This is a genomic window from Flavobacterium sp. UBA4854 (genome assembly GCF_002399805.1).
In the GTDB taxonomy this organism is placed as follows: Bacteria; Bacteroidota; Bacteroidia; order Flavobacteriales; family Flavobacteriaceae; genus Flavobacterium; species Flavobacterium ginsengisoli.
Window position 1 is genome coordinate 1 of record NZ_DHEI01000084.1, and the last position, 57,025, is coordinate 57,025.

A 57,025-nucleotide genomic window follows, 5' to 3' on the forward strand; every position below is an offset into this window, starting at 1 on the left:
CAATTGCTTTTTATTTTCAGATGAAAGTAAAATACTAAAAGATTTTCCGTAAGTAGGTGAATCTTTTCTTAAATCTACAGCAACATCAATAATTTCACCTTCTAAAACACGCACTAATTTCGTTTGTGCAAAAGGAGGATTTTGATAATGTAAGCCTCTTAATGTACCATATTTTGAAAATGACTGGTTATCTTGAACAAAATCAATATTAATTCCTAAATCTTCAAATTTCGTTTTACTGTAAGATTCAAAAAAACAACCTCTTTCGTCTCCGAAAACAGTTGGTTCAATAATAACTAAATCTTTAATATAGGTTTCTTCAACTTTCATATAAATTGGGTAAATATTTTTTTAATTATAAAAAAAAGCGTTGATTACTTCTTTTATTCTTTGTTTATTTTTAATCGTTAAATCTGCTCCGGATGGAAGACATAATCCATTTTCAAATAGCTTTTCTGACATTTTATTGCCGTAATAAGGATAGCTTTCAAAAATTGGTTGCAAATGCATTGGTTTCCAAATAGGACGTGTCTCAATGTTTGCTTCTTCAAAGGCTTGCAATAAATCATTCTTAACTTCGCTTGATTTTAGCAAAATCGTGTTCAGCCAATAATTTGAAAAATAATCTTCATTTTTTACCTCAAAAAGTTCTACGTCTTCAATAGTTGAAAAAATCTCTTGATAAAACATATGATTATTTCTTCTTGAATCTATTTTTTCCTGAAAAGTTTTCATTTGCCCTAAACCAATACCAGCGCAAATATTACTCATTCTGTAATTATATCCAATTTCACTATGCTGATAATGAATCGCATTATCTTTTGATTGAGTAGCATAAAAAATGGCTTTCTCCTTTAAAAGTTTTGAATTAGAGATTAAAGCACCTCCACTCGATGTCGTAATTATCTTATTTCCATTAAATGATAATATTCCAAATTCGCCAAAAGTACCACATTTTTTTCCCTTATAACAACTTCCTAATGCTTCGGCGCTATCTTCGATTATAGGAATTTCGTAACGATCAGCAATAGAATGAATTTCATCTATTTTATAAGGCATACCATATAAATGAACCGCTATTATTGCTTTGGGTTTTTGTCCTTTTTTAATTCTATCTTTTATTGCTTTTTCAAGAAAATCAGGAGACATATTCCATGTTTCCGATTCGCTATCAACAAAAACTGGAGTTGCACCTTGATACAAAATGGGATTTGCAGATGCTGAAAATGTTAAACTTTGACAAATAACCTCATCACCTTGCTTTACTCCCAATAAAATTAATGACAAATGAATAGCTGATGTTCCAGAATTTAACGCTGCAACAAATGAATCGTCTCCAAAATAATTCTCAAGCTCAGTTTCGAAGTCATTTACATTTGGTCCTCCCGATGTAATCCAATTAGATTGCAATGCTTTCTCAATGAATTCTATTTCAAAACCAGTTTGCTGCGATGAGGATAAATAAATTCTATTCATTTAAACTCCAATAATCAGAAGGATATCGTGCATCATCTTCTTTTACATTTGATAATGGCAAAGTTGAAAATGATATTAATTTTGAGTTCTTCTCTAATGATTCTACTGCATTTGCATAACCTGCAGGAATGTGAACAATCTTACTGTCAAACTCAGATACTTCAACTGTTTCGATCGTCAAATCTTTAGAAGGATTCTCCCAATTATCAATTTTTACAAAATGAATTTTAAAAGATCCACTTACGCAATAAAAATTTTTTGAATCTAATTTATGTCCCTGCCAAGCACGGATAGGGTTTTCTTCTGAATTAGTTATGATATAAAATCTTTCAATATCATTAAAACTAAAATCATTAACGTATGAAATAGTACCTCGATGATCTGAAAAATTTCCTCCCTGAATTACTTCTGGACTCATACTTGTAATTTTAAGTTACTTTTATTTATTAAATAAAATTTTAAAGAATATACTAAAAGCAATGGAACAATTATAATCGTAAATAATATATAATCGCTTATTTTTTGATAAAGCGATATTACCAAAATAGAAACTCCTATTTGTGCCAATGCATAATACAGCGAAACTAATCTATGCTGTATTTTGTATTCATTACTAAGAATTTGATACAAGTGTAAACGATGTGCTTCAAATATATTTTGTTTTAAATAAAGCCTATGTAAAATGGTACAAACTGCATCAACTCCATAAACAGCTAAAAACAAAAGCCAAATAACCGAGTTTGTACTTAAAATTAATTTTAAAACTAAATAAATGACCCAAAAAGCTATAGCAATACTACCAACATCACCCGCAAAGCATTTAGCCTTTTTTCTATAATTAAAAAACAAAAAGACCATACTTGCAATCATTCCATATTTTATGAAACTGCCATCTGTAAACAGTTGAATTTTGGTATTAACATATAATAAAGATCCAAGTACAGCCAAGGTATAAAGTCCTGTTATTCCATTAATACCATCCATGAAATTGTAAGCGTTTATTAATCCAATAGCAAGCACATAAGATATAACAACTCCCCAAATTGGTATAAGAGTAAACAAGTTGAGATCTAAGAAGATCAATGTTATAGCAAGAAAATGAATTGAAATTCTAATTTTATTGGAAAGACTTTGAATATCATCCCAAAAGCTTACTAAACTTACCAATGTAATTCCTGTAAAGAAAAAATAATTGCTTTCGATATGCTGAAAAAAATAAAGCAAAGCTGAAAACCAAAAAATTATACCACCTCCTCGAAGTGTTATTTCTGTGTGTGAACTTCTTTGATTTGGTTTGTCAATAATGTTAAAACGATCTGCAACTTTGAAATAAAGAAGCATTAATATCATTAAAATTAAACCTATTATTGTGTATTGCATTATTATGTAAAATTAATTATGGATTTATCAAACTAAACTTTAATCTTTATAAACTTTAATCTTTATAAACTTTCGGTCTTTAAATAATTTAAAACTGATTCTGGTTTCCAATTCAATAATTCTCTTGCTTTAGCATCATCAAATGTTAAATCTGAAGTTATTTTTTTAACTTTTAAAGAATTAATAGGCGCTTTATCCCCCAATAAATCGCCAATTTTTCCTACCATAATAGCAATCGACAAAGGTAAATTTACTTTTCCTTTTTTATTCTTAGAAATAGCAAGACTTAATTCTTTAAAATTAGGATGCACTCCATCAGTTAAATTGTAAATACCTCCAACTGATGCTACTGCCGAAATAAAAGGAGCTATATCTTTACCTAAAACCATGCTTTTCTTTGCAGTACCTCCTCCAATATTAAAATAATAACCTTTATTGATGGCTTTAACCATTGCGCCTAAGTTTCCAGGCGGATTTTTTCCAACCAATAAGGGCAACCTCAAAATAGTACAAACTACTTGGTTATCATTGCACCATTTTTGCACCAACTTTTCTGCCTCAATTTTACTTATCCCATAAGCATCTTTTGCCAAAAGAGGATAACTCTCATCAATATTTTTTCCTTCTTCTAAACCATAAACACTTACTGAACTTATGAATACGAATTGATTTGGCAAACCTGTTTTTTTTAGGGCCTCTAACAAATTTGCAGTACCTTTTACATTAATATCATAAAATGCTTGCTTCTCAATTTGTGTTTTAGGGACGCTATGAGCTTTTCCTGCAGAATGAATAATCAAATCAAAATGATGTTCGAATTGTGGAATCTCATTTTCTAATGAATAGTGATAATTTCCTGAATTACGATTTAATTCGAAAACCTCGTAATCAACAAAACTACTCTTAATAAAACCACCTAAAAAACCACTTGAACCTGTCAATAAAACTTTCATTTATGAATTATTTAATATATCATTGAAAATTTTTTTTGTTTTATCATACATAACTTGATCTGTAAATTGCGTTAAAAATATTTTTCTTGAACCTTGTCCATATCTTTTTAGTAATGCTTTATCATCTCTTAATTCAAGTATAGCATTTTTCAAATAATTCTTGTCTTCATTTTTTATCACATAACCATTTACCCCTTCCTCAACACATTCAGCAGCACCACCAACATCAGAAACAATAATTGGCATTCCTACACACATTGCTTCAATTGTTGAAATTGGGAATCCCTCCCAATTTGAGATTAAAGCAAAAACATCATACTTCCTTATAATTTTTTTAACATCCAGTCTTAATCCTAGAAAATTAATTTCACATAAAAGGTCAAGATCGTTAGAATACGCTTTAATTTCCTCTAAAAGAGGTCCATCTCCAATAAAACTTAACTCTATATCAGAAATATCTTTACAAACATCTATTAACATTTTCTGGTTTTTTTGATTATCAAATCTTGCAACCATTACAATCGAAAGTTTTGATGTTTCTTCTTTTTTCTCATCAGCATGAATTAAAAAGTCTTCAACACCATTGTGTATAACAAATAATTTAGATTTTTTAAATTTTAATTTTTTGGCAATAGTCGAATCATACCTAGAAACTAAAATATATTTATCGACCATAAACGCTAAGCTTCTTTCAATAAAGCCAGAAATTATTCTCTTATATAAAGGTATCCCATTAGAAAAAGACCAGCCATGAACCGTCAAGGCAACTGGCAAGCCAACCCTTTTTGCTATAATTCTTCCTAATATACCCGCTTTGGTAGAATGCAACGAGATTAATTCTGGTTGGAAATTTTTAATTATCTCTTTTACATCTTTATAAGCTTGAAAATCATTCTTAACTGAAAACTTATTTGTGAAAGATGTAATATTTGAATAAGGTATATTATTTACTTTTAATAATTCTGCAAAAGGACCAACTTCTCCTCCAAAAACTACTCTAACTTCATGACCATCTTCTATTAGCTTTTTACTTATTGATGCAACATGTGTTTGAGCACCACCAATTGTATCTCCTCTTGTAATAATGATTATTATCCTCATAAACTTTAATTAATTAATTTTCTTCAATTTATAATCGAAGAAAATCTAAAATACTATACTCTAAAAATGTGCTCTCACAGAATTTTAGATTTAATTAATCTAATGCAGAATTTTAAATTGGAAAAAAAAATGCATCCCAAAAATAACAATCCATTTATTTTAGATTGCTTATATAAAAAAACAAAATTTGATAGCTCCCCTTTTTGCATTTTCCAGAGGTTTGCCGATAATCCTGATTCTCCATAATCTTTTTTGTTTTCCTGATTACTCGCTAAAACTTCATTAATGTATAAGCACTTATACTCATATGCAATTTGCAACCACAACTTATAATCTTCTGAATTTCTCTGATTTACATCAAATTCAAACTGATTAAAGATCTTTTTTTTAACTAATACTGTCGGAGTGGAAAAATAATTTTTAAAAAGTAATTTTCGAAAAGAAATATATTTATAATCTGTTTTTTTTTTAATTCTTTTTCTTCCAAATGCGGTTGCACATAAATATAAAGAATCATCATTCTTCATATATTTCATCTGAATCTCTAACTTGTTCTTATCCCAACAATCATCGGAATCTAAAAAAGCAATGTATTCTCCTTTTGACAAAATAACTCCTAAATTTCTTGCTGCAGAAGGTCCCCGATTTTGCTGTTTCAACAATTTAATTTTTGCAGATAGATTTTCAGGCAACGTTTTTAAAAATTCATCTATTAAAACAAAAGTATTATCTTGAGATCCATCATCTATAATAATTATATTCCAATTCTCATAAGTTTGAAAAAGAACCGATTTTATAGCAGCTAATGCTGTTTTTTCAGAATTATAAGTTGGTATTACTACTGAAATCATATACTTAATAATTCTTTTAATTTCATACAATAGATTTCCCAAGTACAATACTTAACAACTCTTTCTCGTGCCTTTTCTCCCATTTTATTAATAATAGATTCATCTCTTAAAAAACTAAGCAATAAATTTTTTAATTGAAATTCATCATCCTGATTTATTAACCAGCCTCCATTATGATCATGAATTGCATCAGAAATTCCTCCTGTATTAGTTCCAATAACAGGTATTCCACAAGATTGTGCTTCTAAAAAAACTAAACCAAATCCTTCAACGCTAGTATTATTAGGGTTTTCTCTTGAACATAAAATAAATAAATTATTATTACTATAAAATGCAGGTAAATCTTCATCCTTAACGAATCCGTGAAATTTAACCTGATTTTTGAGCCCTAAAACATCTACAATTCCAACTAAATCTTTTAAATAATTACCTGTCCCTGCAATATTCCATTCAATTTTTTCTCTAAATTCTGTTGGCATATTTGCAATTACCTTTGCAATAAAATCATGCCCTTTAAAATGTTCAATTCTAGAGACAGTGCATATTTTTAATTTACTATACTGGCTAGAGTCTTTGCTTAAAGGTTTAAAAAAGTTATGATTAACTGCTAAAGGAAGAGTTGTTGCATTTGCTAGATAAGATATTTCACGAATTAATCCTTCAGTATAATTACTATTTGCAATAATTAACTTTATTCTGTTTAAAACAAATTTACTGTAATATGGTAACCATACTTGTTTTCGAAAATAAGAATCTCCGCTTAAAAATTCTGTACCATGCCCTAATACAAATACATTTTTAAATCCTGAAATTATACATAAGAAAGATTCTGGATGCCAATTACCACAAAGAATATCATAATTGTTTTTATCTTTTAACTTTCTTAAATAAGATAATGCCTTAAGTTCACAGGCAACTCTTTTATTTGGCAGTTCTATTATTTGAACTTCCTTTAGATTATAAGGAATATTTGGCCCATTCTTTTTTCTTGTAAGTACTGAAACAGAACTATAATGAGTTCTCATTCCAACAGCTATTTCTTGGCACAACCTTGCAATACCACCATTCGAAGGCGGAAAATCATATGAAAATATAATTAGTTTTTTATCTAAATGCATAAAAAAAACTTCTGTTTAATTGATTAAATTAAAAACATAAACATTTTTAAATTTCGCTACTAACAGGAAATCTACTATCAAGTACTCCATTATAAGGAATAAATAATTCTGGATATTCAGCAATAGACTGAAAAAATATAAAATATGAATAAATAAAAAATACTAACAATAGATAAGCCCTATCTTTTTTAGATTTAAAAAGAAGCAATTGACTTGACATTAAAAAACATTCCATTATATTAAAATAGAAACTTCCTCTTCCTGCCAAAACAATGAGCGATCCAGAAAATAAAAAATAAATAAGCAAGCCAACAAAAAAACCATTAAACAGTAATTTGTAAGTAGGAAACTTCGATGTTATTTTGTCGTAATTTATAAAAAATAAAGAAAAAAATAGTAGTCGCCTAATTAAACCTATCAAACTTAAACTAGTAGCTGATAAATTATTGTCTCCATATTTTTCTGCCTTATCGGCTAATGCTCCACCTAGAAAATTAGCAAAATTAGAAAACAATAAATTGGGCAAACTTGACTTTCCAATTACAATAGCTAAAACTAATAATGACAGAATATATTTTTTTTTAATATCTCTATTAAGAAAATAATAGATTAAAAATAAAAGAGCAGAAGTATGAAAAAGAAAGGCAATGAAAACCAGTAAAAAAAATTTAAAAGATTTTCCGTCCAATAAATATTTCAAAGAATAAAAACAAATAGCCAAAGCAATAAGTTGCTTGTTTGACCCTAAAATACCCATTGTTGAAGCGTAAAACACTAATAAAGAAAGAAATGGAAATGGACTTAAAATCTTATTAGCCTTAAATACTAAAAAATAATATAGTACTGCATGTAAAACTAGGAAAACAGTATAGTTGTCTGTAAAAGATCTTACCAAAAAAACAAAAGAACCATATCCTATTTCGTATCCTAACAAAACATTAATCAATACCGCTTCATATGATGTTGATTGCGCGAAATGTCGTAGGTAATCAAACCAGTCAGTTCCTGTTTGCCATCTGAATCCAACTTGAAAAACTAAGAAAAAAAATAAGAAAGTATATAAATATTTTTTTGTTCTTTCACTTATGTCAGTACGAACCTCTAGAAATGAAAAGCAGATAAATAAAAGAAAAGTTATTAAATATATAAACACCGACGATAAATTTATTTATAACGAACTATAAACATTTTAATATTTCATTTATACGATGCTCATATGTATGATTTTGAAGAAAATGTATATGTTGCTCTAAGGCTAATTGATGTCTTTCCTCTCTATTTGCTAAATAGTAATTAATTAAATCTATAGCTTCGTTTATATTTTTATATGTAAATTTTTCTACAGGAATAGCAGTATAGTCTTTTATTGAAGGCTTAAAATCACAGATTTGAAATCCTCCAATACCAGCAATTTCGAAAAACTTAACATTTACAGAATTAATTTCCGCATAATGGAAATTATTGAAAACTACTTTCGACCCATAAAGGATTTCTGCTTTTCTACTTCCTGTTATATATTCGTTTCTAAAATTATTTGTTATTTCTTTCTTTGGGAATTTTTTATCAGCAGTACCAAAAAGAGTCATTTTAACACCACTTTCTACCAATTTACTTACCATCTGAGCCCTGTATGGATACATTGTTCCAAAAGTAACAACATCAATATTTGTTTCATTCTCTACCTCAACTCTATTTTGTGAAGGCATTTTATGAACGCGAGGATTAAACGCTTCAGGCATATAAAATGTGTTTAGCCCCATTTTATTCTTCATAAAGTCTACAATAAAAACGTCTTTGGTAAAATAGGCATCATATTTTGATGCAAAAATTTGTTGTTGTTCAAAAGTTGTTACAGCATCAGGATTTATATGTATTACAGGTACATTTGGCAAACATTTTTTTATTATTTCAATACAAATGGGATGAATTATTCTGTAAGTACAAATTACCAATTCAGGATTCTGTTCTACAATTTTATAAGCAATTTTCTTAAACACAATTTCATCATAGGCTTTAATAAGTTTCGATCCCCAATAATTTAACCTATAAGAAACCTTTGTAACATCCTTAATATCTATATAAAAAACATCATGTTTTAAAAAAGTTAGAGAATCATTCAAATGAAACTCTAAACTATCAAAATTTTTACTGCCCAGTAATGCAATTTTCATTATTCTCTTTCTAATTCTTGTTTTAAAACTTCTAAATACTGTTTCCCAAATTTTAAATCTGGTTCCATATAATTTCCTTCAGCCCATTCATTCCATGATTTGATGAAAATAATTTTATGCTCATTGCTTTTATTTTCAACCGTTTTTAATGCATCCTTCAAATGAGTTTTAAAGTATTCAGGGGTAGAATCAGTGATAACTAAACCTTCTTTTCCACTTCGTGGAGTATGATCCCAACCTGGAATAATACTTGGGTATACAAGTTCAAGAGAGTCTATTTCTGATTCGATAAAATATTTACTCATTGTTTTATAAGAAAAAGCATTAGGAACCCCTCTAAAAACTTTATTAATTCTTTTAAGCACTTTCTGAAAAAAAGTACGATGATTAATTAAGTAATTATTAATTCTTACTGTATTTACGGCATCTACACCAACATTCATAACAGAATTGACATCTCCATTTGAATTATTGATATGTCCTACAAAGTAAATCCCCTTTAATCCGTTTTCGATTGCAAGACGTCTCCAAGTTTTTATGAATACTTTTATTTCTTCACTATCTAATGGCTTATAAATCATAAAAAGGGGTTTGTCTTCGACAGTAATATACCTCTCGTCTTTTAAAGCATCCAATACTTCGTAAAAATGTGCTGTATAGTCTTCTACGCCTGGATACAATTGCTCGATTAAAACGTTTCTATTATTAAGACCATGAGCAAAACCTTTCCATGTATCATTTGCCCAAGCTAAACAAAATGGGAAATCAGGTTCTCCTGATTTTACAACTTCATTAAAGGGTCTTTCAATTAATCGTTTACCATTTCCAAACCAATAGTGCCAATAACAAAAACCTTCTATACCATATTCTCTCGCCATATCCGCTTGAGCTTTTCTTGTTTCTGCTACTCTTAAATCATAATATCCTAAATCTGCAGGTACTCGTGGCTGATAATGTCCTTTGAATAAGGTTTTAGCCTTTCCAACATTTGTCCATTCTGTAAATCCTTTTCCCCACCATTGATCATTTTCTGGAATTGGGTGATATTGCGGCAAGTACAATGCAATAACACGTGCATTTTTCTTCATAAATAATTATTTTTTTATAAATCCTTTGACAATTTCAAACGGATTTACAGACAAGATTTTAGATAAAATTGAAATCGTTACAGTTAATACAGTTATTTTTAATGCTATAGATAAAAATATGTTTTCCAAATTTATCATATAAACAAACAAAAAGGTAACTAGACAAACTACCAAAAAACTTAAAATTGGAGTATTTCTATGGATATCCAATTTAGCATACCAAATTAGAATCAAACATTCAATTGCTAACACAAGACTTGATACCAATGCCGCAGCTACTAAACCAAAAGAAGGCAATAAGGTAATATTTAAAACAACACTTATTATTGCTCCAAAAATACTAATTCCTGAATTAACCTTTGTTTTTCCCTTTGCAGTTACAACCGTTCCATATAACATTTTAACAGACGAACAGTAAACTCCTATTATAATCATTGGAACATAAAAATAAGCTCCATGAAATTTGACCCCAGAAAAAATTTGAAAAAACTCTTTTGAAAAAAGTGACAAACCTAAACTTCCAAATAATAGTACATAAACAAAATTATTTCTTATCTTTTCAAAAATGTATGAGAAATTCTCTTCTCCCCAACTCTTAAAAATAAAAGGCTCAAAGGCTTTGTAAGCACCGTATGAAAATATATTAAGAATTAAAGCTAATGTCGATGCGGTACCGTAAATACCTAAATCGTTTAGATTTAAATATTTATCGATTAAAATCCTATCTGAAATTGTTGTTATATAATAGGCCAACGATCCTGGCACTAAGGGTAATGAGAAAATTAATACCTCTTTGATTTGCTTCCAATTAAAATTCCAAATAATAAACTTCTGGGTAATAAATAAAAAAATTATTGCATAAACAATACTCAGAATTAATAGTGAATATAAAACTCCTAATGCTGAGTAATTGAAGAAAACTACCAATATTAACGTTAAGACTAATGTAATTACACCTCTGGAAATATTTATCATTGTTAAAAAAAGTGGTTTTTCTAACAATCTATATAAAGCTGAAGGAAGAATTGAAAAAATATTAAAAAAATTAGTCAAAATTCCAATTATGATATATGGATAGAATGAAATTTTACTATCTAATAATTTAAAAAAGTAATTTCCGCACAATAATAGCAACAGCACTATTATTAAATTATAAGCAATAATAAATGTAGAAAGATTTCCTAATAATTTTTTTTGTGCAATTTCATCTTCACATCTATAAAAATATACTAAATAATAAGTATTTGTACATAGAAATGATACAACCATCAAAAAAGTAGAAAGGGCATTTACATAATTTAAAATTCCATAATCTGTTGGTGTCAGATAATGTGTTAAAACAGGAAAAGCTACAAAACTTAAGAGTCTTGGTATAATGTCTCCAAGAGCATAAATAGTTGTATTTTTAATTAATTTCTTACTTTCGGCCATGGCACTATTTTATCAACTCTTTCATGACAGAAATATCAAAATCTTGAATATAGTCCTTAAGTAAACTGTAATCTGTTTTATTATTATTTCTTAACATATTTTCTAATTCATTTTCATCTTTTGCAGTTATAACTTTCTCGTCTGATCCATCAAATGGTGGAACAAGCTTAAATCCTGCCATATTTACGTTCTCGCTATCTTTTGGTTCAAAAACAATATAATTAACGCCATAAATTAAAGACTCTAATAGCACAGTAGAAGTTGCACCAATAACTAAGGATGAACGATTTATAGATTTTGCGAGTTCTTGATTATCCATAATATAGAAATTTTGATCTAAAAATGCATGAACCCACTCTTTATTAATTGAAGGATGTGTTCTATATCTTGCTTGTTTTACTCCTAATTTCTCCAAAACTTTTTGCACTTTATACAGATACAATACTACCATACTTTTATCTACGAGGACTGTAGAATCATATTCATGTTGATGCCAAAGTATTGAAGATACAGGTACAACTAATATATCGCTTAAATCAGATCTTAATTCTTTATTTTTTTGATTTTTTTTATAATGAGGGTTTCCAACAACTTTAATCTTTTCAGAATCAAAACCTGCTTTTAAGTAATTCTCTTTAATTTTATCGCTCCAGACCATTAAAAAATCTGATCTATTATCAATATCTTTTGAATATATTGCAGGCAAACCATGACTAAAGACTATTGATGGCTTTTCTAATTTTTTGAATATATCTATGAAATACTTACTGTAAAAATTTTGATCGGTGTGGAGCAATAATGCTCTAAAATCTTTTTCCTTATATTGTTTAAAAAAATGATTTTGAAATTCTTCTAACTCAAAATGCAAATTTTTATTTAAAAATGAGTAGAAGTCCTCTTTTTGAATAATTTTTTGAATCTTTTTATGCCATTTAATTGATTGCAAATCTCCAAAAATATTCTTTTTGCCTATTGGATGCCAAACAGGAGAATATGAGATAAGATTAAGATCCTGTAAAGTCAATTGATCCAAGAATGGTAATGTTGACAAAACATTCGACTTATCCGATTTTATTTTATCTGAGAATCCAGCAATTGCATAACAATATTGAAGCGTTTTTATAACCTCCTCTTTAAAACTGCTTTTTTTTTCTCTATGATATCTTTCTGCAATATGTCTCTCGTTATTATATATATGCCAATCTAATTCAATTTTAAAAAAATCAATATATTTAGACGACAATTCATCTTCTGAATTATCTCTTAGGTATTTAATTAAATATTTATCCATTTGATTTTATTCCGCCAAAATATCTTCAAGATTAATCTTAGCAATATAAATAGATGAGCCCCCTTTTGTCTCATAAGATGCATAATAACTTAACCAAAGAAAATTATCTTTTATAACGATACCTGGATATCCACAATCACCACCTCCAAAGCTACTAATGATTTTATATTGTTTTGTTTCTAAATCATATATACCAACTAACACATATCCGAAAGATCCAGAAAAAAGTACTTTTTTATCGTTTAAAAAAACAAAATTTGGCCCTCCAAAGTTAGTAAATGGAAGCTCACTAAATGTTACAAATTCATTTTTCTCTTTATCATATTTTTGAAACAAAGCAGATGCATAGTTTCGTCGTATTAAAGCATAAAAATCACCAGTTGGACTAACTTTAATTGTAGCTTCTGTTGGAAGCGCGACATTACTATAAACCTTGGAATCACTTTTAAAAAAAAGACCATCTTCACTATTATAAAGTCTAAAAATATCCAACCCATTATATCCTAAAGTATATGCTTTTCCATTTTGCCATGTTACTCTCCAAGGCCATGCTTCATTTCCTGCAAATTTTGCGGTCGTTTTTATTTTATTATCGAGTGTTACATTTTCAAGTTTACTCCAATTATCAGAAAAGTTTGCTCTAAAATCTGAAAATTTCACAAGAGTTTTATCCTCGTAGGTTGATCCATGTATGTAAAGCATTAATTTATCATTATTTACTGCAAACTTAGGGTCACGCAAATCGACACCACTAACAGCAAAATCTTTGATTAATTTCCAATTTTTCCCATCAACACTATTCAATAGTTTAATAACACCGTCGCGTCCAAACACATGTTTATCTGACTCTCTATACACTAAAAAAAACTGATCCTTAAAGTAAACCAAATCTGTAAAAGCGTTATGTAAACCAGTACTGTAAGTTATTCTCTGCACAATTTTGTTACTATTATCATTTTCATCCTGCGCTGTACAAGAAAAACAAAAAATTAAGATTAATAATAAGTTAAGTATTTTTGTTCTCATATAATAAATTATTTAATAATATAATTTCATTTTAAGCAGTGGAGTTTTTCTAAAACCAACAGATAATTTTGCTTAGTAAGTTTTGGAAATAATGATCTTGCCTTTCTTCTGATAAAGATTTGTTTTGTCTAAAATAATAAATCTGCTCCTTACGCTAAATAATAAATATTTAAACGATCTTCATAACGAATCTTCACAATTTAAAAATCCTCTTGAATATATACTTGTTTATTTAATGCTTTATAACAATCCAAATTTTAATTCCGCTAATTTCCAATCTGTTTCATTATCAATATCCTGAACATCAGTATCTTTCAAAATAAAACCATAGCTTTTATCCATATAAAGCTTTTTATTTTTCTGCAAAGAGTCTGTTTTAAACCAATACCACTGCCCTGCATCATGATACAATATTTTCAAATCTTGAGATCGAGAATTATAGAATTCAGGCCATTGCATAGACACTAAACTTTGATTATTTAGAGAAATACCCCGCCAAACCGGATAACTAAATGCCACTACTGGAAATACTGAATCAAAATCATTCTCTCTAATTAATTGTTCTGCTTCCTGTAAGTGCACAGTCTTAATCAAAGGTGACGTAGGATAAATACAGCATGCTATTTCTATATCAACATCAAACTTTTCTTTGTATTTATCTACAACTTCCAATAAAACATCAGCTGTAGTTGCAAAATCATTAGAGTTTTTTAAAGAGCGTAAAAAAGGTACTTTTGCACCGTAACTACGTGCTATTTCTGCTATCTCCTCATCATCTGTAGAAACCATTACTTCATCAAATAAATTACTTTGTAAAGCTGCTTCAATTGAATAAGCTATTATTGGTTTACCCAGAAAATCTTTAATATTTTTTCTTGGTATTCTTTTACTTCCTCCTCGTGCGGGTATTATAGCAATTTTCATATTCATCAAAACTCTGATTTTAAAAGCGAAATAATAAATGAATCCCAGTATTTACCTTCTGCAAATGCATTATCTCTTAATTTACCATCAACTTTAAAATTAAAGCATTCTTTAAAGAAATTGATCTTTTTTAAATCGTATTCATACAATTCCATCCAAATCTTATTTAGATTTAAATCTTCAAAACCATACTTTATCAATGTATGAGCCGCATCAAATGCATAAACATCATCGATATAAAGATCGTTGTAACCAATATAAAAAGAAAAATCGCTTGATCTATTAATCCAATTCGTATATAAAAGACCGCATGCACCAATAGGCTCGTTTGTCTTTAAATCTACAATGACAAACATAAAATCATTTGGATTACTATACGTCCTATTAAACCAATTTTCTTGATTTTGTAAATTTAATTCTTTATGTTCTCTAAAATTCTTTCTAAAATCAGGATTATTCCTCCAATCTCGCAGAAAAATTAAATCCTCTTTTTCTAAGGCACGTAAACCTGTTATCTTACCTCTTAACATATTTTATTCAAAATGATTTTTAGTTATGTGTTCACCTCTTTTAATTGAGCTAGTCAGTTTTTTTCCTAGAATATCTTTTAGCTGATAGGGAGCAAGACCGTCTTCTGGTATAGGGCGAAGGGGTTCTAAATCGTGTTCTGTTATTATATGATCTGCATCAAAATTTGCCGTAGCCCTTAAACATCTTCTTTGGACAACAAATGATTTTTTTTCATTTTCCTCAATTTTTTTGATACCATCTCCTAATGCATAATAAACTTCATTTGCATTATCAACCATTTCTCTCCATGTCTGTGGATTCATCGCAAATTTATGATCAGGCCCCTCATTTTCATTACTATCTGTAAAATGTTTTTCTATAACCGTAGCTCCTAATGCCACAGCACCTAAAACAGTTGCATGACCAAAAGTATGATCTGATAATCCTAGAATTGCATTTGGAAAACGTTGTGCAAATTTTTTTAAAACATTTAAATTAACATATTTGAATTTATCTTTATCAACAGTATAATTTGTATTACACTGCATCAAAACTACATCGTCGGTAATTGCTTCTATTGCATTCATAGCCCTAACAACATCAGTCATTTCTGAAGCACCAGTTGCTATTAAAATTGGTTTTCCTTTTTTTGCAGTATATTCTAAAATTTCAATCCATGTAATATCTCCTGATCCAATTTTGTATAAATCGACATATGGATCAACTTCTTCAATTGATTCAAAATCATAAGCACTGGTAAAAAAATCAATTCCAACTTCCTTACACTTAGCTTTTAATAAAGGAGTCCAATCCCAAGATAAACTTGCATCTTCATATACTTCATAAACACTTTTTTTCCAAGAAGCTTGATGTGACAATTGAGATCCTAAATTTTCAAAACCAACCTTACTAACTATTTTTGAAGCTTGAAAATTCTGAAATTTTGCTGCGTCTGCACCAGCTTCTTTTGCTAGCTCAATTAATTGATATGCTTTTTCAAGACTTCCATCATGATTAGCACCAATATCAGCGATAAAATAAAGAGGTTCACCTTTACCTATGACTCTATTACCAAATTTAATTTTTTTACTCATTTTTAAAATCTTTTTTTAACATCGAAAAACCTTTACTTAATGAAAAATCGAAATCTTTAAATATTTTTTGAATTTTTGAATTATCTAATGTTGTATTTAATGCCCTTTTTGCAGTTAAATTATTCTTTTCAAAAAGAATTGGTTCAATCAAACTTGATGAAAAATTAAATTCATTTGCAACTTTTACAAGAAAATCATATTTAGATATTTTGTCATTACTTGAAATATTATACACTCCAAACTCTAAATCACTAGCGACTATAGCAAAAATCAGCTTAGCTAACTGTCCAACATACAAAGGGTTAAAAAGCATATTTTTAAAACCTTGTATTTCGCTTTTTTTATCAAGTTCAGTATAGCACCATTCAAAAAGCGAATTCTTCATTGGTTTGTTAAAACCATAAATATTGGTACGTAAAATATAGTGGTTTGAAGTAAACTCTTTAACATTATTTTCTCCTAGTAATTTTGTCTGTGCATAGTAATTTAAAGGATTTACTATTGACGCTTCAATATAATTTCCATTATCTCCATCAAATACAGAATCTGTTGAAATATAAATATACTTTTCAGCTTTTAGCAAAGAAAACACATTTTTGACTGCTGTAACATTCGATTTATATGCTAAATCATTATCTTGTTCGCATAAATTCACATTAACTTCTGCAGAGCAATGAATAATAGCATCATAAGAGATATGCGACATTGATTTTACAAAATCTTCGGAAGACAAGTCTCCGTAAAACATTTTTACCTCTGAAAATGAGTTACTAGATTGCCTTGAAACACCATATATTTGATATTTTCCAGATTCTACAAAATATCTATATACAGATTTACCAAGCATACCACTTATACCTGTAATTAGAATGTTCTCTTTCATTTTTTAAACTTCAAAATTACAATCTACGTGTTCTTTAATGAGAGATCTTAACGTTTCAACTGTTTCCCAATTCTCATTTGAACCCGAATTATAATTAAATCCTTGTTTCACTTTCTTTGCTTTAAAATGATTTAAAAAATCATTAATTTTAAAATTTGGGACTGAAGGCAAAATAGTATAGTATTTTCCTAGATCATAAGTATAAAAGGAATCAGAAGCTGTAATCATTTCTTCATGTATTTTTTCTCCAGGTCTAATTCCTACAATTTCAATCGGACAATCAGGCGCTATTGCTTTTGCCACATCTGTAATTTTATATGAAGGAATTTTAGGTATAAAAATTTCACCACCCCATGCATACTCCATAGCATGCATAACCATATCAACACCTCCCTGAAGAGAAATGTTAAAACGTGTCATTGAGATATCTGTAATAGGCAATTTTCCTTCTTTCTTTCTGCTTATGAAAAATGGTATGACGGATCCATTAGATCCCATTACATTTCCGTAACGAACTACCGAAAATTTGATAGGGTTGAATCCTTTTATATTATTGGCAGCTACAAATAGTTTATCTGATGTTAGTTTTGTAGCACCATAAAGATTGATAGGAGCACAAGCTTTATCTGTTGACAAAGCTACAACATTCTGTACGTTTGTCTGCATTGCTGCATTTATAACATTTTGTGCGCCACCAATATTTGTTTTAATACATTCGTCTGGATTATACTCTGCTAAATGTACGTGTTTCATGGCCGCTGCATGAATTACATAATCTACATTTTGGAAAGCTCTAATCAATCTTTGCTCATCGCGTACGTCTCCAAGGAAAAATCTAATTTGTGGATAATCGTTTAATGGATATTCCTGAGCCATCTGAAACTGTTTTTGTTCATCTCTTGAAAAAATAATTAGTTTCTTTACAGATGGATAAGTTTTAAAAATATGCTTCGTTAGCGCTTTACCCAGAGAACCTGTTCCTCCAGTAATTAATACCGTTTTGTTATTTAACATAATTTAATTGTAAAATATTGATGAAAAATTTAGTCTAATAATTTTAGCACTCGTTTAATTGCAAAATATAACACTGCAAAAAAACCTCCCAAAAAACCCCCTAATAAAATTCCTTTTGCTTTTCCGAAACGTTCTTTTGCCAAAGGTAAAATTGGTCTGTCAATAACTTGGATTAAAGGTGTATCTTTACGTACAGTTACTTTGGCCAATTCTACTTGTTTTGCTAACTCTGCTAATATCGCAGTATTTGCCTGAACATCAACTTGTCTTCTTGCTGATGGCGTACGACGAATATTTAAAGCTGGATTTAAATTAAAAGTATTATCGTTCGCGATTGCAACTCCGGTTATAGCTCCATTAAGTTCTTTTCGAATAGAATCAACTTGACGTTCTAAAATAACCATATTAAGTCTTGCTTTCTTACTTTTTGTCTCAATATAAAATTCACCAACCTTTTTAGCCAAGTTTTCGCAAAAATACTTTGCAAACATCTCATCAGTTGACACAACATCAATGTTTATAATTGCAACTTTTTTATCTCTTTGTCCAACAGCCAAGTCAGAAGTTGAAAGTCTATTATACATTACTCCCAAAATACTATCCTGTGCTCGTGTAAATTTAGTACGATCACTATTCGGCAAAAACTGAATTTCGGCAAACTCAGAATCTTTCCAGCGTTCTCTCCATTCATTATTCTGAATATACATTTCTGCTAAAGAAATTTGTTTTCCTTTTACAAGCACGGGAGAAAGCAATGTTTTCTCAACCATTGATCGTGATTTAAACAATTCTGTTAGGTTAGAGCCAGAAAAAATGCCACCTGCACTTCCTCCTAAATCCAGTCCGATTGAACTAGCCAGCCCTAAGGCTCCCCCTAATCCTCCTACTCCAGATTTCTCGTCTTCTAATGCAAAAGAAAGTGTTGCTGTATAAATTGGTTTTTTAACTATTGAATACCCAACACCTAAAACAGAACCTATAATAGCAATTAGAAGAATTATTTTCCATTTCGAGAGAAAATAAAAAAACCATTCTTTAGCAAGAATTATTAACTCTTTTAACGAAAGCTCGTCATTTTCAAGATTTGTATTATTCATTTTATTTAAAAGCAGTTACAATTAATAATGCTAAGCTAGTTAGCACACTTCCGATACTAACCCATTCTCCAGTACTCATTTTTCTCGTTTCAGGCTTTTCAGGAACAACTATTTGTGAATCAGGCTCTACATTTGGATACGATCTAAAAAACAAAAATGATTTGGTTACATCAGCTTTTCCGTTAGGATAAATAATATATGCTTTCTTTTTCCAACCTTTGCTATCTATCCCTCCAACAGAATTAATATAGTATTTAAATCCTTTTCCTTTTCTATAAGGAATCTCTGATGTTAACAATACATTCCCTGTTACTTTTACACCTTCATTGTAAACTGCAACTTCTATTTCATCACCGGGAAACAATGTTACGTTAGAATAATGATTTTTATTCTTTACTATTTTTTCCCAATTAATTGGAATTGTAGAAAACTTTAAATCATTTTCAAGTTTGTTTATTAATTTATTATTTAGTGTATCCGTTTTCAAATTCAAATCTACACTTTTTAACTTTTCAATTTGATCTTCCTTGATAGGTCTAAGAATTTTCATTCCTTCTAAATTAGCTACAGACGTTAATCCTCCAGCTCTCATTACAACATTATAGACAGTTTCTTTTTTATTTGCTAAAACATATTTTCCTGGATATGTAACAGCTCCTTTTATAACTACCATTTGTGGTTTTTCATAAACAGCTATTCTTCGAATATTAACTACATCAAAAGGTTTTAAAATAAAATTCTTGGCTTGTTCATTATTATCTGCAGTAATTTCAAATTGAACTAATTCAATACGTTTTGGATCTGAATCATCTATAAAGTCAGATTTTATCATTCTAGCAATTTCAACTCTTTTAGATGCTGATCCTGTTAAACCACCAACTTGTACAATTAAGTCGTTTAGAGTTAAATTTTCTAAAAATTCATACTCTCCAGGATTTTTTACTTCTCCATCAATTGTAACTTTATATTCTTCTCTAAAATCTAAAATAGAATAAACAGTAACAATATCTTCTCTTTTTAATTCAATATCTGCGTTTAAATCACCAGACAATGCAGCATCTAAGTCTACATTGATAATCTCTGTAGTTAAATCATTTTTTAGACGGATTATTCGAGCTCTTTTACTGTAAGCATCTTCCTTCAAACCTTCAGCTCTCGTAATAAGATCAGACACACGCATTCCCTCAGTAAATGAATAGTAGTCAGGTCTAAAAACAGCTCCTTCTATTTTAATCCTATTTTCAAAACGATTTAAAATTTTTGTAATCCTAAAAACATCTCCCGATTGAGGAAGGTATGAATTATATTCGCTTTCATTTATATCATGAACTTTAAATTCTTTACCTGTTTTCTGTAATACATTTACAGAAGCCGTGTAAGCAAATTCATTAAAACCTGATGCAAAATTTAATAAATCTGAAAAGGTTTCTCCTTTCTTCATTTCAAAAATACCAGGACGCTTAACTTCTCCTTCCACCGTAACTCTTTGGCTATATGCCGGAATTCGTATTACATCATTTTCTTTTAAAGTAACGTTATCAGATTGATCTCCTTTTACTAAAAATCTATAGATATCAATATTCCTATAAACTTTGTTGTTTCTAATTAATTCAATATTTCTGTAACTTCCATTTTTTCCTGGCCCCCCAGCTAAATGTAAAGCATTATAGACCGTAGCTAGAGAAGAAATTGAGTAATTCCCCGGTTGTTTACCTCCAACTATAGTTATTTTGATTGTTCTTATCTGACTTAAACTAACACTCACCTGAGATTGTCCAGAACGAACTGTACTATATACTTTTGCAATCGCAGCTTTTATTTTTTGAGTTGCAGCCTCAATAGACATCCCAGATACTGGAATTTGCCCCACATACTGAATAGCCACTTTACCCTCAACAGAGACCGGTATTGATGCATTATACTCTTGAACACCATAAACACTTACTTGCAACTCATCACCCGGTCCTAAAACATAATTCACTGGAGTTGCCATCTTTAAATCTGGTTCAAAATTTAAAGTTGGATTATCAAACAATTCAGAACCAAAAATCAAAACATTAGTAGAGTCTTTAACTTTGTCATTTTTAATTTTGTCTTGTTTTCTGCCAAAACCACTTTTGTCTTCTTGTTTTTGGGACTTATCTTCAATGCCTTTATTTAATCTTGATGAATATTCATTAAGTCTTGTCTTTAATTTATCATATTCTATCTGACTCATCCCTTTTGATAATGCCATTGGCTCAACTTGTTCAATTGTAGTATTATTACTTTTTAGTTGTGCACTAATTTTAGCTAAATCATCATCAGATAAATAATCCACTTTAATTGTGCTTAAGTCTTTACTTTTTAGAATATCTTGCGCTTTGGCATTATAAGAAAATAGAAAAGTAAAAAACAGAATAAGAACGTATAGTATTTTTTTCATCTTGATTTTATTTAATCTTAAAAAATGAGTTTGATAAAGGGAATTGATTTAAGAATATTGTTTTTTATAGTAATCTTTATAAGCTCCAGATGTAACATTCTGCAACCATTCTTGATTATTTAGATACCAATTAATAGTTCTTTCTAAACCTTCTTCAAAAGTTACAGATGGCTTCCAACCAAGTTCTTTATTTATTTTAGAAGCATCAATTGCATATCTCAAATCATGACCTGGTCTGTCTTTTACGTAAGTAATTAACTCTTTAGATGTACCCTCTGTTCTATTTAATTTTTCATCCATAATCTGGCATAATAATTTAACCAAATCAATATTTTTCCATTCATTAAACCCACCAATGTTGTAAGTTTCATGATTCTTCCCTTCATGAAAAACTAAATCTATTGCAATGGCATGATCTTCAACAAATAACCAATCACGAGTATAGTTTCCATCTCCATATACCGGTAATGGCTTACTATTAATTATATTATTTATAAATAGAGGAATTAATTTTTCAGGAAAATGATAGGATCCATAATTATTAGAACAATTTGTTAAGACATAAGGCAAGCCATAAGTTTCACCATAAGCTCTAACAAAATGATCTGAGCTAGCTTTTGAAGCAGAATAAGGTGAGTTAGGATCATACGCCGTTTTTTCTGTAAATAATCCTTCTGCCCCTAAACTTCCATACACTTCATCTGTACTAATGTGATAGAATCTTTTTCCATCAAAATTATGCTTCCATTGGTTTTTAGCAGCATTTAACAGATTCATGGTACCAATAACATTTGTTTTAACAAATGCTAAGGGGTCTTCGATAGAACGGTCAACATGAGATTCAGCTGCTAAATGCAAAATACCATCAAAACTATGCATTGAAAAAAGTTCGTTAATGAAACCTTCATCAACTATATCCCCTTTCAAGAAAGTGTAATTCGGTTTATCTTCAATATCTTTAATATTTTCAAGATTTCCCGCATATGTTAATGCGTCTAAATTGAAAATGTGATATTCGGGATATTTATTAACAAATCTCCTCACTACATGTGACCCGATAAAACCAGCACCTCCAGTTATAAGAATTTTTTTCATTTTACCTTTGTGATTATTTTACTTTAATAATTCTGAATTCTGTTTTTCTAACTCAGTATAAATATCTTTTACGTCTTGTGAACTTTCTTTCTGCAAAATCAAGTTAGCTGAATCTGTATAGACAAAAATTGTATTTTCTAAACCAAGAAAAGTCGTATGTTTATCACATCCAATAACCATATTCCCTTTATTATCAACCGGATGACCTTTAGATATTAAATAATCATAAACAGATTCAAAAGAGCCCAAATCTGACCAAGAAAAAGAAGCTGGTACAACCTTAATTTTTTTACTTCTTTCCATTACGGCGTAATCTATACTTATTGACGGAATTTCTATGGATAAATCTAAATCTAAAAAACCGTCTTTACTTGCTTCCCATACCTGTTTTGATTTTAGATAAACATCTGGCTGAAATTGTTTTAGTTCTTCCAAAAGAACACTTGCTTTAAAACAAAACATACCGCTATTCCATAGAAAATTACCTTTTGCAATAAACTCCTTCGCAGTTGTTTCATTCGGTTTTTCACGAAATGAAACTACATTGTCCCCTTTAGCTTCTATATAACCGTAACCAGTTTCTGGCTTAGTTGGAATTACACCAAAAGTAACGATAGATCCCTCATCAGCTTTAGTAATAGCTTCGCTTATTGCCGCATTATAGTTCTCCATTAAATCGATAATATGATCTGAAGGAGTTATAATTAAAATATCATTGGGTTCTGATGCAAATGCTGCAAAGGCTATCGCGGCAGCAGTATTTCTAGGTGTCGCTTCAACAATATTAACATAAGAAGTACTTGTTTTATCCATTACTTTCCCACTCAGCTGAAAATTATCAACATTTCCAACAACCATAACTTTATTTGCTAAATGACTATTTCTTTCAACAGTCATTTCAAACAGAGATTTTCCATCAAATATTTCAAGGTATTGCTTTGGTCTACTCTTGCGCGAAAGCGGCCATAGTCTACTTCCAACTCCTCCCGTAAGAATTACATGTGTAATAGATTTATTTGAACTCATATATTTTTAAATAAAAAAAGAAATTTCAAAACTTAAAGCCGATTATCAGCTAAAGATCCTAAAACTCCTTTTACATCATAAATTAAACTTTTGTCTTTTTGTAAATTTGAAAAATCAATTTCAAGAAATTCTGAGTGAGCCACTCCTAATACCAATGCATCAAATTTTTCTTTAGGCAAAATATTTACCGTTTCTAGTTTATACTCTCTCTCTACTTCCTCAATATTAGCAAGTGGATCAAAAACGGTAACTGCTATTCCGTAATCTTTTAAAGCCTTTATTACATCAACAATTTTAGTATTTCTTACATCAGGACAATTCTCTTTAAAAGTAATACCCAACATTAATAATTTAGCACCATTAACCGAAACACCTTTTTTTATCATCAACTTTACGATTTGCGAAGCAACATATTCACCCATGCTATCGTTTAAACGTCTTCCCGCTAAAATTATTTCAGGATGATAACCAAATTCTTGTGCTCTCTGTGCTAAATAGTAGGGATCAACACCTATACAGTGTCCGCCCACAAGTCCTGGCTTAAAAGGCAAAAAATTCCATTTTGTCGATGCGGCTGCAAGTACCTCTTGGGTATCAATATTCATTAAATTGAATATTTTAGCCAATTCATTAACAAAAGCAATATTAATATCACGCTGAGAATTTTCAATAACTTTTGCTGCTTCTGCAACTTTTATTGTAGGTGCCAAATGTGTCCCTGCCGTAATTACAGACTTATATAATTCATCGACTTTTAAACCTATTTCAGGAGTTGAGCCCGAAGTAACTTTTAATATTTTTTCGACTGTGTGTTCTTTATCGCCAGGATTTATCCTTTCTGGAGAATATCCTGCAAAAAAGTCTTCATTAAATTTTAAGCCTGAAACTTTTTCTAAAACGGGAACACATTGCTCTTCTGTTACACCTGGATAGACAGTTGATTCATAAATAACAACATCTCCTTTTTTTAAAACTTTTCCGACTGTTTCGCTTGATTTATACAAGGGAGTCAAATCAGGTCTATTATTTTTGTCTACAGGAGTAGGAACTGTAACTATATAATAATTACATTCTTTAATATCATTTACCGATGTAGTGCAATATAATCCTTTTTCTCCATCTAAACTCTCTACTAAAACTTCATTTAATACATCATCTTCTACTTCTAAAGTACTATCTGTTCCTGATCTTAAAGACTCTACTCGTGATTCATTTATATCAAATCCTACTACTGGGTATTTTGTAGCAAATAATCGAGCTAATGGTAGTCCTACATAACCTAAACCTATAACTGCAATTTTTACTTTAGCTTCCAAATTCATATTTTTTAATTTATTTCTGGTCAATAAAACTCATGGCTTCGCCGTTCTCAGTCACAAAATTCTGACTCAGATACCTAAATTAATCATTTTCGGCAAATATAACATAATAAGTCTAGTTATTCAATACGGTTTCCCGTAATACTTACAAAACGAATTACTAAAAAAAAACTAATTTTCACAACAATCTATTAATCAGACTGTAAATAAATACATAATAAAAAAACAGAAGAAAAAAATCATAAAATGACTTTTTCTTCTGTTGCATCTTAATTTTTTAAATCATTTATATTTTATTTTCAAAACACATCCTAATGTTTCTAGTACAAGCACATAATAATTACTAGATACCTGCTGAACTATTGCATTCTGATTGCTAAATACGCCTGATTCTAATTTGATTTTATCTCCAACCTGAATACTAGAAATTGAAATATCACTTAGGTTTGGAGCTGTTAAACTCTTTTTAATAATTTCAATCTCTTGATCTTTTACAATTGCGGGTTTTCCCAGCCAAAATAGGTACCTAACTACTCCCTGAACTTGAAAAACTAAATTACGATCTGAATCCGCTAATTGAACAAAAACGTAGGAACTAAAAAGAGGAGTTTCAACTTTTTTCTTACGATCTGACCATTGCTTTACTTGTGTTACCAATGGACAATAACACTCTATTCCCTGTTGAATAAGTTTATCTGCAACTTTTTTTTCCCATTTAGGTTTTGTATAAACTACGTACCAATTCATTTTTTTTATTTATGATGACGCAGTTTTTTACTACTTCATTTTATCAATAATCACAAAACCAATTTATGATCCTATACCATTATAAACGAATCCAATTGATTCTAATTGTTTAGCATTTAAAATATTTCTTCCATCGAATATAAAAGCTGGTTTATGCATCGAATCATAAATCTGCTTCCAATCGTACATCGTAAATTCATCCCATTCAGTTAGAATTGCAATTGCATGTGCATCTTTACATGCTTCATAGGCATTATCAAACACATTTAATGCACTTCTATTTTCTTCACCTGTTCTTGTTTCTAAATAATCCAAATCACTTAACATCTTGTTTTTAGAAACTTTAGGATCATAAACTGAAATTTTTGCCTGCTCGTTTATTAAATCGTCAGCAACATAAATTGCTGCAGATTCTCTTGTATCGTTTGTATCTTTTTTGAAGGCCCAACCCAAAAATGCAATTTTCTTATCAGCTACTGTGTTATATAATGTCTGAACAATTTTATTTGAGAATCTTCTTTTTTGATGATCGTTCATAATAATTACTTGTTCCCAATAATCTGCAACTTCATTTAATCCATATGATTTTGCAATATAAACTAAATTTAGAATGTCTTTTTGAAAACAAGAACCTCCAAATCCTACAGAAGCTTTTAAGAATTTTGGTCCTATTCTGCTATCCATACCAATAGCTCTCGCAACTTCGTTTACATCTGCTCCTGTTTTCTCACAAAGCTCCGACATTGCATTGATTGAAGAAATTCGTTGTGCTAAAAATGCATTTGCTGTCAGTTTAGATAATTCTGAAGACCAAACATTTGTTGTCAAAATTCTATCTTTACTTACCCAATTCGCATAGACATCAACTAATGAATTAATTGCTTCTTCTCCTTCTTGATTTGTGTCACCACCAATTAAAATTCGATCCGGATTTAACAAATCTGCAACCGCAGTTCCTTCCGCCAAAAATTCTGGATTAGATAAAATTTGAAATTGAACACCATTTCCTGTATTGTCCAATATACTTTTAATTGCTTCAGCTGTTCTAACAGGCAAAGTAGATTTTTCAACTACAATTTTATTTTGTTTGGCAACTCTTGCAATTTGCCTTGCACACAATTCAATATACTTTAGATCAGCAGCCATCCCTTTTCCTTTTCCATAAGTCTTAGTTGGAGTATTTACTGAAATAAATATCATTTGAGCCTCGTCTATAGCTTTATCAACATCAGTAGAGAAAAATAGATTCCTACCTCTTGCTTCAGATACAATTTCAGAAAGATCAGGTTCATATATTGGAATATTTTCAGGGTTCGGATCGTTCCAATCTGCGATCCTTTGTTCATTTAAATCAACAACTATAACCTGAATATGTGGACATTTTTGAGCAATAACCGCCATTGTAGGTCCACCAACATATCCTGCACCAATGCAGCAAATTTTTGTAATTTTCATTTGATCTATTTTATCTTGATCTTAAGTTTATTTTAAATTATGCCAATACCATTCAACAGCTTCTTTTAATCCGTCCTGCAAAGAATATTTTGGATTATAACCTAGATTTCTTTTTGCTTTTTCGATGCTTGCCAAAGAATGGGGAATATCTCCCGCTCTATTTTCACCGTAAATAACTGGCACATCCTTTATTTTTGGATCAAAGTCTGATAAAAACTTTTTTAAATAGACAATTAAGTCATTTAATGTATTTCTATCTCCAAATGCTGTATTATAAACAGTATTAACAGCTTCTGGATTTTGACAAGTCATAGCCAACTCATTCATTTGGATAACATTATCGATATAAGTAAAATCGCGTGAATAATTTCCATCACCATTAATTATGGGACTTTCATGATTCATAAATTGTTTTACAAACTTTGGAATTACAGCAGCATATGCTCCGTTAGGATCTTGTTTTCTTCCAAAAACATTAAAATAACGAAGTCCGATTGTTTCTAATCCATATGTTTTACTAAAAATCTCTGCGTACAATTCGTTTACATATTTTGTAATTGCGTAAGGAGACAATGGTTTTCCTATAACATCTTCTACTTTTGGCAATCCTTGAGAATCTCCGTAAGTCGATGAACTTGCTGCATATACAAATCGCTTTACTTTAGCATCGCGTGCAGCAGTAAGCATATTTAAAAACCCAGAAACATTTACATCATTTGTAGTAATCGGATCTTTGATCGATCGAGGCACAGAACCTAAAGCTGCCTGATGTAAAACGTAATCTACTCCTTGAACCGCCAAATTACAATCTGCTAAACTTCTAATATCAGCCTCAATTAATTTAAAATCAGGATTATCTAAAAAATCTTTTAAATTATGACGATGACCTGTAGAAAAATTGTCTAGACAAACAATCTTATAACCTAAGCCTAAAAAATACTCAGTCAAATTTGAGCCAATAAATCCAGCTCCTCCTGTAATCAAGATCGTACTTTTTATCTCATTTTTCATTTGTCAAAATTTAACTTTTTCTAATTCGATTTACAAACGCTTTCCAAAATCCCTCTTTGATATCTTCCTCATGATAACCATTCGAATATGCTCCATAACCGTAACCATATCCATAACCCGTACCATATTTTGCCTTATTTTCATAACCATTCAACACAATACTCACGTTACTTAGCTCTCCGCGTTTAAGTCTTGTATTCAACAACGTTATCATATCTTTCTTAGTATAATTCTGTCTCACAATATACAATGTCACGTCTGCAAATTGAACCAATTCTAATGAATCTGCAACCAAACCAACAGGTGGAGTATCCAAAATTATATAATCATATTTCTGCTTCAATTCGTCAATCAATTCCCTCATACCATCGCTTAAAATTAACTCTGAAGGATTTGGAGGTATTGGCCCCGAGAAGAATTACATCTAAGTTTGGAATAGCTGTAGAATTGGTAATTTCTTCTAAACTATTTTGCTTTATTAGATAGTTGACAACTCCTAAAGGTGTTTTTAATTGAAATTCATCTGCCAACCTTGGCTTTCTTAAATCTAGACCAACAATTACTGTTTTCTTTTCACTTAAAGCAAAAACAGTCGCTATATTTATAGAACAGAAAGTTTTTCCTTCCCCACTAATTGAAGAAGTAATCATTAAAGTTTTTGATCCGGTAAGCTGTTGTTTTTTATATAAAAACTGAAGTGAAGAACGTATTGCTCTAAACGATTCAGAAAGAGCTGATTTTGGTTTCTCAAAAACCGCCAAACTGCTCGAATTCACATTAAGACCAATTACTCCTAATAAAGGAATTTGAGTTAATTTAGTTATATCCTCAGTATTCTGAATCGAATTATTAATAAAAAAGATAACAACTATAAAAAGCAAGGGAATTAAAATCCCAATAAACAATGCCAGTATATAATTCATTGAGGTTTTAGGCCCGATCAAACCTCCTCCAATATCTTTTGCGGGATCAATAAAATGAATATCAGATAAATTAGATGCCCTTACAATTTCTGCTTCATTTCTTTTTTGAAGAAATTCGGTATAGATATTGTCATTCAAATCATATTTTCTTTTAATCTTCAATAATTCTTGCTGTTCGGCCGGAAGATTTTTAACAGTACTTTCGGCTTGACCAATTTTCGCGTTTAATAGCGATAAATCATACGTTAAAGCTGCTTTTGCGGTAACAATATTCTCTTGAAGAACATTTTTTACTGCAGCCATTTGATTGTCAAAATCTTTAAATATTTTTTCACTTTTTACTGCATAAGCCATTTCAGATCTTTGTGTAGAAAGCGCAATAAGTTTTGCCACATTTGCAACAACATTCGGATCTTCAATTCCTGCAACAGAAGGGGCTGGTAATCTAGAATAATCATCACTACTATTTAAATACGATTTTAATGAATTATAATAAGCTATTTTTCTTGCAACTTGATCCTTTTCAACATCAAAATTCATTATTTTCTCTGAAACTCTAGAACCTCCATCTTCTATTTCATAAATCTTTTTATCTTTTTGGAAAGATTTTAATTCGTTACCCGTTTGTTTAAGTTGTGATTCCATTGCTACTAGTGTACTATCAATAAATCTGATAGTATTTGTAGCAAATTGATTTTTTCCATCAAGTTGTATCTTAATAAGCATTCTAACAGTTGCGTTCAAATAATCAACCATTCTTGCCTTATTAGTACCCTGCATAGACAAAGTCAATAATGATCCACTACTTTTTCCTGAATCTACATTTACACCTCTATACCCAGAGACTGTTCCATCAAAATCATTAAATCTAATAAAGTATTCTTTTCCTTTATAAAAACCTGGATTATCTATTATTTGAATTTTCCAATTTAAAAATGGAAGGTTAACACGTTCTCCTACTTTATATTTTTTAATAAACATTATAGGCTGTACTGATGTATTATTGTAAGAATTATCACTGTAAGTAATTAATGAAACAGAATTTACCTCAAATGGAATCGTAATTTCATACTCATTTTCACTTAAAAATTTTACGCTAATTAATGTATTTACAAGCTGTCCTTTTGTTTTGTCAATATCAACATAAAATGGTACAGCTCCATAAGAATCTATTAAATTATATTTTCCTTGTTCTAAATAATCAATATAAAATTGAAGCTTATCAACTACCAACTCATTATGAGACCTTGATTGAAGAATTGTAGAAATACCATTTACTTGATCAGAAACCCCTCCCCAATTGAAGACCAAACTTGTATTTGAGGTAAAAAAAGGATTACTTTCTTCTTTAATAGAAATCATTGTCTGCATTCCGTAAATTTTTTCTTTACGAACGTTTATCTGATAAGCAATTGTAAATGTAATAATCAAACTTATAAGAAACCATTTCCAGTATCCCACAATTTTCAACAGAAACCCTTTAAAATCAAAATGAGAATGATTTTCAAAAATGGCGAAGTCTTTAATGTCTAACATTTTAAAAATCTTTTTTTACTTTATAATTAGGTAAACTGTTGTTGCCAAAGATAATAATGTAATTATTGTTCCTATAGATTGTATCCCTGTTTGGCCTGTTCCCCAAGTTTTTTGTCTTAAGGGTTTTACATAGATGTAATCATTTGGTTGTAAATAATAATATGGTGACTTCATTACATTCACATCTGTAAGGTCAATATCATTCATTTGTACACCTGTTGGAGTTTGACGAATTACCATCACTTCTTTTCTATTACCAACTGTTGTAATATCTCCTGCATTTGCAACAGCATCCAAAATGGTTACATTATCCTTAAATAGTGTTTTTGTTCCTGTGCTTCCAACCTCTCCATTAATAGTATATCTAAAACCAGCTAACTTAACTGTAACAAAAATATTTGCTTCGCTCTTAAAATATTCTTCTAGTAATTTCTTTTCAATTTTTACGCGAACTTCTTCAAGAGTATAACCAATCACATTTATTTCTCCCAAAATTGGCATCCTAATATTACCATGATCATCAATTGTAAATCCATCAAAGTATAAACTGGATTCACTTTTTGCTGACTGACTACTTTCGTCTTCTGTTGTATTAAAAATAGAGACTAATTTGGGGTCAATTGCCTTTATATTAACTCTTAAAATATCGTTTACTTGCAATCTATAGGGTTTTGATTCTACTGCTGCAATTGCTGTTTGCTCTCCTGAATTATTTTTATCTTGAAGGTAAACCAAATCTTTAATTGGAATACATGAGGTAAATAATGCTGAAATTAATAAGAATAGAAAAAAACTTTTTTTTGTCATTCGTTCAATTTTATTGCAAATATGGCTTTTCCTTTAATGTTCGGAAAAACCTAACTTTTATTTGGGGTTAAGTTAATTATTTTTAAATGTTTTTTCAAAAGGCACTCTATGCAAGATGCTTCGTCCTAGTGTTATTTCATCTGCATACTCTAATTCATCTCCTACTGATATCCCTCTCGCAATTGTCGAAATTATAATCTTAGTGTCTGCAATCTGTTTATATATATAAAAATTTGTTGTATCTCCTTCCATTGTCGAACTTAATGCGAAAATAATCTCTGACACATTTCCAGATTTCACTTTTGTTACCAAACTAGAAATATTCAACTGGTTAGGACCAACTCCTTCAATAGGCGAAATTTTCCCGCCAAGCACATGATATATCCCTTTGAACTGGCCCGTATTTTCAATTGCCATAACATCTCGAATATCCTCTACAATACATATTGTCGCATGATTTCTAACTGGATTAGCGCAAATCTCGCAAATCTTAGTATCAGAAATATTATGGCAACTTTCACAAAACTTAATATCCTCACGCATATTCATCAATGCTTGAGATAAAAAAGCAGTCTGTTCTTTCGGTTGTTTTAACAAATGAAGAACTAACCGAAGTGCTGTACGTTTACCTATACCAGGTAATTGCGACATTTCGTTTACTGCTTTTTCAATTAATTTTGATGAAAATTCCATGACGACAAAAGTAATACTTTTAATGGTTTAGCCTACATTACAGCCATTAAATTCAAAGCTTTATGCTATTGCTCTTTTATTACGAAACCCCTTTCTTTTCGAGACTGAAAGAAAAGCAACAAACAATAATTTAGTATTGATTTGTAGTCAGTAAAACTAAAGTACAAGCTACTTCAACTTGAATATCATTAAGCTCCAATAATTGATACAATTCAGGATTTTCTGTTCCTGGATTAAAGATTACTCTTTTAGGATGCGATTCAATAATGTAATTATAATAATCTCTTTGACGAACAGGATTTAAATATAGAGTAATAGTATCAATATTTTTAACTGGTATTGCTTTAGTTTGAATTTTTACTCCAGCAACTTCGCCAGCTTTTTGACCGATTGCTAATACAGAATGTCCTTTTCCTACCAACATATTTACCGCTTTATAAGAATAACGCTCTGGATTTGTCGACGCTCCTATAACTAATGTTTTTTTACTTTTCATAGTTTTAATTTAGATTGCAAAAGTAATCAAAAAGAACGATTTAACTTTATGCCTTATAACCCAGAATTGACACCAATAAAAATATTATTATAACATAATTTCACACAAAAGCATCAAAAAATAACTACATTTACTTCACGAATCAATACAACATGGAATTATTTATTTACTTATTTGCTGCTTTATTCTCGGTACTTAATCCAATCGGAACTGTACCAATTTTTGTTGGACTAACTCAACACGACTCTCAAAAAGAAAGATCCCGAATCTCACTTTGGACAGCCATCAATGTTTTTATCATACTATTGGTTTCTTATTTTATTGGCCAATATGTTCTAACTTTTTTCGGAATTAGCATTGACGCCTTAAGAATTGCTGGCGGAATTGTAATTGTAAACTCTGGCTTTTCTTTGCTTTCTGGTAAGTTCAACAAGAAAAGAGGAATCAACAAAAAAATTGAAAATGAAGCCCAGCATAGAAACGATATTGCCCTCACTCCGCTTGCAATTCCAATGCTTGCTGGACCTGGATCAATGTCTCTTTTAATTGCTTTTTACCCGGAGCACCACGAATTAAACGAAATCATAATTTCTTCGTTAGCAATTCTTGCAATCGCAGTAGCTATTTTTGCAATTCTAAAAAGTGCACATTATTTAGCTAGAATATTAGGTGCCTCAGGAATTGTTGCAATTTCTAGAATTGTTGGTTTTATAGTTATTTCGATTGGTATTCAGTATATTGTAAGTGCAATTATAAATATTATTAAAGGGAATTTTTAATTCTCATATTATTTTCTAAAAAGAAAGGGACAAAATCATTAAATGATTTTATCCCTTTCTTTTTTATTATATTCTTTTTATTCTAACTTCTTGGCAAGAAAACTTCTGCCATCATACATCTGGCACTTCCTCCACCACAAGCTTCAATTGTATCTAAACTCGAACTTAAAATTTCAGCGTGATTTTCTAATTGCGAAATTTGTTTCGGAGTTAAGCTTTGATGCGCAGAAGCACTCATAACAATGTATCTCTTATCATCTTTTCCACGAACTTCAAGCATGTTTCCAGCAAAATTATTTACCTGGTCTTCTGTAATTAAAATGATTTCTTTTTTATCACCTTTTAAATTATCCAAAACCATTTTGCGTTCTTTTTTATCATCAATAGAATCTGCGCAGATTACAGCAAAGGTTTCACCTAAACACATCATCACATTAGTATGATAAATTAACTTACGTTCCCCATCTACTGTTTGAAAAGCTTCAAAAATTACAGGTGCATAGTCAAAATCTTCACAGAACTCTATAAATAATTCTTCATCTGCTCTTGGCGATAATGCACAATATGCTTTTCCGTTAGCTCTGTCTAAAAGCAAACTTCCTGTTCCTTCTAAGAAAATCCCGTCTTCTTCTGCAGAAGTATAATCCATGATGTTAGAAATTTCGAATCCTTTTTCTTCCAAAGTATCCAAAATATCTTCTCTACGTTCTTGGCGACGGTTTTCGGCAAACATTGGATAAAGCGCGACATCTCCATTTTCGTGAAATGAAACCCAATTGTTTGGAAAAATACTATCTGGAGTATCCGTTTCTAAATTATCATCTACAACAGTTACATCTACTCCAACAGCTCTTAGCTTTTCAACAAAAACATCAAATTCTTGTTGTGCTTTAGCATTAACTGTACTGGGCAAAAGTCCGTCCAATACTTTTTGATAATAATTATTTACAGCCGTCTGTTCATTCATTCTGAATGCAACTGGACGAATCATCACGATAGCATTAGTAGTTTGTTTCATGATTTTTATATTTTTTGGTCAAATATCAGGTTTCAAGTTGCCAAAAACCTGAAACCTGATACTTAAAACTAATTTTTAGTCTCTAATTAATGGCAAAGTTGAGCATCTCAACAAACCTTCTTGTTTTGCAATTTCAGCGTACGGAATTTCTTCAACAGTAAAACCATTTTCACGAAGCCAATTGTTTAATCTTGTAAAATTCTTCTCAGAAACCACTACATTTTCATCAATTGAAAACACGTTTGAAAACATATTATACATTTCGTTTCTTTCAATATGAAATAGATTTTCTCTTCCAAAAAGGTTTACCAAGTACAAATAATCCGCTTCTTCTCTGAAACCTCTTTTATAAATGATGCCTTTATCTTTTCCAACAGGCTGAAAACAGCAATCCAAATGCAAAGCATTATCTCTTGCTTCTAATTTAGATTTTACTAAATCAAATTCTTTTACAATTTTATTCGGAAACAATGATTTAATATAGTTTACACCATGCATATTTGTTCTTGCAGTAATATAATCTTTGTAATCGCTTCCTTTATAAGTTCCGATAAAAATATGATCATTCCAAAGCATCACATCTCCTCCTTCGATATGAACTTCTTCTGGAGGACGAACAACTTTTAATGGATCAATCTGATCAATTACATATTGAATAGCATTTAATTCACGTTCTCTATCTGGAAGAATATTCGATTTCACAAAGATGTCATCAATTACAAACCCAATATCCCTAGCAAAAATCTGATTGTAATTTTCAATCATCTCTGGGCGATAAACAGTTACATCATATTTCTGAAAAACAGCATTAAAAGCTTCCATTTCAGCAACCATATCTTTTTCTACAGGGTAAGTTCCTGCTTTAATATGTTCCAATGATTTAGGATCATAAGCCTCTTCTATAGTTGGAGTTGGTCCATTATGAACAGCAGAACCCAGAACTACAGCACGAAGTCGAGACGTTTCGTTCTTTACATTTAATTGCAACATAACTCTATTGTATTTTGAGCAAATATAAAAAAAGCTTCACAGTTAAGTGAAGCTTTCGTTTTTTATTTATTAGACTTAAACTCTCGTAAAGGATGTCCTGTATAAATTTGTCGTGGTCTTCCAATTGGTTCTTTATTTTCACGCATTTCTTTCCACTGTGCAATCCAACCTGGTAGTCTTCCAATTGCAAACATAACAGTAAACATATCTGTCGGAATTCCTAAAGCTCTGTAAATAATTCCAGAATAGAAATCAACGTTTGGATATAAGTTTCTTGATTTGAAGTACTCATCTTCAAGAGCTGCTTTTTCTAATTTTCTTGCAATATCTAAAATCGGATCTTCAACACCTAAAGTCTCTAATACTTCTGTTGCAGCTTTTTTAATGATTTTAGCTCTTGGATCAAAATTTTTGTAAACTCTGTGTCCGAATCCCATTAAACGAAATGGATCATTTTTATCTTTCGCTTTCGCTAAGAATTTATCTGTATCACCACCGTCTTTATTGATTTCTTCAAGCATTTCAAGTACTGCTTGGTTAGCTCCACCATGAAGTGGTCCCCATAAAGCAGAAACTCCTGCAGAAACTGAAGCAAATAAACCAGCATGAGAAGAACCTACCATTCTTACAGTTGAAGTAGAACAGTTTTGCTCGTGATCTGCATGAAGAATGAATAATTTATCTAAGGCATTTACAATTACAGGATTTGCAGCGTAAGGTCCTGTAGGCAATTTAAACATTAATTGCATAAAGCTTTCTACATACCCCTTTGTATTATCGTAGTAATTTAAAGGATACCCCATAGATTTTCTGTAAGTCCATGTAGCAATCACTAAAAATTTCGCCATTGTTTTACAAATAGCTTCGTACATTTCTTTTTCGTTATCAACATTAACCGCTTTAGGATTAAAAGCCGTTAAAGCGCTTGTTAAAGCAGATAACACTCCCATTGGATGAGCCGTTTTAGGGAAACCGTCAATGATATTTTTCATTTCTTCGTTTACCAAAGAATGTTTTTTAATACCATTTTCAAAATCTTCTAATTGTTTAGCTGTAGGTAATTCACCAAAAATCAAAAGATATGATACTTCTAAGAAACTGGCTTTTTCAGCAAGATCTTCGATAGAATATCCTCTGTAACGTAAAATTCCTTCTTCTCCGTCTAGGAAAGTGATTTCGCTTGTACAAGATCCTGAGTTTTTATAACCTGGATCAAGGGTAATATAACCTGTTAAATCACGTAATTTGTTGATATCGATAGCTGATTCGTTTTCACTCCCTGTGATTACCGGAAGTTCAACCTTTTTACCATCTATTTCTAATGTAGCTATTTTTGACATAATATACTGGAAATAATTCTTTAAATAATAATTTATCAAATCTAATGAATTTAAGACTAATTTAAAAAAGAATACTGCTATGAATTTGTTAAAAGTCCAAAAAAAAACCATCCGCCGCGGCGGATGGTTTTTTCCAATATATAATTTCAAAAATTATTTGATTTTAAAAGCATTCAAACCAGGGAAATAAGCTGTACTTCCTAGTTCTTCTTCAATTCTTAATAATTGGTTGTATTTAGCCATACGATCTGAACGAGAAGCAGAACCAGTTTTAATTTGACCACAGTTTAAAGCAACAGCTAAGTCAGCAATTGTATTATCTTCAGTTTCTCCAGAACGGTGAGACATTACAGATGTATAACCAGCATTTTTCGCCATGTTTACAGCAGCAATTGTTTCAGTTAAAGTTCCAATTTGGTTTACTTTTACTAAGATTGAGTTAGCAATTCCTTTTTCGATACCAGTTGACAAGCGTTCAACATTAGTAACAAATAAATCATCACCTACTAACTGTACTTTGTCTCCAATTTTTTCAGTCAAAGCTTTCCATCCATCCCAGTCATCTTCGTACATACCGTCCTCGATAGAGATAATTGGATATTTAGCAGCAAGTTCAGCTAAGTATTGAGCTTGTTCTTCAGAAGTTCTGATTTTTCCAGTTTCTCCTTCAAATTTAGTGTAATCGTATTTTCCGTTTACATAAAACTCAGAAGCAGCACAGTCAAGAGCAATCATAATTTCGTCACCGAAAGAATATCCAGCTTTTTCAACAGCTAATTTGATAGTATCTAAAGCGTCCTCGGTTCCACCAGCTAAATTTGGAGCAAAACCTCCTTCATCACCAACAGCAGTACTTAAACCTCTATCATGTAATACTTTTTTCAAGTTGTGGAAAATTTCAGTTCCCATTTGCATTGCATGTGTAAAAGAAGTCGCTTTTACTGGGAAAATCATAAACTCTTGGAATGCGATCGGCGCATCAGAGTGAGAACCTCCATTGATGATGTTCATCATTGGAACTGGCAACGTATTAGCAGAAACACCACCTACGTATCTGTATAATGGCAAGCCAAGTTCATTAGCAGCAGCTTTAGCAGCAGCCAAAGAAACACCTAAAATAGCATTAGCCCCTAATTTAGATTTATTTGGAGTACCATCTAAATCGATCATTAATTGGTCAATTGTGTTTTGTTCGAAAACAGAAGTCCCAACTAATTCTTCAGCAATAATAGTATTTACATTATTCACTGCATTCAAAACACCTTTACCTAGGTAAGCTTTACCTCCATCACGTAATTCAACAGCTTCGTGCTCTCCTGTAGATGCTCCAGATGGAACAGCAGCTCTACCTAAAACTCCATTTTCAGTTACTACATCAACTTCAATAGTTGGGTTACCTCTAGAATCAAGAATTTGTCTTGCGTGAACTTTAATTATAATACTCATTATTTTTGTTTTTTATTAATAAATTATATTTTTTTTTCGAAATTATAAAAATATTTAATACTATAAACGCATTTTAGACATTAAACACCTTTATTTATTAACTACATCGTTTTAGACCTTACTGCTTTTAATATTCTCTACGAATTGGTCAAACAAATATGACGAATCGTGTGGTCCTGGACTAGCCTCTGGATGATATTGAACTGAAAAACAATTTTTATTCTTCATTCTCATTCCCGCAACAGTTCCATCATTTAAGTGAACATGGGTTATTTCAAGCTCTGGATGATTCTCTAATTGTTCTCTCTTAACAGCAAATCCGTGATTTTGAGAAGTTATTTCTCCTTTACCTGTAATGATATTTTTAACTGGGTGATTAATTCCACGGTGTCCATTAAACATCTTATAAGTTTCAACACCATTTGCCAAACCGATTACCTGATGTCCTAAACAGATTCCGAACAAAGGCTTGTTATCTGCTAATATCTCCTTTGCTACTTGAATCGCTCCAAACAATGGATCTGGGTCCCCTGGCCCATTTGACAAGAAATATCCATCTGGATTAAATTCACACATATCTTTGTAAGTTGAATCAAATGGATATACTTTAATATAGCAATCTCTTTTAGCAAGGTTTCTTAAAATATTCTTTTTAATTCCAAGATCTAAAGCTGAGATTTTGTAAGTAGCATTTTCATCTCCGAAGAAATATGGTTCTTTAGTAGAAACCTTAGAAGCCAATTCTAAACCTTCCATATTTGGAACATTCGCCAATTCTTTCTTTAAATCTTCAACCGGAGTTCCATCTGTGCAAATTACTGCATTCATCGCTCCATTGTCACGAATGTAACTTACAAGTGCACGAGTATCAACATCAGAAATACAGATTAAATTTTGTTTAGCAAAATAATCTTCCAAGCTTCCAGAAGCATTCTCTCTAGAATAATTAAAACTAAAGTTTTTACAAACTAAACCGGCAATTTTAATACTATCAGATTCAACTTCAGAATCATTAACGCCATAGTTTCCGATATGTGTATTTGTAGCAACCATAATTTGACCGAAATAAGAAGGATCAGTAAAAATTTCCTGATACCCTGTCATTCCAGTATTAAAACAAACTTCACCGAAAGTTTTACCGCTAATTCCGATAGATTTTCCGTGAAAGATTGTTCCATCACTAAGTAATAAAATGGCGCTTTGTCGTGTTGTGTATTTCATTATTTAATTTGAATTGTTTTTTTAATCAAGTTATAAAACCAATATAAAGGTTTTAAGTGTAATTAGATATTTTGCAAATTTACTTCTTTAAAATAGCCCTTCCAAGATTTTTTAAAACTTTCACTCTTAAAAATAAAACCTATCATTTTAAATAAGTTACATTTCTGTGGTTTCAAAAAAATCAAAAAAAAAGGATAAACTAAAAATTAGTTTATCCTTGATTTTTATAGAATGATTACTTTCATAATTATTCAGAAGCTTCAGTAGTCGTTTCTGTTTCAGCAGCAGGAGCTTCTGGAGCAGCAGTTTCAGCTTTCTTAGCTTTACCACCACGACGGCTTTTAGCTTTTTTAACTTCTTTTTTACCTCCGTTGTAAAGTTCATTGAAGTCAACAAGTTCGATCATCGCCATATCAGCGTTATCTCCCAAACGATTTCCAACTTTAATGATACGAGTGTATCCTCCCGGACGGTCACCTACTTTAGCAGCGACATCTCTGAACAAATCAGTTACAGCGTATTTGTTACGTAAGTAAGCAAAAACAATACGACGATTGTGAGTCGTATCCTCTTTTGATTTTGTAATTAAAGGCTCAACAAATTGTTTTAGCGCTTTAGCTTTAGCAACAGTAGTATTAATACGTTTGTGCTCAATAAGAGAACAAGCCATATTAGCCAACATAGCTTTTCTATGTCCAGTCTGTCTGCTTAAGTGGTTGAATTTTTTTCCGTGTCTCATGACGTGTTTTTTTTATCTTCATCTTGCTACAATCCACTATGGAGAGCAAAATATGAAGTAAATTATTCTTTATCTAATTTGTATTTAGCTAAATCCATTCCGAAAGTTAAATTCTTCACTGCAACAAGTTCATCAAGTTCAGTTAAAGATTTTTTACCGAAATTACGGAATTTCATTAGGTCATTTTTATTGAACGATACTAAATCACCAAGTGTATCAACTTCAGCCGCTTTCAAGCAATTTAATGCTCTCACAGATAAATCCATATCAACAAGCTTAGTTTTAAGCAATTGTCTCATATGCAATGACTCTTCATCATACGATTCTGTTTGTGCAATTTCGTCAGCCTCAAGTGTAATTCTTTCGTCAGAAAACAACATGAAATGGTGAATTAAAACTTTAGCAGCTTCAGTAAGAGCATCTTTAGGATTAATAGATCCATCAGTTTTGATTTCAAAAACTAATTTCTCGTAATCTGTTTTTTGCTCTACACGGAAATTTTCGATTGCATATTTTACATTTTTTACCGGAGTAAAAATAGAATCTGTAAAAATTGTTCCAATTGCAGCATTCTGTTTTTTGTTCTCTTCAGCAGGAACGTATCCTCTACCTTTTTCGATTGTTAAATCGAAGTTCAATTTGATTTTAGAATCTAAATTACAGATAACAAGGTCTGGATTCAAAACTTGAAAACCTGAGATAAATTTTTGAAAATCACCTGCTGTTAGTTGATCTTTACCAGAAACAGAAATAGTAACTGATTCATTATCTATATCTTCGATCTGACGTTTGAAACGTACTTGTTTTAGATTAAGGATAATTTCGGTAACATCCTCTACAACACCTGAAATAGTAGAAAACTCATGATCTACACCTTCGATACGAACAGATGTAATTGCATAACCTTCTAACGCTGAAAGCAAAACTCTTCTAAGTGCATTACCAACTGTCAATCCGTAACCAGGTTCTAAAGGTCTAAACTCAAATTTACCTTCAAAATCGGTTGAATCGATCATGATAACTTTATCGGGCTTTTGAAAATTAAATATTGCCATAAATTTCGACTAAGTCAATTATTATTTGTTGTACAACTCTACGATTAATTGTTCTTTAATGTTTTCTGGAATTTGAAGTCTTGCAGGAACAGAAACGAAAGTTCCTTCTTTAAGATCATTGTTCCAAGTAATCCATTCATAAACATGACTTGAATTTGATAAAGAACGTTCGATAGCTTCTAAAGATTTAGATTTTTCACGAACTGCAACTTTATCACCAGGCTTAAGGTGGTAAGAAGGAATATTAACAACCTCTCCATTTACAGTAATGTGTCTGTGAGAAACGATTTGACGCGCACCTCTTCTAGATGGAGCAATTCCCATTCTAAAAACAACATTATCTAATCTTGCTTCGCATAATTGCAATAAAACTTCACCAGTAACACCTTTAGTTGCTGATGCTTTTTCGAATAAATTTCTGAATTGTTTTTCTAAAATTCCGTAAGAATATTTAGCTTTTTGCTTTTCCATTAATTGAACAGCGTACTCAGATTTTTTTCCTCTTTTTTTAGCCATCCCGTGTTGTCCAGGTGGGTAATTTCTTTTTTCGAAAGATTTATCATCTCCGAAGATTGCCTCGCCAAATTTACGAGCGATTTTGGTTTTAGGACCAGTATATCTTGCCATTTTAAAAAAAATTTAAGGTAGAAATTATGAATTCAGGTCTAATCCTTCGATAATCTATGTTCTACCTTGGTTATACTATAAAAATAAAAAATTAAACTCTACGTCTTTTTGGAGGACGACATCCGTTGTGTGGCATTGGAGTAACATCAATAATTTCAGTAACTTCAATTCCACCGTTATGAATAGAACGGATAGCAGACTCACGTCCGTTACCTGGTCCTTTTACATAAACTTTCACTTTTTTAAGTCCTGCCTCAAGTGCTACTTTAGCGCAATCTTCCGCTGCCATTTGAGCTGCATAAGGAGTGTTCTTTTTAGAACCTCTGAAACCCATTTTACCAGCTGAAGACCAAGAGATAACTTCACCTTTCTTATTAGTCAAAGAAATAATAATGTTATTAAAAGTGGCAGAAATATGAGCCTCACCCGTTGATTCAACGATAACTTTACGTTTTTTTGCAGTTGCTTTAGCCATATTACTTATTATTTAGTTGCTTTTTTCTTGTTAGCAACAGTTTTTCTTTTACCTTTTCTTGTTCTTGAGTTGTTTTTAGTTCTTTGTCCTCTTAATGGAAGACCAGATCTATGACGAATACCTCTGTAACATCCAATATCCATTAAACGTTTAATGTTTAAAGAAATTTCAGAACGTAATTCTCCTTCAATTTTGTAAAATGATACAGCTTCACGAATTGCTCCGATCTCATCATCATTCCAATCTTGAACTTTTTTATCTTGGCTAACTTGAGCTTTTTCTAAAATCTCAATAGCTCTACTTTTTCCTAATCCGAAAATATAGGTAAGTGCGATAACACCTCTTTTGTTTTTTGGGATATCTACCCCTGCTATTCTTGCCATAATTATCCTTGTCTTTGTTTAAATCTAGGATTCTTTTTGTTTATTACGTACAGTCTCCCTTTTCTACGCACGATAATGCACTCGGCACTTCTCTTTTTTACTGATGCTCTAACTTTCATAGTGAATATCCTTTAATATCGATAAGTAATTCTTGCTTTTGACAAATCATAAGGACTCATTTCTAGTTTCACTTTATCACCAGGTAATAATTTGATGTAATGCATTCGCATTTTTCCAGAAATATGAGCAATTACAATATGTCCATTTTCTAACTCTACACGGAACATCGCATTTGACAATGCTTCAATGATTGATCCGTCTTGTTCTATTGCTGATTGTTTTGCCATAAATATATTAAGCTACCGCTTTTCTATTTTTACCAGTCTTCATTAAACCATCATAATGTTTATTTAACAAGTATGAATTAATCTGTTGAATAGTATCTATTGCAACACCAACCATAATTATTAATGAGGTACCTCCAAAAAACATTGCCCAAGATTGTTGTACATCCATAATACTTACAACAATAGCTGGGAACACAGCAATCAAAGCAAGGAATAAAGATCCTGGGAAAGTTATTAAAGACATCACTTTATCAAGGAAATCAGAAGTTTCTGCTCCTGGACGTACACCTGGAATAAAACCACCGCTTCTTTTTAAATCATCAGCCATTTTGTTAGTAGGAACGGTGATTGCAGTATAAAAGAATGTAAATACAATAATTAAAGTTGCAAAAACAAAATTATACCAGAAACCAAACATATTACTAAATGCACCAACAATAGATTGTGATGTATCTGATTTAGACAATCCAGCCACTGCTGCAGGGATAAACATAATTGCTTGCGCAAAAATAATTGGCATTACTCCAGAAGCATTAAGCTTTAGAGGAATCCATTGTCTATTACCTCCTGCCAAATCTTGTTCGTAATCTCCAGTTGTTGTACGACGAGCGTATTGCACTGGAATTTTACGTACTGCCATTGTAAGCAATACACAAGAAATGATAACTAATAGCCACACAATAATTTCAATAACTAATAACATTGGACCTCCATTGTTATTGGTTACACGTGTTGTAAACTCTTGAATAAAAGCTTGCGGTAAACGTGCTAAAATACCAACCATAATTAACAATGAAATACCATTTCCAATACCTTTATCTGTAATTTTCTCACCAAGCCACATAGCAAAAATTGTACCTGTAACTAAAATGATAACTGACGAGAACAAAAATTCAGGTGAATTAAAGCCTAGCAAAAATGCATTACTAGGCAATGTTCTGTATAAATTATAGATATAAGTTGGACCTTGAACCAATGTGATAGCGATTGTCAACCAACGAGTGATTTGATTAATCTTTTTTCTACCACTTTCCCCATCATTTTGAAGTTTTTGTAAATATGGAATCGCAATTCCCATTAACTGAACAACAATAGACGCAGAAATATAAGGCATGATACCTAAGGCAAATACTGAAGCCTTAGAGAAAGCACCCCCGGTGAACATGTCTAGAATAGATCCTAGACCATTTTTAGTTTGTCCCGCTAAACCAGTCAATTGCGTTGCGTCAATTCCAGGAAGCGTAACGTGTGCTCCAAAACGATATACTAAAAGTAATCCTAAAGTAATTAAGATTCTATTCTTTAGTTCTTCGATTTTCCAAACATTACTTATTGATTCAATAAATTTCTTCATCTTAATAGATAAGTTATATAGTTACAGCTTCTCCACCAGCAGCTTCAATAGCAGCTTTTGCAGTAGCAGTAAATTTGTGGGCAGTTACTTTTAATTTTGCTTTCAATTCTCCTCTACCTAAAATCTTAACGATTTCATTTTTAGTAGCTAGACGATTTGCTACGAATTCTGTCATAGAAACAGAATCAGTAATTGCACCGTTATCAACTAATAATTGAAGAGTATCTAAATTAACACCTTCGTATTCTTTACGATTGATGTTTTTGAAACCAAACTTAGGTACACGTCTTTGAAGTGGCATCTGCCCTCCTTCAAAACCAATCTTTTTAGAATAACCAGAACGAGATTTTGCTCCTTTGTGTCCACGTGCAGCGGTACCACCTTTTCCAGAACCTTCTCCTCTACCTAATCTTTTATTTTGATTGTGTGTAGATCCCTCAGCAGGTTGTAAGTTACTTAAATTCATAACAGTATTTGTTATTTAGCTTCTTCAACAGAAACTAAGTGTTTAACTTTGTTTATCATCCCAAGGATAGCAGGATTTGACTCATGCTCCACAACTTGTCCAATTTTACGTAGACCTAAAGCTTCCAAACCTCTCTTTTGAGAAAGAGGGCAGTTGATTTTGCTTCTTACTTGTTTTACTAATAATTTAGCCATAATTTCCTAATTAACCTTTAAAAACTTTCTCTAAAGAAACACCTCTTTGTTTTGCAACAGTATGAGCGCTTCTCATTTGCAATAAAGCATCAAAAGTTGCTTTTACTACGTTATGTGGATTTGACGATCCTTGAGATTTAGACAATACATCGTGAATACCTACTGACTCAAGAACCGAACGAACAGCTCCACCAGCAATAACCCCAGTACCATGAGATGCTGGAATTAAGAATACACGTGCACCACCAAATTTACCTTTTTGTTCGTGAGGAACAGATTGTCCATTCAAAGGAATTCTAACTAAGTTTTTCTTAGCATCTTCTACTGCTTTCGCAATTGCTTCAGAAACGTCTTTAGATTTTCCTAATCCGTGACCAACTACTCCATTTTCATCACCTACAACTACAATAGCAGAAAAACCAAAAGCTCTACCTCCTTTTGTAACTTTAGTAACACGATTAACACTAACTAGACGATCTTTTAATTCAAGACCACTAGGTTTTACCAATTCTACATTTTTGTATTTAGACATAATATATTAGAATTTAAGTCCAGCGGCTCTTGCGCCTTCTGCTAATGATTTAATACGACCGTGATACAAATACCCACCTCTATCGAAAGTGATAGTATCAATCCCAGCTTTTAACGCTTTCTCCGCAACTAGTTTTCCAACAGCAGCAGCTACTTCAACGTTAGTACCTTTTCCTATTTCTTTTTCTCTAGAAGATGCAGCTAAGATAGTAACTCCATTTACATCATCAATGATTTGAGCGTAAATTTCTTTATTACTTCTAAATACAGAAAGTCTTGGTCTTGCAGCAGAACCACTAACCGATTTTCTAATTCTGAATTTAATTCTCTGTCTTCTTTCAGATTTTGTTAATGACATAATCTTATATTTTAAGCTGATTTACCTGCTTTTCTTCTTAATACTTCACCCACAAATTTAACACCTTTTCCTTTGTATGGCTCTGGCTTACGGAATCCTCTGATTTTCGCAGCAACTTGACCTAAAAGTTGTTTATCAAATGATGTTAATTTTACGATAGGGTTCTTACCTTTTTCAGATATTGTTTCTAAACTTACTTCAGGAGCAATTTCTAAAACAATATTGTGAGAATATCCAAGAGCTAAATCTAATTTTTGACCTTGGTTTGAAGCTCTATAACCAACTCCAACTAATTCTAGTTCTTTTGTGAAACCTTCAGAAACACCAACGATCATATTATTGATCAAAGATCTAAATAATCCGTGTTTTGCTCTATGGTCTTTATGATCAGACGATCTTTCAACTAAAACTTGATCGCCTTCAACTTTTACAGCTACGTCCGAAAACTCCTGAACTAGTTGACCTTTTTTTCCTTTTACTGTAATAATACCGTCTTTAACTTCAACAGTTACACCAGCAGGGATTACAATTGGGCTTTTACCTATTCTTGACATCTTATCTAGTGTTTAAAATTAGTATACGTAACAAATTACTTCACCACCTACATTTAATTGCTTAGCTTGTTTTCCAGTCATTAAACCTTTTGATGTAGAAACAATAGCAATTCCTAATCCGTTAAGGATTCTTGGTAATTTGGCAGCACCTGCGTACTTACGTAAACCAGGTTTACTAATTCTTTGGATATCTTTGATTACAGGCTCTTTAGTATCTTTATCATACTTCAAAGCAATTTTGATAGAACCTTGTACTGTGTTCTGCTCAAATTTGTAACTTAAGATGTAACCTTGATCAAATAAGATCTTAGTTATCTCTTTTTTTAGATTAGAAGCTGGAATTTCAACAACTTTGTGGTTTGCAGCCACAGCGTTACGAACTCTAGTCAAATAATCTGCAATAGGATCTGTATACATATGTATTTGATTGCGATTATGGTTTTCGGGAAACACTCGTTTCCCGAACCTTTAATCAATTAAAAATTATTTTTTGGTTTGCAAAAGTAATAACTTATTGCGAGATTACCAAGAAGCCTTTTTAACTCCTGGAATTAACCCATTGTTAGCCATTTCACGGAAAGTTACACGTGAAATACCGAATTGACGGATATAACCTCTAGGTCTACCTGTTAATTTACAACGGTTGTGTAAACGAACTGGTGAAGCATTTTTAGGTAATCTTTGTAATCCTTCGTAGTCTCCAGCTTCTAATAAAGCTTTTCTCTTCTCAGCATACTTAGCTACCGTTTTCTCTCTTTTCACCTCGCGGGCTTTCATTGATTCTTTAGCCATGTCTTAATTCTTTTTAAAAGGTAATCCTAATTCAGCCAATAATGACTTTGCTTCCTTATCAGTTTTTGCAGTAGTAACAAAAGTAATATCCATTCCTGAAATTTTGTTTACTTTATCAATATCAATTTCTGGGAAAATGATTTGCTCTAAAACTCCAAGATTGTAGTTACCTCTTCCGTCGAAACCAGTAGCTTTAATACCGCTGAAATCTCTAACACGTGGCAAAGCTGAAGTAATAAGTCTATCTAAAAACTCATACATTCTTTCTCCGCGTAAAGTAACTTTTGCTCCAATAGGCATTCCTTTTCTCAATTTGAAAGACGCAACGTCTTTCTTAGAGATTGTAGAAACTGCTTTTTGTCCAGTGATCTTTGTTAACTCATCAACCGCATAGTCAATAAGTTTTTTATCAGATACAGCTGCACCAACTCCACGGCTCAAAACGATTTTTTCAAGTTTAGGAACTTGCATTACGTTTGTATATCCGAACTCTTCTTTAAGAGCAGAGATTACTCTACTCTTATATTCTTCTTTTAGTCTAGGTGTATATGCCATTACTATAGTACTTGATTAGATTTTTTTGAAAATCTTACTTTCTTATCTCCTTCTACTCTAATACCTACTCTAGTTGTTTCCTTAGTTTTAGGATCAATTAAAGCAATGTTAGAAATTTGAATAGAAGCCTCTTTCTTAACGATACCACCTTGAGGGTTTTTAGCACTTGGTTTAGTGTGTTTTGAAACCAAGTTCACACCTTCAACTATCGCTTTGTTTTTTTCACGGTAAACACGTAAAACTTTACCTTCAGCACCTTTATGGTCTCCAGCAATAACTCTTACGATATCTCCTGATTTTATTTTTAGCTTTATCATCTTAAAACGAATTAAAGCACTTCTGGTGCTAATGATACAATTTTCATGAATTGTTTTTCACGAAGTTCTCTTGCTACCGGACCAAAAACACGAGTTCCTCTCATTTCCCCTGCAGCATTCAAAAGAACACATGCATTGTCATCGAAACGGATATAAGAACCATCGGCTCTTCTCACTTCTTTTTTAGTACGTACAACAACTGCAGTTGAAACAGCTCCTTTCTTCACGTTTCCGTTTGGAGTTGCATCTTTGATAGAAACTACAATTTTGTCACCAACAGAGGCATATCTTCTTTTAGTACCTCCTAAAACACGAATAGTTAAAACTTCTTTAGCTCCCGTGTTATCTGCTACTTTTAGTCTTGATTCTTGTTGTACCATAATTATTTAGCTCTTTCTAAGATTTCAACTAATCTCCAACATTTTGTTTTACTTAAAGGACGCGTTTCGCTAATTCTTACAGTATCACCAATGTTACAGTCGTTTTTTTCGTCGTGTGCAACATATTTTTTTGTTTTCAACACGAACTTACCGTATAATGGGTGTTTTACTTTTCTTACTTCAGAAATAACGATAGATTTATCCATCTTATTTGAAGTAACAACACCTATTCTTTCTTTTCTTAAATTTCTTTTTTCTTCCATCTTTCAGCAGAATACAATTATTGTAACTCTCTTTTAGTTAACTCTGTAGCTAATCTTGCAACTGTTCTTCTAACGCTTCTAATTTGAAGTGGGTTAGCAATTGGAGAGATAGCATGAGCCATTTTTAGGTCAGCATATACTTTCTTAGTTTGACTAAGCTTTTCTTGCAACTCCGCTGCAGAAAGATCTTTTATTTCTGATTGTTTCATAATAAATATAAATTATGCTTCGAAATCTCTAGCAACGACGAACTTAGTTTTTACTGGAAGCTTTTGAGCTGCAAGACGTAACGCCTCTTTTGCAACTGACAAAGGAACTCCTCCAACTTCAAACATAATTCTTCCTGGTTTAACAACAGCAGCCCAATACTCAACTGCTCCTTTACCTTTACCCATACGTACTTCAAGAGGTTTCTTAGTAATAGGTTTGTCTGGGAAAATTTTAATCCATAATTGTCCCTCTCTTTTCATATAACGAGTTGCAGCGATACGTGCAGCTTCGATTTGACGAGAAGTTAAGAACATTCCATCTTCATGTACAGATTTAATACCAAACATTCCATTTGAAAGCTCATGCCCTCTTTGAGAGTTACCTTTCATTCTACCTTTTTGTACCTTACGGTATTTTGTTCTTTTAGGCTGTAACATTTTTCTTTAGTTTAAAAATTTACTTTCTTTTACGAGCGTCTGGTTTTCCACCTTTGTTAAAGTTAGATTTGCCTCTAGGAGCATCTCCACCTTTTCCACCACCTGTACCAGATTGTTTTTTATCCATTCCAGCAAGTGGAGAAAGTTCTCTCTTACCGTAAACTTCACCTTTCATGATCCATACTTTAATTCCCATTCTACCGTAAGTAGTATGAGCTTCAGCAAGAGCATAATCAATGTCAGCTCTGAAAGTTGATAGAGGAATTCTACCTTCTTTGAAACCTTCCGAACGCGCCATCTCAGCACCATTCAAACGACCAGAAATCAAAACTTTGATACCTTCAGCGTTCATACGCATAGAAGCAGCAATAGCCATTTTGATTGCACGTCTGTAAGAAATACGGCTTTCGATTTGACGAGCGATACTTGTCGCCACAAGATAAGCATCTAACTCAGGTCTTTTGATTTCAAAGATGTTGATTTGAACCTCTTTATCAGTAACTTTCTTAAGTTCTTCTTTTAACTTGTCTACCTCTTGTCCACCTTTTCCGATAATAATACCAGGTCTAGCAGTAGTGATAGTAACGGTTACAAGTTTTAAAGTTCTCTCGATGATTACTTTTGATACACTAGCTTTTGATAAACGAGCATGGATATACTTTCTGATTTTGTGATCTTCGGCTAATTTATCACCGTAATCATTTCCACCATACCAGTTTGAGTCCCATCCTCTGATGATACCAAGTCTATTTCCAATTGGATTTGTCTTTTGTCCCATGCTGCTTAAGAATTGCTTTGTGTGTTATTGATAGCTCCAAGCACGATTGTTACGTGATTAGAACGTTTTCTGATTCTGTGTGCACGACCTTGTGGAGCTGGACGAAGTCTTTTTAACATCATTCCACCATCTACTCTGATCTCTTTAACAAATAATCCAGCTTCTTCTAAATTACCTTCACTATTTTTTTGCTCCCAGTTATTGATTGCAGATAATAATAGTTTTTCTAATTTTCTTGAAGCTTCTTTAGAACTGAATCTTAAAATGTTAAGTGCTCTTTCTACCTTCTGACCTCTTACCAAGTCCGCTACTAAGCGCATTTTTCTAGGTGAAGTAGGGCAGTTATTCAATTTTGCGAAAGCGATAGACTTATTAGCCTCTTTTCTCGCATCTGCTGTTTCTCTTTTACGAACTCCCATTGCTTCTTATTTTTTACCTTTATTTTTTGCTCCAGCATGACCTCTAAAAGATCTAGTTGGTGAAAACTCTCCTAATTTGTGACCTACCATGTTTTCTGTTACGTAAACTGGTACAAATTGACGACCGTTATGAACTGCGATAGTTTGTCCAACGAAATCTGGAGTAATCATTGAAGCTCTAGACCAAGTCTTAACAACTGCATTTTTACCACTTTCTACGTTTTCTTGAACTTTCTTGTCTAATTTATAATGAACGAAAGGTCCTTTTTTTAATGAACGTGCCATATCTTATTATTTCTTTCTACGTTCTACGATATACTTGTTACTCGGGTTTTTCTTAGAACGAGTTCTGTAACCTTTAGCTGGCAATCCGTTTCTTGAACGTGGGTGCCCTCCAGAAGAACGTCCTTCACCACCTCCCATAGGGTGATCAACTGGGTTCATCGCTACTGGTCTAGTTCTAGGTCTTCTTCCTAACCATCTTGTTCTACCTGCTTTTCCAGATACAACTAATTGGTGGTCAGAATTAGAAACAGCTCCAATTGTAGCCGAACATGTTAACAAGATTAATCTTGTCTCACCAGATGGCATTTTAATTGTTGCATATTTCCCGTCTCTTGCCATTAACTGAGCAAAAGTTCCTGCTGAACGAGCAATAACAGCTCCTTGTCCTGGACGTAACTCAATACAAGATATAACAGTTCCAAGAGGAATTCTGCTTAAAGGTAATGTATTACCAATCTCTGGTTGAGATTCTGGTCCAGAAACTAATTTCTGACCAACTTTCAATCCATTTTGAGCGATAATATAAGTTTTCTCTCCATCAGCATAAGCTAACAAAGCGATAAACGCAGTACGATTTGGATCGTATTCGATTGATTTCACTGTAGCTGGAATTCCATCTTTAGTTCTTTTGAAATCGATGATACGATATCTCTGCTTGTGACCACCACCCGTATAACGCATGGTCATCTTTCCTTGACTATTTCTACCTCCAGAGTTTTTTATCGGCGCTATCAAAGAGCGTTCCGGCTTATCAGTTGTAATGGCGTCATAACCATTCACAACTCTAAATCGCTGACCTGGGGTAATAGGTTTTAATTTTCTTACTGACATTTTTCTATCTTAGATATTGTTGTAAAAATCAATTGTTTCTCCTTCTTGTACTTGTACAATTGCTTTTTTATAAGCATTTGTCTTTCCACTGATTAAACCACTTTTAGTGTATTTAGTAGATCTATCTGGTCTCACATTCATTGTGTTAACAGAAACGATAGTTACTCCATAAGCAGCCTCAACAGCTTTCTTAATCTCAACTTTGTTTGCTTTTTTGTTAACAACGAATCCGAAGCGGTTTAGAACTTCACTTTCTTTGGTTACTTTTTCCGTTACTATAGGCTTAATAATGATGCTCATGTTCCTATTATTTACTTAAATTTTCTTCAATTAACTCTAAAGAACCCTCTAAAAGCACTAAATTATTAGCATTTAATATTGCGTAAGTGCTTAATTCTGAACTAGTTACGACACTTGAAGCCTTTAAATTACGTGACGACAAATATACGTTTTTATTTGACTCACCCAACACAAATAGAGATTTTTTACTCTCTAACCCTAAAGCTTTCAAAACGTTAATGAAATTTTTAGTGTTTGGCGTTTCAAAATTAAAGTCTTCTAAAACTACAATATTTGACTCTTTTGCTTTGATTGAGAAAGCTGATTTTCTAGCCAATCTCTTCAATCCTTTATTCAATTTGAATGAATAACTTCTTGGTCTTGGTCCGAAAACTGTTCCACCACCTTTAAACAATGGATTCTTAACACTTCCTGCACGAGCAGTACCAGTTCCTTTTTGTTTTTTAATCTTACGCGTACTTCCAGTTACTTCAGCTCTTTCTTTAGCTTTATGAGTACCTTGTCTTTGATTAGCAAGATATTGCTTAACATCAAGATATACAGCGTGATTGTTTGGCTCAATTGCGAATACTGAATCAGAAAGTTGAACTTTTCTTCCAGTATCTTTTCCGTTGAAATCTAATACTTTTACTTCCATTACTTCTGAATGATTACATAAGAGTTTTTGTGCCCAGGAATACATCCTTTAACAACAAGTAGATTCTTTTCAGCAACTACTTTTAAAACTCTAAGGTTTTGAACTTTTACATTTTCTCCTCCCATTCTTCCAGCCATACGCATTCCTTTGAATACTCTAGATGGATAAGAAGAAGCTCCTACAGAACCCGGCGCTCTTAAACGGTTGTGTTGACCATGAGTAGCTTGTCCAACACCACCAAAACCGTGACGCTTAACAACACCTTGGAAACCTTTACCTTTAGACACACCTTGTACATCTACAAATTCTCCTTCTTCAAAAATAGTAACATCAATAAGATCTCCTAATTTTTGTTCAGTTGCAAAATCTTGGAATTCAACGACTTTTTTCTTAGCAACAGTTCCAGCTTTTTTAAAGTGCCCTAAAGCAGCTTTAGTAGAATGTTTCTCGTTTTTGTCATCGAAACCAAGTTGCAACGCTTCATACCCGTCAACCTCGTTGGTTCTGACTTGGGTAACAACGCATGGACCAGCTTCGATTACTGTACAAGGAATGTTTTTCCCGTTTTCGTCAAAAATACTAGTCATGCCGATTTTCTTACCAATTAACCCAGACATAAATATTAATTATTAATTACTAAAATTCCCTTCAATTTGAAAATAACAGAAATTTCCAAACAGGGAGTGCAAAAGTAGACATTAAAATTGAATATACCAAACAGTTACAAAAATTAAATCGCTCATAATCAAAATCCAAGCTCAAAAGCAACACTAAAAACAACTTAGATTATTCAAAATTTCAACCTAGTTTTTCCCACGCACAAACAAATTACACTTAACAATTAACCAACAAAATCATAACAAAAAAAACCGCATCACTTTAAAACAAAGGCTTTTAAAGAAATTCATTAGAAAAATTCAAAACTAAAACCCCACAAAACCAACCAACTAAATACATTTTTAAAAACAAAAAAAAGCGAGACATTTCTGACTCGCTTTTTATATAAAAAAATATAAAAAAAATTATACTTTTATCTCTACTTCAACACCACTTGGCAATTCAAGTTTCATTAAAGCATCAATTGTTTTAGATGAAGATGAATAAATATCAATCAATCTCTTGTATGACATTACTTCAAATTGCTCTCTCGCTTTTTTGTTAACGTGCGGAGAACGTAATACAGTGAAAAGTTTTTTGTGAGTTGGCAACGGAATTGGACCTGTTACAACCGCTCCAGTAGTTTTTACTGTTTTTACGATCTTTTCAGCAGATTTATCTACCAACATGTGATCGTAAGATTTTAGTTTTATTCTGATTTTTTGACTCATTTTCTTAAAATTAAGCGTTACCTTTTGCTTTTTTGATTACCTCTTCTGAAATATTAGAAGGTGTTTCTGCATAGTGAGAGAACTCCATTGTTGAAGTAGCTCTACCAGAAGATAATGTTCTTAATGTAGTTACATAACCAAACATTTCTGATAAAGGCACATCAGCTTTGATAGTCTTAGCACCATTTCTATCACCCATGTCATTAACTTGACCTCTACGACGGTTCAAGTCACCTACGATATCACCCATGTTTTCTTCAGGAGTAATAACTTCGATTTTCATGATTGGCTCAAGAATAACAGCTCCAGCAGCACGTCCAGACTCTTTATAACCCATTCTAGCAGCTAATTCAAAAGAAAGAGCATCAGAATCCACAGGGTGGAAAGATCCGTCTAATAAAGTTACTTTTAAACTATCAACAGCATATCCAGCTAATGGACCTGTTTTCATAGCCTCACGGAAACCTTTTTCAACAGCAGGGATATATTCTTTAGGAACGTTACCACCTTTTACCTCATTTACGAACTGTAATCCAACTGGAACTTTACCATCAACTTCATCAGCAGGCTCGATTCTAAATACGATATCACCGAATTTACCACGACCTCCAGATTGTTTTTTATAAGTTTCTCTATGTTGAGCAGATTTAGTAAACGCCTCTTTGTATTCTACTTGTGGCTCACCTTGGTTAACCTCTACTTTAAACTCACGTTTCATACGATCAACTAAGATATCTAAGTGAAGCTCACCCATACCAGAAATAATAGTTTGACCTGAAGCCTCATCAGTTCTTACAGTAAACGTTGGATCCTCTTCAGCCAATTTAGCCAAAGCCATACCCATTTTATCAACGTCAGCTTTAGTTTTAGGCTCAATAGCAATACCAATTACTGGCTCTGGGAATTTCATAGATTCCAAGATAATTGGACTCTTTTCATCACACAAAGTATCTCCAGTTTTGATATCTTTAAATCCTACAGCAGCCCCAATATCTCCAGCCTCAATAAATTCGATTGGATTTTGTTTGTTAGCGTGCATTTGGTAAATACGAGAAATTCTCTCTTTGTTACCAGAACGAGTATTTAAAACATAAGAACCAGCATCTAAACGTCCAGAGTAAGCACGGAAGAAAGCTAAACGACCTACGAATGGATCAGTAGCAATTTTAAATGCTAAAGCAGCGAACGGCTCTTTTACATCTGGGCGACGTAAGATTTTAGTTTGATCTTCTTCTAATAATTCAGCATCGTCAGGGTGGATTCCTTCAATACCTTCTTTATCCAATGGAGATGGCAAATACTTACAAACAGCATCTAACATAAATTGAACTCCTTTGTTTTTGAAAGAAGAACCAGCAAGCATAGGAATGATTGCCATATCGATAGTTGCAGCTCTTAAAGCATTGTTGATTTCTTCCTCTGTAATAGAGTTTTCATCTTCCATGTATTTATCTAAAAGATTCTCGTCATAAGTTGCGATCTCTTCGATAAGGATAGAACGGTAGTGTTTTACATCATCAACCATATCAGCTGGGATATCAACGATATCAAAAGTAGCTCCTTGAGTTTCATCATGCCATACAATAGCTTGATTTTTCACTAAGTCAACAATACCTTTAAAATCTGCTTCATCACCAATAGGCAAAGTAATTGCAACCGCATTCGATTTCAACATATCTTTAACCTGTCCGCATACAGCCAAAAAATTAGCACCTTGACGGTCCATTTTATTTACGAATCCCATACGAGGAACTCTATATTGATCAGCAAGTCTCCAGTTAGTTTCTGATTGAGGCTCAACACCATCAACAGCACTAAATAAGAAAACTAAACCATCAAGTACACGTAAAGAACGATTTACCTCTACAGTAAAGTCAACGTGTCCAGGAGTATCAATAATATTAAAGTGGTACGGTAATGATTCTGGAATAACTTTACCTTGTACAGTTGGAAAGTTCCAAGTACAAGTTGTAGCAGCTGAAGTAATTGTAATACCTCTTTCTTGCTCTTGAGCCATCCAGTCCATTGTTGCAGCACCATCGTGCACCTCACCAATTTTGTGTGACTTTCCAGTATAAAAAAGAATACGCTCAGTTGTTGTTGTTTTACCAGCATCAATGTGAGCAGCGATTCCGATATTTCTTGTATATTTTAAATCTCTAGCCATTTCTTTACGAATTAAAATCTAAAGTGAGAGAATGCTTTATTAGCTTCTGCCATTTTGTGAGTATCCATTCTTTTCTTAACCGCAGCACCTTCTTCTTTAGCAGCAGCTAAACACTCAGAAGCTAAACGTTGTGCCATAGATTTTTCATTTCTTCTTCTAGAATAAAGTATTAACCACTTCATTGCCATAGAAATTTTTCTGTCTGGACGAATTTGCATTGGGATTTGGAATGTCGCTCCACCAACTCTACGGCTACGTACTTCTACGTGAGGCATAACGTTAGTTAAAGCATCTTTCCAGATCTCTAATGAAGTTTTCTCATCATTTTGCTTTTTAGTTTCAATGATATCAATTGCATCATAAAATACTTTAAAAGCTGTAGATTTCTTACCATCCCACATTAAGTTATTCACAAAACGTGTTACTAATTGGTCGTTAAACCTTGGATCCGGTAAAAGTGGTCTTTTCTTTGCCGCTCTTTTTCTCATGTCTTTTTCTTAAAAGTTTT

At 31.9% G+C, this 57,025-nt stretch carries 67 protein-coding genes and 1 pseudogene; 1 reads left to right on the forward strand and 67 read right to left on the reverse strand.

What is annotated here, in order from left to right:
• From B3J44_RS11965 to B3J44_RS12115, 31 genes and pseudogenes are all read right to left on the reverse strand, one after another.
• Nucleotides 1–330, reverse strand: a 330-nt coding sequence (locus tag B3J44_RS11965) for a dTDP-4-dehydrorhamnose 3,5-epimerase family protein (protein ID WP_286968642.1), incomplete at its 3' end; no start/stop codon positions are given.
• Between the two features lie 21 nt (nt 331–351).
• Nucleotides 352–1,476: a DegT/DnrJ/EryC1/StrS family aminotransferase gene (locus B3J44_RS11970; RefSeq protein WP_286968643.1), complete on the reverse strand. Its 1,125-nt coding sequence runs from the start codon at nt 1,474–1,476 to the stop codon at nt 352–354.
• Nucleotides 1,469–1,894, reverse strand: a complete 426-nt coding sequence (locus B3J44_RS11975; protein ID WP_286968644.1) for a WxcM-like domain-containing protein — start codon at nt 1,892–1,894, stop codon at nt 1,469–1,471. The genes B3J44_RS11970 and B3J44_RS11975 overlap by 8 nt, the downstream gene beginning before the upstream one ends.
• Nucleotides 1,891–2,856, reverse strand: coding sequence for an MraY family glycosyltransferase (locus B3J44_RS11980; protein ID WP_286968645.1), 966 nt, complete (start codon nt 2,854–2,856; stop codon nt 1,891–1,893). Before B3J44_RS11980 ends, B3J44_RS11975 begins: the two co-directional genes overlap by 4 nt.
• A 62-nt stretch (nt 2,857–2,918) precedes the next feature.
• The gene (locus B3J44_RS11985) at nt 2,919–3,809 is read right to left on the reverse strand and encodes an NAD-dependent epimerase/dehydratase family protein (protein ID WP_286968646.1); all 891 of its coding nucleotides are present in this window, start codon (nt 3,807–3,809) and stop codon (nt 2,919–2,921) included.
• The gene (locus tag B3J44_RS11990) at nt 3,810–4,910 is read right to left on the reverse strand and encodes a glycosyltransferase (RefSeq protein ID WP_286968647.1); all 1,101 of its coding nucleotides are present in this window, start codon (nt 4,908–4,910) and stop codon (nt 3,810–3,812) included.
• Nucleotides 4,911–4,984: 74 nt separating this feature from the next.
• Complete coding sequence (locus B3J44_RS11995) at nt 4,985–5,761, reverse strand: glycosyltransferase family 2 protein (protein ID WP_286968648.1); 777 nt, start codon at nt 5,759–5,761, stop codon at nt 4,985–4,987.
• Entirely contained in the window at nt 5,758–6,879 is a 1,122-nt protein-coding gene (locus B3J44_RS12000) for a glycosyltransferase family 4 protein (RefSeq protein WP_286968649.1), read from the reverse strand. The genes B3J44_RS11995 and B3J44_RS12000 overlap by 4 nt, the downstream gene beginning before the upstream one ends.
• 46 nt (nt 6,880–6,925) lie before the next feature.
• On the reverse strand, nt 6,926–8,032 hold the full coding sequence (locus B3J44_RS12005; RefSeq protein ID WP_286968650.1) for an EpsG family protein: 1,107 nt from the start codon (nt 8,030–8,032) through the stop codon (nt 6,926–6,928).
• A 25-nt stretch (nt 8,033–8,057) separates the two neighbouring features.
• The gene (locus B3J44_RS12010) at nt 8,058–9,050 is read right to left on the reverse strand and encodes a CgeB family protein (RefSeq protein ID WP_286968651.1); all 993 of its coding nucleotides are present in this window, start codon (nt 9,048–9,050) and stop codon (nt 8,058–8,060) included.
• Nucleotides 9,050–10,138, reverse strand: coding sequence for a glycoside hydrolase family 99-like domain-containing protein (locus B3J44_RS12015; RefSeq protein WP_286968652.1), 1,089 nt, complete (start codon nt 10,136–10,138; stop codon nt 9,050–9,052). The genes B3J44_RS12010 and B3J44_RS12015 overlap by 1 nt, the downstream gene beginning before the upstream one ends.
• 6 nt (nt 10,139–10,144) lie before the next feature.
• Nucleotides 10,145–11,569, reverse strand: a complete 1,425-nt coding sequence (locus B3J44_RS12020; RefSeq protein ID WP_286968653.1) for a lipopolysaccharide biosynthesis protein — start codon at nt 11,567–11,569, stop codon at nt 10,145–10,147.
• A 4-nt stretch (nt 11,570–11,573) separates the two neighbouring features.
• Nucleotides 11,574–12,860, reverse strand: coding sequence for a hypothetical protein (locus B3J44_RS12025; RefSeq protein WP_286968654.1), 1,287 nt, complete (start codon nt 12,858–12,860; stop codon nt 11,574–11,576).
• 6 nt (nt 12,861–12,866) lie between these two features.
• The gene (locus B3J44_RS12030; protein WP_286968655.1) at nt 12,867–13,886 is read right to left on the reverse strand and encodes a hypothetical protein; all 1,020 of its coding nucleotides are present in this window, start codon (nt 13,884–13,886) and stop codon (nt 12,867–12,869) included.
• A 240-nt stretch (nt 13,887–14,126) separates the two neighbouring features.
• Entirely contained in the window at nt 14,127–14,816 is a 690-nt protein-coding gene (gene pseF, locus B3J44_RS12035) for a pseudaminic acid cytidylyltransferase (RefSeq protein WP_286968656.1), read from the reverse strand.
• Nucleotides 14,816–15,340 (reverse strand): GNAT family N-acetyltransferase, encoded by a 525-nt coding sequence (locus B3J44_RS12040; protein ID WP_286968657.1) that lies wholly within the window; start codon nt 15,338–15,340, stop codon nt 14,816–14,818. Before B3J44_RS12040 ends, pseF begins: the two co-directional genes overlap by 1 nt.
• A 3-nt stretch (nt 15,341–15,343) precedes the next feature.
• Entirely contained in the window at nt 15,344–16,414 is a 1,071-nt protein-coding gene (locus B3J44_RS12045; RefSeq protein WP_286968658.1) for an N-acetylneuraminate synthase family protein, read from the reverse strand.
• The gene (locus B3J44_RS12050) at nt 16,407–17,297 is read right to left on the reverse strand and encodes a dTDP-4-dehydrorhamnose reductase family protein (RefSeq protein WP_286968659.1); all 891 of its coding nucleotides are present in this window, start codon (nt 17,295–17,297) and stop codon (nt 16,407–16,409) included. Before B3J44_RS12050 ends, B3J44_RS12045 begins: the two co-directional genes overlap by 8 nt.
• Nucleotides 17,298–17,300: 3 nt before the next feature.
• Entirely contained in the window at nt 17,301–18,311 is a 1,011-nt protein-coding gene (gene pseB, locus B3J44_RS12055; protein ID WP_286968660.1) for a UDP-N-acetylglucosamine 4,6-dehydratase (inverting), read from the reverse strand.
• A gap of 29 nt (nt 18,312–18,340) precedes the next feature.
• Nucleotides 18,341–19,408 (reverse strand): Wzz/FepE/Etk N-terminal domain-containing protein, encoded by a 1,068-nt coding sequence (locus B3J44_RS12060; RefSeq protein ID WP_286968661.1) that lies wholly within the window; start codon nt 19,406–19,408, stop codon nt 18,341–18,343.
• A gap of 1 nt (nt 19,409) precedes the next feature.
• Nucleotides 19,410–21,833 carry an SLBB domain-containing protein gene (locus tag B3J44_RS12065; RefSeq protein WP_286968662.1) on the reverse strand — a complete coding sequence of 808 codons (2,424 nt, stop codon included), beginning with the start codon at nt 21,831–21,833 and terminating at the stop codon, nt 19,410–19,412.
• A gap of 48 nt (nt 21,834–21,881) precedes the next feature.
• Entirely contained in the window at nt 21,882–22,928 is a 1,047-nt protein-coding gene (rfbB, locus tag B3J44_RS12070) for a dTDP-glucose 4,6-dehydratase (RefSeq protein ID WP_286968663.1), read from the reverse strand.
• Nucleotides 22,929–22,946: 18 nt separating this feature from the next.
• Nucleotides 22,947–23,954, reverse strand: a complete 1,008-nt coding sequence (locus B3J44_RS12075; protein ID WP_286968664.1) for a mannose-1-phosphate guanylyltransferase — start codon at nt 23,952–23,954, stop codon at nt 22,947–22,949.
• A gap of 32 nt (nt 23,955–23,986) precedes the next feature.
• Nucleotides 23,987–25,276 carry a nucleotide sugar dehydrogenase gene (locus B3J44_RS12080; RefSeq protein WP_286968665.1) on the reverse strand — a complete coding sequence of 430 codons (1,290 nt, stop codon included), beginning with the start codon at nt 25,274–25,276 and terminating at the stop codon, nt 23,987–23,989.
• A 279-nt stretch (nt 25,277–25,555) separates the two neighbouring features.
• A complete protein-coding gene (locus B3J44_RS12085) occupies nt 25,556–26,020 on the reverse strand; it encodes a UpxY family transcription antiterminator (protein WP_286968666.1) in 465 nt (154 codons plus the stop codon).
• A gap of 63 nt (nt 26,021–26,083) precedes the next feature.
• Nucleotides 26,084–27,475 (reverse strand): UDP-glucose 6-dehydrogenase, encoded by a 1,392-nt coding sequence (locus tag B3J44_RS12090; protein WP_286968667.1) that lies wholly within the window; start codon nt 27,473–27,475, stop codon nt 26,084–26,086.
• Between the two features lie 27 nt (nt 27,476–27,502).
• On the reverse strand, nt 27,503–28,486 hold the full coding sequence (locus B3J44_RS12095; RefSeq protein ID WP_286968668.1) for an SDR family oxidoreductase: 984 nt from the start codon (nt 28,484–28,486) through the stop codon (nt 27,503–27,505).
• 10 nt (nt 28,487–28,496) lie between these two features.
• Nucleotides 28,497–30,945 (reverse strand): annotated as a pseudogene (locus B3J44_RS12100) (polysaccharide biosynthesis tyrosine autokinase).
• A gap of 15 nt (nt 30,946–30,960) precedes the next feature.
• Nucleotides 30,961–31,752, reverse strand: a complete 792-nt coding sequence (locus B3J44_RS12105) for a polysaccharide biosynthesis/export family protein (protein WP_286968669.1) — start codon at nt 31,750–31,752, stop codon at nt 30,961–30,963.
• A gap of 72 nt (nt 31,753–31,824) precedes the next feature.
• Nucleotides 31,825–32,445: a recombination mediator RecR gene (recR, locus tag B3J44_RS12110; protein ID WP_286968670.1), complete on the reverse strand. Its 621-nt coding sequence runs from the start codon at nt 32,443–32,445 to the stop codon at nt 31,825–31,827.
• A 130-nt stretch (nt 32,446–32,575) separates the two neighbouring features.
• The gene (locus tag B3J44_RS12115; protein ID WP_198857773.1) at nt 32,576–32,941 is read right to left on the reverse strand and encodes a CoA-binding protein; all 366 of its coding nucleotides are present in this window, start codon (nt 32,939–32,941) and stop codon (nt 32,576–32,578) included.
• Nucleotides 32,942–33,093: 152 nt separating this feature from the next.
• Here B3J44_RS12115 and B3J44_RS12120 point away from each other — a divergent pair, with 152 nt between their 5' ends.
• A complete protein-coding gene (locus B3J44_RS12120) occupies nt 33,094–33,720 on the forward strand; it encodes a MarC family NAAT transporter (protein ID WP_286968671.1) in 627 nt (208 codons plus the stop codon).
• An 82-nt stretch (nt 33,721–33,802) separates the two neighbouring features.
• Here B3J44_RS12120 and ctlX read toward each other — a convergent pair whose 3' ends face one another.
• The 36 genes from ctlX to rpsG all read right to left on the reverse strand — a co-directional run bounded on the left by ctlX (nt 33,803) and on the right by rpsG (nt 57,005).
• Nucleotides 33,803–34,738, reverse strand: coding sequence for a citrulline utilization hydrolase CtlX (gene ctlX / locus B3J44_RS12125; RefSeq protein WP_286968672.1), 936 nt, complete (start codon nt 34,736–34,738; stop codon nt 33,803–33,805).
• 75 nt (nt 34,739–34,813) lie between these two features.
• A complete protein-coding gene (locus B3J44_RS12130) occupies nt 34,814–35,728 on the reverse strand; it encodes a dimethylarginine dimethylaminohydrolase family protein (protein WP_286968673.1) in 915 nt (304 codons plus the stop codon).
• A gap of 62 nt (nt 35,729–35,790) precedes the next feature.
• Nucleotides 35,791–37,068, reverse strand: a complete 1,278-nt coding sequence (locus B3J44_RS12135; protein ID WP_111379752.1) for a citrate synthase — start codon at nt 37,066–37,068, stop codon at nt 35,791–35,793.
• Between the two features lie 153 nt (nt 37,069–37,221).
• On the reverse strand, nt 37,222–38,514 hold the full coding sequence (gene eno, locus B3J44_RS12140; protein ID WP_286968674.1) for a phosphopyruvate hydratase: 1,293 nt from the start codon (nt 38,512–38,514) through the stop codon (nt 37,222–37,224).
• Between the two features lie 111 nt (nt 38,515–38,625).
• Entirely contained in the window at nt 38,626–39,735 is a 1,110-nt protein-coding gene (carA, locus tag B3J44_RS12145) for a glutamine-hydrolyzing carbamoyl-phosphate synthase small subunit (RefSeq protein WP_286968675.1), read from the reverse strand.
• Nucleotides 39,736–39,982: 247 nt separating this feature from the next.
• Nucleotides 39,983–40,474, reverse strand: coding sequence for a 50S ribosomal protein L17 (rplQ, locus tag B3J44_RS12150; protein WP_198857779.1), 492 nt, complete (start codon nt 40,472–40,474; stop codon nt 39,983–39,985).
• 62 nt (nt 40,475–40,536) lie between these two features.
• Nucleotides 40,537–41,529, reverse strand: a complete 993-nt coding sequence (locus B3J44_RS12155; protein ID WP_008464329.1) for a DNA-directed RNA polymerase subunit alpha — start codon at nt 41,527–41,529, stop codon at nt 40,537–40,539.
• 21 nt (nt 41,530–41,550) lie between these two features.
• The gene (rpsD, locus tag B3J44_RS12160; RefSeq protein WP_008464326.1) at nt 41,551–42,156 is read right to left on the reverse strand and encodes a 30S ribosomal protein S4; all 606 of its coding nucleotides are present in this window, start codon (nt 42,154–42,156) and stop codon (nt 41,551–41,553) included.
• Between the two features lie 91 nt (nt 42,157–42,247).
• A complete protein-coding gene (gene rpsK, locus B3J44_RS12165; RefSeq protein ID WP_026727866.1) occupies nt 42,248–42,631 on the reverse strand; it encodes a 30S ribosomal protein S11 in 384 nt (127 codons plus the stop codon).
• An 8-nt stretch (nt 42,632–42,639) separates the two neighbouring features.
• On the reverse strand, nt 42,640–43,014 hold the full coding sequence (gene rpsM, locus B3J44_RS12170) for a 30S ribosomal protein S13 (protein WP_008464322.1): 375 nt from the start codon (nt 43,012–43,014) through the stop codon (nt 42,640–42,642).
• A 2-nt stretch (nt 43,015–43,016) separates the two neighbouring features.
• Nucleotides 43,017–43,133: a type B 50S ribosomal protein L36 gene (ykgO, locus tag B3J44_RS12175; protein ID WP_002987490.1), complete on the reverse strand. Its 117-nt coding sequence runs from the start codon at nt 43,131–43,133 to the stop codon at nt 43,017–43,019.
• A gap of 12 nt (nt 43,134–43,145) precedes the next feature.
• Nucleotides 43,146–43,361 carry a translation initiation factor IF-1 gene (gene infA, locus B3J44_RS12180; RefSeq protein WP_007136545.1) on the reverse strand — a complete coding sequence of 72 codons (216 nt, stop codon included), beginning with the start codon at nt 43,359–43,361 and terminating at the stop codon, nt 43,146–43,148.
• 7 nt (nt 43,362–43,368) lie between these two features.
• Complete coding sequence (gene secY / locus B3J44_RS12185) at nt 43,369–44,715, reverse strand: preprotein translocase subunit SecY (protein ID WP_008464318.1); 1,347 nt, start codon at nt 44,713–44,715, stop codon at nt 43,369–43,371.
• A gap of 13 nt (nt 44,716–44,728) precedes the next feature.
• Entirely contained in the window at nt 44,729–45,181 is a 453-nt protein-coding gene (gene rplO, locus B3J44_RS12190; RefSeq protein ID WP_095931496.1) for a 50S ribosomal protein L15, read from the reverse strand.
• An 11-nt stretch (nt 45,182–45,192) separates the two neighbouring features.
• Complete coding sequence (gene rpmD, locus B3J44_RS12195; RefSeq protein ID WP_008464315.1) at nt 45,193–45,375, reverse strand: 50S ribosomal protein L30; 183 nt, start codon at nt 45,373–45,375, stop codon at nt 45,193–45,195.
• A gap of 10 nt (nt 45,376–45,385) precedes the next feature.
• Entirely contained in the window at nt 45,386–45,910 is a 525-nt protein-coding gene (rpsE, locus tag B3J44_RS12200) for a 30S ribosomal protein S5 (RefSeq protein WP_085949269.1), read from the reverse strand.
• Nucleotides 45,911–45,913: 3 nt separating this feature from the next.
• Nucleotides 45,914–46,264: a 50S ribosomal protein L18 gene (gene rplR / locus B3J44_RS12205; RefSeq protein WP_035650451.1), complete on the reverse strand. Its 351-nt coding sequence runs from the start codon at nt 46,262–46,264 to the stop codon at nt 45,914–45,916.
• Nucleotides 46,265–46,275: 11 nt separating this feature from the next.
• On the reverse strand, nt 46,276–46,818 hold the full coding sequence (gene rplF / locus B3J44_RS12210; RefSeq protein ID WP_198857780.1) for a 50S ribosomal protein L6: 543 nt from the start codon (nt 46,816–46,818) through the stop codon (nt 46,276–46,278).
• Between the two features lie 18 nt (nt 46,819–46,836).
• A complete protein-coding gene (rpsH, locus tag B3J44_RS12215; RefSeq protein ID WP_008464306.1) occupies nt 46,837–47,235 on the reverse strand; it encodes a 30S ribosomal protein S8 in 399 nt (132 codons plus the stop codon).
• A 105-nt stretch (nt 47,236–47,340) separates the two neighbouring features.
• Nucleotides 47,341–47,610: a 30S ribosomal protein S14 gene (gene rpsN, locus B3J44_RS12220; RefSeq protein WP_008464305.1), complete on the reverse strand. Its 270-nt coding sequence runs from the start codon at nt 47,608–47,610 to the stop codon at nt 47,341–47,343.
• 3 nt (nt 47,611–47,613) lie between these two features.
• Nucleotides 47,614–48,165: a 50S ribosomal protein L5 gene (gene rplE / locus B3J44_RS12225; RefSeq protein WP_017495015.1), complete on the reverse strand. Its 552-nt coding sequence runs from the start codon at nt 48,163–48,165 to the stop codon at nt 47,614–47,616.
• 2 nt (nt 48,166–48,167) lie between these two features.
• The gene (rplX, locus tag B3J44_RS12230) at nt 48,168–48,482 is read right to left on the reverse strand and encodes a 50S ribosomal protein L24 (protein ID WP_008464300.1); all 315 of its coding nucleotides are present in this window, start codon (nt 48,480–48,482) and stop codon (nt 48,168–48,170) included.
• An 11-nt stretch (nt 48,483–48,493) separates the two neighbouring features.
• Entirely contained in the window at nt 48,494–48,862 is a 369-nt protein-coding gene (gene rplN / locus B3J44_RS12235; RefSeq protein WP_007803649.1) for a 50S ribosomal protein L14, read from the reverse strand.
• Nucleotides 48,863–48,864: 2 nt separating this feature from the next.
• On the reverse strand, nt 48,865–49,125 hold the full coding sequence (rpsQ, locus tag B3J44_RS12240) for a 30S ribosomal protein S17 (protein ID WP_008464298.1): 261 nt from the start codon (nt 49,123–49,125) through the stop codon (nt 48,865–48,867).
• Between the two features lie 17 nt (nt 49,126–49,142).
• Nucleotides 49,143–49,334 (reverse strand): 50S ribosomal protein L29, encoded by a 192-nt coding sequence (gene rpmC / locus B3J44_RS12245; protein ID WP_008464297.1) that lies wholly within the window; start codon nt 49,332–49,334, stop codon nt 49,143–49,145.
• Nucleotides 49,335–49,346: 12 nt separating this feature from the next.
• Nucleotides 49,347–49,772: a 50S ribosomal protein L16 gene (rplP, locus tag B3J44_RS12250; RefSeq protein WP_008464295.1), complete on the reverse strand. Its 426-nt coding sequence runs from the start codon at nt 49,770–49,772 to the stop codon at nt 49,347–49,349.
• A 19-nt stretch (nt 49,773–49,791) separates the two neighbouring features.
• A complete protein-coding gene (rpsC, locus tag B3J44_RS12255; protein WP_008464292.1) occupies nt 49,792–50,550 on the reverse strand; it encodes a 30S ribosomal protein S3 in 759 nt (252 codons plus the stop codon).
• Between the two features lie 5 nt (nt 50,551–50,555).
• Nucleotides 50,556–50,969 (reverse strand): 50S ribosomal protein L22, encoded by a 414-nt coding sequence (rplV, locus tag B3J44_RS12260; protein WP_007803631.1) that lies wholly within the window; start codon nt 50,967–50,969, stop codon nt 50,556–50,558.
• A 6-nt stretch (nt 50,970–50,975) separates the two neighbouring features.
• Nucleotides 50,976–51,254, reverse strand: coding sequence for a 30S ribosomal protein S19 (gene rpsS, locus B3J44_RS12265; protein ID WP_008464288.1), 279 nt, complete (start codon nt 51,252–51,254; stop codon nt 50,976–50,978).
• A 6-nt stretch (nt 51,255–51,260) separates the two neighbouring features.
• On the reverse strand, nt 51,261–52,085 hold the full coding sequence (gene rplB, locus B3J44_RS12270) for a 50S ribosomal protein L2 (protein ID WP_008464287.1): 825 nt from the start codon (nt 52,083–52,085) through the stop codon (nt 51,261–51,263).
• A gap of 9 nt (nt 52,086–52,094) precedes the next feature.
• Nucleotides 52,095–52,385, reverse strand: a complete 291-nt coding sequence (rplW, locus tag B3J44_RS12275) for a 50S ribosomal protein L23 (protein ID WP_198857781.1) — start codon at nt 52,383–52,385, stop codon at nt 52,095–52,097.
• A 7-nt stretch (nt 52,386–52,392) separates the two neighbouring features.
• Nucleotides 52,393–53,022: a 50S ribosomal protein L4 gene (gene rplD, locus B3J44_RS12280; protein WP_286968676.1), complete on the reverse strand. Its 630-nt coding sequence runs from the start codon at nt 53,020–53,022 to the stop codon at nt 52,393–52,395.
• Nucleotides 53,022–53,639 (reverse strand): 50S ribosomal protein L3, encoded by a 618-nt coding sequence (rplC, locus tag B3J44_RS12285; RefSeq protein ID WP_144217592.1) that lies wholly within the window; start codon nt 53,637–53,639, stop codon nt 53,022–53,024. Before rplC ends, rplD begins: the two co-directional genes overlap by 1 nt.
• Before the next feature lie 405 nt (nt 53,640–54,044).
• Nucleotides 54,045–54,350 carry a 30S ribosomal protein S10 gene (gene rpsJ / locus B3J44_RS12290; RefSeq protein WP_007803605.1) on the reverse strand — a complete coding sequence of 102 codons (306 nt, stop codon included), beginning with the start codon at nt 54,348–54,350 and terminating at the stop codon, nt 54,045–54,047.
• A 10-nt stretch (nt 54,351–54,360) separates the two neighbouring features.
• Nucleotides 54,361–56,517 (reverse strand): elongation factor G, encoded by a 2,157-nt coding sequence (gene fusA / locus B3J44_RS12295; protein WP_111364460.1) that lies wholly within the window; start codon nt 56,515–56,517, stop codon nt 54,361–54,363.
• Nucleotides 56,518–56,528: 11 nt separating this feature from the next.
• Complete coding sequence (gene rpsG / locus B3J44_RS12300; RefSeq protein WP_026727879.1) at nt 56,529–57,005, reverse strand: 30S ribosomal protein S7; 477 nt, start codon at nt 57,003–57,005, stop codon at nt 56,529–56,531.
• Between the last annotated feature and the right edge of the window lie 20 nt (nt 57,006–57,025).

What these genes read in the sequence shown, in the direction of transcription:
- B3J44_RS11970 (WP_286968643.1), bottom strand. Translation starts at nt 1,476, where the DNA reads ATGAATAGAATTTATTTATCCTCATCGCAGCAAACTGGTTTTGAAATA.
- B3J44_RS11975 (WP_286968644.1), bottom strand. Translation starts at nt 1,894, where the DNA reads ATGAGTCCAGAAGTAATTCAGGGAGGAAATTTTTCAGATCATCGAGGT.
- B3J44_RS11980 (WP_286968645.1), bottom strand. Translation starts at nt 2,856, where the DNA reads ATGCAATACACAATAATAGGTTTAATTTTAATGATATTAATGCTTCTT.
- B3J44_RS11985 (WP_286968646.1), bottom strand. Translation starts at nt 3,809, where the DNA reads ATGAAAGTTTTATTGACAGGTTCAAGTGGTTTTTTAGGTGGTTTTATT.
- B3J44_RS11990 (WP_286968647.1), bottom strand. Translation starts at nt 4,910, where the DNA reads ATGAGGATAATAATCATTATTACAAGAGGAGATACAATTGGTGGTGCT.
- B3J44_RS11995 (WP_286968648.1), bottom strand. Translation starts at nt 5,761, where the DNA reads ATGATTTCAGTAGTAATACCAACTTATAATTCTGAAAAAACAGCATTA.
- B3J44_RS12000 (WP_286968649.1), bottom strand. Translation starts at nt 6,879, where the DNA reads ATGCATTTAGATAAAAAACTAATTATATTTTCATATGATTTTCCGCCT.
- B3J44_RS12010 (WP_286968651.1), bottom strand. Translation starts at nt 9,050, where the DNA reads ATGAAAATTGCATTACTGGGCAGTAAAAATTTTGATAGTTTAGAGTTT.
- B3J44_RS12015 (WP_286968652.1), bottom strand. Translation starts at nt 10,138, where the DNA reads ATGAAGAAAAATGCACGTGTTATTGCATTGTACTTGCCGCAATATCAC.
- B3J44_RS12020 (WP_286968653.1), bottom strand. Translation starts at nt 11,569, where the DNA reads ATGGCCGAAAGTAAGAAATTAATTAAAAATACAACTATTTATGCTCTT.
- B3J44_RS12025 (WP_286968654.1), bottom strand. Translation starts at nt 12,860, where the DNA reads ATGGATAAATATTTAATTAAATACCTAAGAGATAATTCAGAAGATGAA.
- B3J44_RS12030 (WP_286968655.1), bottom strand. Translation starts at nt 13,886, where the DNA reads ATGAGAACAAAAATACTTAACTTATTATTAATCTTAATTTTTTGTTTT.
- pseF (WP_286968656.1), bottom strand. Translation starts at nt 14,816, where the DNA reads ATGAATATGAAAATTGCTATAATACCCGCACGAGGAGGAAGTAAAAGA.
- B3J44_RS12040 (WP_286968657.1), bottom strand. Translation starts at nt 15,340, where the DNA reads ATGTTAAGAGGTAAGATAACAGGTTTACGTGCCTTAGAAAAAGAGGAT.
- B3J44_RS12045 (WP_286968658.1), bottom strand. Translation starts at nt 16,414, where the DNA reads ATGAGTAAAAAAATTAAATTTGGTAATAGAGTCATAGGTAAAGGTGAA.
- B3J44_RS12050 (WP_286968659.1), bottom strand. Translation starts at nt 17,297, where the DNA reads ATGAAAGAGAACATTCTAATTACAGGTATAAGTGGTATGCTTGGTAAA.
- pseB (WP_286968660.1), bottom strand. Translation starts at nt 18,311, where the DNA reads ATGTTAAATAACAAAACGGTATTAATTACTGGAGGAACAGGTTCTCTG.
- B3J44_RS12060 (WP_286968661.1), bottom strand. Translation starts at nt 19,408, where the DNA reads ATGAATAATACAAATCTTGAAAATGACGAGCTTTCGTTAAAAGAGTTA.
- B3J44_RS12065 (WP_286968662.1), bottom strand. Translation starts at nt 21,833, where the DNA reads ATGAAAAAAATACTATACGTTCTTATTCTGTTTTTTACTTTTCTATTT.
- rfbB (WP_286968663.1), bottom strand. Translation starts at nt 22,928, where the DNA reads ATGAAAAAAATTCTTATAACTGGAGGTGCTGGTTTTATCGGGTCACAT.
- B3J44_RS12075 (WP_286968664.1), bottom strand. Translation starts at nt 23,954, where the DNA reads ATGAGTTCAAATAAATCTATTACACATGTAATTCTTACGGGAGGAGTT.
- B3J44_RS12080 (WP_286968665.1), bottom strand. Translation starts at nt 25,276, where the DNA reads ATGAATTTGGAAGCTAAAGTAAAAATTGCAGTTATAGGTTTAGGTTAT.
- B3J44_RS12085 (WP_286968666.1), bottom strand. Translation starts at nt 26,020, where the DNA reads ATGAATTGGTACGTAGTTTATACAAAACCTAAATGGGAAAAAAAAGTT.
- B3J44_RS12090 (WP_286968667.1), bottom strand. Translation starts at nt 27,475, where the DNA reads ATGAAAATTACAAAAATTTGCTGCATTGGTGCAGGATATGTTGGTGGA.
- B3J44_RS12095 (WP_286968668.1), bottom strand. Translation starts at nt 28,486, where the DNA reads ATGAAAAATGAGATAAAAAGTACGATCTTGATTACAGGAGGAGCTGGA.
- B3J44_RS12105 (WP_286968669.1), bottom strand. Translation starts at nt 31,752, where the DNA reads ATGACAAAAAAAAGTTTTTTTCTATTCTTATTAATTTCAGCATTATTT.
- recR (WP_286968670.1), bottom strand. Translation starts at nt 32,445, where the DNA reads ATGGAATTTTCATCAAAATTAATTGAAAAAGCAGTAAACGAAATGTCG.
- B3J44_RS12115 (WP_198857773.1), bottom strand. Translation starts at nt 32,941, where the DNA reads ATGAAAAGTAAAAAAACATTAGTTATAGGAGCGTCGACAAATCCAGAG.
- B3J44_RS12120 (WP_286968671.1), top strand. Translation starts at nt 33,094, where the DNA reads ATGGAATTATTTATTTACTTATTTGCTGCTTTATTCTCGGTACTTAAT.
- ctlX (WP_286968672.1), bottom strand. Translation starts at nt 34,738, where the DNA reads ATGAAACAAACTACTAATGCTATCGTGATGATTCGTCCAGTTGCATTC.
- B3J44_RS12130 (WP_286968673.1), bottom strand. Translation starts at nt 35,728, where the DNA reads ATGTTGCAATTAAATGTAAAGAACGAAACGTCTCGACTTCGTGCTGTA.
- B3J44_RS12135 (WP_111379752.1), bottom strand. Translation starts at nt 37,068, where the DNA reads ATGTCAAAAATAGCTACATTAGAAATAGATGGTAAAAAGGTTGAACTT.
- eno (WP_286968674.1), bottom strand. Translation starts at nt 38,514, where the DNA reads ATGAGTATTATAATTAAAGTTCACGCAAGACAAATTCTTGATTCTAGA.
- carA (WP_286968675.1), bottom strand. Translation starts at nt 39,735, where the DNA reads ATGAAATACACAACACGACAAAGCGCCATTTTATTACTTAGTGATGGA.
- rplQ (WP_198857779.1), bottom strand. Translation starts at nt 40,474, where the DNA reads ATGAGACACGGAAAAAAATTCAACCACTTAAGCAGACAGACTGGACAT.
- B3J44_RS12155 (WP_008464329.1), bottom strand. Translation starts at nt 41,529, where the DNA reads ATGGCAATATTTAATTTTCAAAAGCCCGATAAAGTTATCATGATCGAT.
- rpsD (WP_008464326.1), bottom strand. Translation starts at nt 42,156, where the DNA reads ATGGCAAGATATACTGGTCCTAAAACCAAAATCGCTCGTAAATTTGGC.
- rpsK (WP_026727866.1), bottom strand. Translation starts at nt 42,631, where the DNA reads ATGGCTAAAGCAACTGCAAAAAAACGTAAAGTTATCGTTGAATCAACG.
- rpsM (WP_008464322.1), bottom strand. Translation starts at nt 43,014, where the DNA reads ATGGCAAGAATAGCAGGGGTAGATATCCCAAAAAACAAAAGAGGTGTT.
- ykgO (WP_002987490.1), bottom strand. Translation starts at nt 43,133, where the DNA reads ATGAAAGTTAGAGCATCAGTAAAAAAGAGAAGTGCCGAGTGCATTATC.
- infA (WP_007136545.1), bottom strand. Translation starts at nt 43,361, where the DNA reads ATGGCAAAACAATCAGCAATAGAACAAGACGGATCAATCATTGAAGCA.
- secY (WP_008464318.1), bottom strand. Translation starts at nt 44,715, where the DNA reads ATGAAGAAATTTATTGAATCAATAAGTAATGTTTGGAAAATCGAAGAA.
- rplO (WP_095931496.1), bottom strand. Translation starts at nt 45,181, where the DNA reads ATGAATTTAAGTAACTTACAACCTGCTGAGGGATCTACACACAATCAA.
- rpmD (WP_008464315.1), bottom strand. Translation starts at nt 45,375, where the DNA reads ATGGCTAAATTATTAGTAAAACAAGTAAGAAGCAAAATCAACTGCCCT.
- rplR (WP_035650451.1), bottom strand. Translation starts at nt 46,264, where the DNA reads ATGTCATTAACAAAATCTGAAAGAAGACAGAGAATTAAATTCAGAATT.
- rplF (WP_198857780.1), bottom strand. Translation starts at nt 46,818, where the DNA reads ATGTCAAGAATAGGTAAAAGCCCAATTGTAATCCCTGCTGGTGTAACT.
- rpsH (WP_008464306.1), bottom strand. Translation starts at nt 47,235, where the DNA reads ATGTATACAGATCCTATTGCAGATTATTTGACTAGAGTTCGTAACGCT.
- rpsN (WP_008464305.1), bottom strand. Translation starts at nt 47,610, where the DNA reads ATGGCTAAAGAATCAATGAAAGCCCGCGAGGTGAAAAGAGAGAAAACG.
- rplE (WP_017495015.1), bottom strand. Translation starts at nt 48,165, where the DNA reads ATGGCATATACACCTAGACTAAAAGAAGAATATAAGAGTAGAGTAATC.
- rplX (WP_008464300.1), bottom strand. Translation starts at nt 48,482, where the DNA reads ATGATAAAGCTAAAAATAAAATCAGGAGATATCGTAAGAGTTATTGCT.
- rplN (WP_007803649.1), bottom strand. Translation starts at nt 48,862, where the DNA reads ATGGTACAACAAGAATCAAGACTAAAAGTAGCAGATAACACGGGAGCT.
- rpsQ (WP_008464298.1), bottom strand. Translation starts at nt 49,125, where the DNA reads ATGGAAGAAAAAAGAAATTTAAGAAAAGAAAGAATAGGTGTTGTTACT.
- rpmC (WP_008464297.1), bottom strand. Translation starts at nt 49,334, where the DNA reads ATGAAACAATCAGAAATAAAAGATCTTTCTGCAGCGGAGTTGCAAGAA.
- rplP (WP_008464295.1), bottom strand. Translation starts at nt 49,772, where the DNA reads ATGTTACAGCCTAAAAGAACAAAATACCGTAAGGTACAAAAAGGTAGA.
- rpsC (WP_008464292.1), bottom strand. Translation starts at nt 50,550, where the DNA reads ATGGGACAAAAGACAAATCCAATTGGAAATAGACTTGGTATCATCAGA.
- rplV (WP_007803631.1), bottom strand. Translation starts at nt 50,969, where the DNA reads ATGGGAGTTCGTAAAAGAGAAACAGCAGATGCGAGAAAAGAGGCTAAT.
- rpsS (WP_008464288.1), bottom strand. Translation starts at nt 51,254, where the DNA reads ATGGCACGTTCATTAAAAAAAGGACCTTTCGTTCATTATAAATTAGAC.
- rplB (WP_008464287.1), bottom strand. Translation starts at nt 52,085, where the DNA reads ATGTCAGTAAGAAAATTAAAACCTATTACCCCAGGTCAGCGATTTAGA.
- rplW (WP_198857781.1), bottom strand. Translation starts at nt 52,385, where the DNA reads ATGAGCATCATTATTAAGCCTATAGTAACGGAAAAAGTAACCAAAGAA.
- rplD (WP_286968676.1), bottom strand. Translation starts at nt 53,022, where the DNA reads ATGGAAGTAAAAGTATTAGATTTCAACGGAAAAGATACTGGAAGAAAA.
- rplC (WP_144217592.1), bottom strand. Translation starts at nt 53,639, where the DNA reads ATGTCTGGGTTAATTGGTAAGAAAATCGGCATGACTAGTATTTTTGAC.
- rpsJ (WP_007803605.1), bottom strand. Translation starts at nt 54,350, where the DNA reads ATGAGTCAAAAAATCAGAATAAAACTAAAATCTTACGATCACATGTTG.
- fusA (WP_111364460.1), bottom strand. Translation starts at nt 56,517, where the DNA reads ATGGCTAGAGATTTAAAATATACAAGAAATATCGGAATCGCTGCTCAC.
- rpsG (WP_026727879.1), bottom strand. Translation starts at nt 57,005, where the DNA reads ATGAGAAAAAGAGCGGCAAAGAAAAGACCACTTTTACCGGATCCAAGG.